Below are 57,671 nucleotides of genomic sequence, written 5' to 3'. Positions count from 1 at the left end.
GCGTGCGGATGTGCCCGGTCGTGAAGTGAGTTGGCCGCGGCTGACATAGGCATACAACGTGGCGGCGCTGATGCCGAGCAGGGCGCAGGCTTCGTTGGCAGGGATCAATTCGGGATCGAGGGCGTCGGGCATGGCGTATTCAATAGGTTGATTTATTGAATCAAGATTGATCAATGCTTCTGATGGTGCCAGATTAACCGTCACAGCGGAATGGCATGCTCGCCACCGCCCAGCCACAAGCCAGGAGCCAACCCATGAGTCTTTCTTCCGCCGGCGCTGCCTTCCGCGCCGCACTGGCCGCCGAATCCCCCCTGCAGGTGGTGGGTGCGATCAACGCCAACCACGCCCTGCTGGCCAAGCGCGCCGGTTACCGCGCGATTTACCTGTCCGGTGGCGGCGTCGCCGCCGGCTCGTTGGGTCTGCCGGACCTGGGCATCAATACGATGGAAGATGTGTTGATCGACGTGCGCCGCATCAGCGATGTCTGCGACCTGCCGCTGATGGTGGATATCGATACCGGCTTCGGCCCCAGCGCGTTCAACATCGCACGCACGGTGAAGTCGCTGATCAAGGCTGGCGCCGCCGCATGCCATATCGAGGACCAGGTGGGTGCCAAGCGTTGCGGTCATCGTCCGGGCAAGGAAATCGTCTCGCAGGGGGAAATGGTTGACCGCGTGAAGGCCGCCGCCGATGCCAAGACCGACCCGGATTTTTTCCTGATCGCCCGCACCGATGCCATCCAGATGGAAGGCGTGGACGCGGCCATCGAGCGCGCGCTGGCCTGCGTGGAAGCCGGTGCCGACGGCATCTTCGCCGAGGCGGCCTATGACCTGCAGACCTACAAGCGCTTCGCCGATGCAGTGAAGGTGCCGCTGCTGGCCAACATCACCGAATTTGGCGCGACCCCGCTGTTCAGTCGTGATGAACTGGCGTCGGCCGGCGTGGCGATGCAGCTGTTCCCGCTGTCGGCGTTCCGCGCGGCCAACAAGGCCGCCGAGAACGTCTACGAAGCCATCCGCCGTGACGGTCACCAGCGCAACGTGGTGGAAACCATGCAGACCCGCGAGGAACTGTACGACCGCATCGGCTACCACGCCTTCGAGGGCCAGCTGGACAAAGTGTTCGCAGCCAAGGGCGCATGATGGCGGTCCAACCCGCCAGCTGAAAACACCATGGCAAGCACTTCATCCCGTACCACCCGTGTTGATCGCCGTGAAACGGCGCGGCAGCTGTTGCAGAAAGAACTGGAGCAGCTGCCACCGGAAGAGCGTGACGTGGTCGAGCGTTTCATCTCGCGGCGGCAGGTAGCACGCAATGTGGGGCAGGAGTTCCGCAGGACGCGCACGTTCGGTGAGCGGATTGCCGACCGGGTGGCGGAAGTGGGGGGAGCTGGAGTTTCATCCTGTGCTTTTTCTTCCTGCTGCTGGTATGGATGGTGGCCAACAGTTTCATGCTGGCCAAGGCCTTTGATCCCTATCCCTACATCCTGCTGAACCTGGTGCTGTCCTGCCTGGCGGCAGTGCAGGCGCCGATCATCATGATGAGCCAGAACCGGCAGGCGGCCGTGGACCGGATGCATGCCGAGAACGACTACCAGGTCAACATCAAGTCCGAACTTGAAGTACTGCAGATCCACGAAAAGCTCGACCTGCTGCGTTCGCAGGACTGGGCCTCGCTGGTTGAACAACAGAATCGTCAGATCGAGATGCTGCAACGGCTGCTGGAGCAGACCACGCGCGGCACCGATCGTAATCCCGATTGAAATCGTGAACCCGTTTTCCCGGAGGTAAACACCATGTCAGAGCAAACTGCCGCACCGGCGTTCAAGCCGAAGAAGTCCGTCGCCCTGTCCGGCACCGCTGCCGGCAACACCGCCCTGTGCACCGTTGGCCGCAGCGGCAACGACCTGCATTACCGTGGCTACGACATCCTGGACCTGGCCAACACCAGCGAGTTCGAGGAAATCGCCCACCTGCTGGTGCACGGCAAGCTGCCGAACAAGGCCGAGCTGCGCGCCTACAAGGCCAAGCTGAAGGCGTTGCGTGGCATCCCGGCAGCGGTGAAGGCCGCGCTGGAAGAGTTGCCGCCCTCGGCGCATCCGATGGATGTGATGCGCACTGGCGTGTCCGTGCTGGGCTGCGTGTCGCCGGAGAAGGACGACCACAACCACCCGGGTGCGCGCGACATCGCCGACAAGCTGATGGCTTCGCTGGGTTCGATGCTGCTGTACTGGTACCACTGGAGCCACAACGGCAAGGTCATCGACGTGGAGACCGACGATGATTCGATCGGCGGCCACTTCCTGCACCTGCTGCACGGCGAGCAGCCGCGCGAGTCCTGGGTCAAGGCCATGCACACCAGCCTGATCCTGTACGCGGAACACGAATTCAACGCCTCGACCTTCGCCTGCCGCGTCATCGCCGGCACCGGCAGCGACATGTACAGCGCCATCACCGGCGGTATCGGTGCGCTGCGCGGTCCCAAGCACGGTGGCGCCAATGAAGTCGCCTTCGAAGTGCAGAAGCGGTACGAAACGCCCGACGAAGCCGAGGCGGACATCAAGGCCCGCGTCGAGCGCAAGGAAGTGGTGATTGGTTTCGGCCACCCGGTCTACACCGTCTCCGATCCGCGCAACAAGGTGATCAAGGATGTCTCGCGCGAGCTGTCGGCCGAGCAGGAGAACATGAAGATGTACGACATCGCCGAGCGTCTGGAGTCGGTGATGTGGGATATCAAGAAGATGTTCCCGAACCTGGATTGGTTCAGTGCCGTCAGCTACCACATGATGGGCGTGCCGACCGCGATGTTCACTCCGCTGTTCGTGATTGCGCGTACTGCGGGTTGGAGCGCACACATCATCGAGCAGCGCATCGACGGCAAGATCATCCGCCCGAGTGCAAACTACACCGGTCCGGAAGACCAGACCTTCGTGCCGTTGGACAAGCGCGGCTGATGCCGAAGCATGGATGATGCGTGATGCCTAAAAGCCCCTCTCCCGCTTGCGGGAGAGGGGTTGGGGTGAGGGGAAGCTTCCAGCACGTACAGCCCGCTTCAAGCTCGTAGAAAAAGCGAAGCAAAGCTGGAGCTCAAGCAAGAGCAGGAGCTCCCCCCCATCCGCCCTTCGGGCACCTTCCCCCGCAGGCGGGAGAAGGGAAGCCACAGGTTCCATGTGTTGCTGTGTGGCTCATGCAATCGCAAGCAGCTGCGAGCAAAGCCCAAAGCACACCAGCAAGCCCAGACCCTCACAGGCCAGCCATGAATACCGATTACCGCAAACACCTCGCAGGCAGCACGCTCGACTACTTCGATGCGCGCGCCGCAGTCGATGCCATCCAGCCCGGCGCCTACGCCACGCTGCCGTATACCTCGCGCGTGCTGGCAGAAAACCTGGTGCGCCGCTGCAACCCGGCTACGCTCACTGATTCGCTCAAGCAGCTGATCGAGCGCAAGCGCGATCTCGATTTTCCCTGGTTCCCGGCACGCGTGGTCTGCCACGATATCCTCGGCCAGACCGCACTGGTCGACCTGGCCGGCCTGCGCGACGCCATTGCCGACAAGGGCGGTGATCCGGCCAAGGTCAATCCGGTGGTGCCGGTGCAGCTGATCGTCGACCACTCACTGGCAGTGGAATGTGGCGGCTACGATCCGGACGCGTTCACCAAGAACCGCGCCATCGAAGACCGCCGCAACGAAGACCGCTTCCACTTCATCGACTGGACCAAGCTGGCCTTCGAGAACGTCGATGTGATCCCGCCGGGTAACGGCATCATGCACCAGATCAACCTGGAGAAGATGTCGCCGGTGATCTACCAGCAGGGCGGGGTGGCCTTCCCGGATACCTGCGTCGGCACCGACAGCCACACTCCGCACGTGGATGCACTGGGCGTCATCGCCATCGGCGTCGGCGGACTGGAAGCCGAGAACGTGATGCTGGGCCGCGCCTCGTGGATGCGCTTGCCCGACATCATCGGCGTCAAGCTGACCGGAAAGCCGCAGCCGAACATCACCGCCACCGACGTGGTGCTGGCGATTACCGAGTTCCTGCGCAAGGAACGCGTGGTTGGCGCTTACCTGGAGTTCTTCGGTGAAGGTGCTGCCGCACTGACCATCGGTGACCGCGCCACCATCTCCAATATGTGCCCCGAATACGGCGCCACTGCGGCGATGTTCTACATCGATCAGCAGACCATCGATTACCTGCGCCTGACCGGGCGCGAGGAAGCGCAGACCGCGCTGGTCGAGAACTACGCCAGGACCACCGGTCTGTGGGCCGATGCACTGGAAACCGCACAGTACGAGCGGGTGCTGGAGTTCGATCTGTCCAGCGTGGTGCGCAACATGGCCGGCCCCAGCAACCCGCACAAGCGCCTGCCGGTGTCGGATCTGGCCGAGCGCGGCATCGCCGACGAAGCCAAGCTGCTCAGCGGCAAGAGTGAGGAGGCCGAAGGCCTGATGCCGGATGGCGCGGTGATCATCGCTGCCATCACCAGCTGCACCAATACCTCCAATCCGCGCAATGTGATTGCCGCCGCGCTGCTGGCGCGCAATGCCAATGCGCGTGGTTTGACCCGCAAACCGTGGGTGAAGTCATCGCTGGCGCCGGGTTCCAAGGCGGTGCAACTGTATCTGGAAGAAGCCGGCCTGCTGCCGGACCTGGAGCAGCTGGGCTTTGGCATCGTCGCCTTCGCCTGTACCACCTGCAACGGCATGAGCGGTGCACTGGACCCGAAAATCCAGCAGGAAATCATCGACCGTGACCTGTACGCGACCGCCGTGCTGTCGGGTAACCGCAACTTCGATGGCCGCATCCATCCGTATGCCAAGCAGGCCTTCCTGGCCTCGCCGCCGTTGGTGATTGCTTATGCCATTGCCGGTACCGTGCGCTTCGATATCGAGAAGGACGTGCTGGGTGTCGATGCCGACGGCAAGGAAGTGCGCCTGAAGGACATCTGGCCAAGCGACGCAGAGATCGACGCGGTGGTGAAGGCAGCGGTGAAGCCGGAGCAGTTCCGCAAGGTCTACAACCCGATGTTCAACATCCGCGTCGAACACGGTGAAAAGGTCAGCCCGTTGTACAACTGGCGCCCGCAGAGCACCTATATCCGCCGCCCGCCGTACTGGGAGGGGGCATTGGCCGGTGAGCGCACGCTGCGCGGCATGTTGCCGCTGGCGGTGCTGCCGGACAACATCACCACCGACCACCTGTCGCCGTCCAACGCGATCCTGCTGTCCAGTGCGGCCGGTGAATACCTGGCCAAGATGGGCCTGCCGGAGGAGGACTTCAATTCCTACGCCACCCATCGCGGCGATCACCTCACCGCACAGCGCGCCACCTTCGCCAATCCAAAGCTGTTCAACGAGATGGTGCGCAACGAGGACGGCAGCGTGAAGCAGGGCTCGCTGGCGCGGGTGGAGCCGGAAGGCAAGGTCATGCGCATGTGGGAGGCAATCGAGACCTACATGGAACGCAAGCAGCCGCTGATCATCATCGCCGGTGCCGACTACGGCCAGGGCAGCTCGCGTGACTGGGCCGCCAAGGGCGTGCGTCTTGCGGGTGTGGAGGCGATTGCCGCCGAAGGCTTCGAGCGGATTCACCGCACCAACCTGATCGGCATGGGCGTGTTGCCGCTGGAGTTCAAGCCGGGCACCAACCGCAACACGCTGGGCATCGATGGCACTGAAAGCTATGACGTGATCGGCCTGCGCACCCCGCGTACCGATCTGACCCTGGTCATCACCCGCCGCAACGGTGAAGTGGTCAGGGTGCCGATGACCTGCCGCCTGGATTCGGACGAAGAAGTTGCGATCTACGAGGCCGGCGGCGTGCTGCAGCGCTTTGCACAGGATTTCCTGGAGGGCTCGGTTGCCTGAGGGCTAAAGCTACCCTCTCCCCCGACCCCTGTCCCGTAGAGGGAGAGGGGCGTGGTGATCCAACTGCGACACGAGATTCATGAGACTGCATGAGGCCTAAGCCCCTCTCCCCTCGCGGGAGAGGGGTTGGGGAGAGGGGGCAAAGGAGGCCCGCAATCATGCAGCAGCTCAAATTTGCAAAGTCGCTACGTAAAAACATGACCGAAGCTGAGCAGCGGTTATGGCGCCACCTTCGGGCACATCGTCTGCTGGGTGAGAAGTTCCGCCGACAGCAGCCGCTGGGGCCGTATGTAGTGGACTTCGTGCACTTTGGGGCGCGGCTGATAGTTGAAGCTGATGGCGGGCAACACAACCAGAGCAGGCAGGATGCAAGGCGCGATGCCTGGTTGGAGAGTCAGGGCTTCAAAGTTCTGCGGTTCTGGAACAACGAGATTCTTGGGAACGGCGATGCGGTGCTGGAAGTGATTCTTGCGACTGTGAGCGCCCTCTCCCTCAACCCCTCTCCCGTAAAGGGAGAGGGGGGCAAAAGCAGATGATGCGAGATCCAGCATTGCTGGCGCTCGCGCGGACCAAAGCCCCTCTCCCCTCGCGGGAGAGGGGTTGGGGAGAGGGGGATAGCTCCCATCCCGGTAAACCAACATACCCAAGGAAACCCACTCAATGTCCCGTGCCCCCCAGATCAAGATCCCGGCCACCTACATGCGCGGCGGCACTTCCAAGGGCGTATTTTTCCGCCTGGAAGACCTGCCAGCCAGCGCCCAACAGCCGGGCTCGGCACGTGACCACCTGCTGCAGCGGGTGATCGGTTCCCCTGATCCCTATGCCAAGCACACCGATGGCATGGGCGGCGCTACCTCCAGCACCAGCAAGTGCGTGATCATCGCGCCCAGCAGCAAGCCCGATCACGACGTGGACTACCTGTACGGACAGGTGTCGATCGACACCGACTTCGTCGACTGGTCCGGCAATTGCGGCAATCTCTCGACCGGTGCAGGTGCATTCGCGCTGCATGCAGGCTACGTCGATCCGGCACGCATTCCCGCGAACGGCATCTGCGAAGTGCGCATCTGGCAGGCCAATATCAACAAGACCATCATTGCGCACGTTCCGGTTACCGATGGCCAGGTACAGGAAACCGGCGACTTCGAGCTCGATGGCGTGACCTTTCCCGCCGCCGAGATCGTGCTGGAGTTCATCGACCCAGCCGACGAGGGTGAAGGCGAGGGCGGCGGCGCGATGTTCCCCACCGGCAACCTGGTCGACGAACTCGATGTGCCCGGGGTCGGCAAACTGCAGGCGACCATGATCACCGCCGGCATCCCCACGGTGTTCGTCAATGCAGCGGACATCGGCTATACCGGTGCCGAACTGCAGCCCGCCATCAATGACGACAAGGCGGCACTGATCAAGCTGGAGGCCATCCGTGTTGCCGGTGCGCTGCGCATGGGCCTGATCAAGACGCCTGAAGAAGCGCTCAAGCGCCAGCACACGCCCAAGGTCGCGTTCGTGGCGCCGCCGCTTGACTACGTTTCCAGCGGCAACAAGCAGATCCACGCCACCGACATCGACCTCAATGCCCGCGCGATGTCGATGGGCAAGTTGCACCACGCAATGATGGGCACCGCATCGGTAGCCATCGCCACCGCAGCTGCAGTGCCAGGCACGCTGGTCAACCTCGCCGCCGGCGGCGGTCAGCGTGATGCGGTGCGCTTCGGCCATCCATCCGGCACGCTGCGCGTTGGTGCCGCGGTCGCGCTGGTCGATGGCCAATGGACCGTCACCAAGGCGGTGATGAGCCGCAGTGCCCGTATCCTGATGGAAGGCTGGGTGCGCGTACCGGGTGATGCGTTCTGAGTTTTGGCTCCGTCCATGGTTGTATGGACGAGGAAGTCAAGCGAAGGGCCGCTGATATCAGCGGCCCTTCGCTTTTGCTGCGTTGGAGACTCGAACCGACCAGGTGCTGCTGGGTAGACCGCCTTCCAGACAAATCGTCTGCAAAATGCATTTCGCTACACAGGTCCTTACCTATCGGCTGGTTATACTCCGGCGATCTGCGGGAGGACGCCATGGCTAACAGGATGTTGAAGCGTATTCGTTGGGCTGCGGCCGCCTTGGTGGCGCTGGCCTTGGTTGCAGGATGCAGCAGGAACGAAACCGGGCAGCTGCCCGGCGCCAGCGGTGAGGCGATCCAGACCAAGCAGGAAGAGGTCAAGGGTTTTGCCATGCTGCGTGCCTACCCGGACCAGAAGGGCGGCGACGGTCTCGCGTTGGCGGTGGAGTTCTCGCGCCCGCTGGTCGGCACCCAGGACTTCGACAAGCTGCTGCGCTTCGAGGAGAAGGTCGGCAACGAGGACAGCAGCTGGTCGCTGTCCGATGACGGCAAGACCCTGCGCTATCCCTATGTGGAGGCGGCCAAGGAATACACGCTGATCATCTCGGCCGACCTGCTGGCGGCCGACGGCAACCGGCTGGGTACCGAGGTCAAGCAGAAGGTCTTCACCGGCGAGCTGGATCCTGCGGTAGGCTTCGCCTCGCAGGGCAGCGTGCTGCCGGCCCGTGAGAGCCGCGGCCTGCCAGTAGTCTCGGTGAACGTGCCGGAGGTGGATGTCGAGTTCCTGCGCGTGCGCGAAAAGGACCTGCCCACCTTCTTCAGCCAGTACCAGCGCGGCGGTCGCCGTGGCAGCTGGGAGCTGGACAGCGAATACGGTGACAAGACCCCGCTCAACCAACTGGCCGAGCCGGTCTACGTCAATCGCTTCATCCTGGGTGGCAAGCAGAACGAGCGGGTGCTGACCTATCTGCCGATCCAAGAGGTGAAGGAACTGCAGCAGCCCGGTCTGTACTTCGCGGTGATGAAGCGTACCGGCAGTTTCGACAACGAGTTCGATACCTCGTTCTTCACGGTCAGCGACATCGGTCTGCACACCCGCGCCTACAAGGACAAGCTGTTCGTCCATACCGCCTCGCTGGCCGACGGTTCGCCGGCCAAGAAGGTCGAGCTGAAGGTCATCGATGGCAAGGGCGAGGTCATCCTCAAGGGCCAGACTGACGGCAATGGCAACGCTTTGCTGAACTACACGCTGGATGCCGCCCATGTGCTGGTCGCCAGCAGTGGCAGCGACACCACCATGCTGCCGTTCAACCAGCCGGCGCTGGACCTGAGCGAGTTCGCTGTGGCCGGGCGCCAGAACGCCAACTTCGACGTCTTCGCCTGGTCCGGGCGTGATCTGTACCGCCCTGGCGAGACCGTGCGCATCTCCGCGCTGCTGCGTGACAACGACGGCAAGACCCTGGCCGGGCCAGCCACCGGCGGCCAGCCGGTGTTCCTGCGGCTCAAGCAGCCGGACGGCAAGACCTTCCGCGAGACCCGCCTGCAGCCAGGCGAACAGGGCTATTTCGCGTTTGAGCAGACCATCCCGGCGGAAGCACCCACCGGGCGCTGGACCGTTGAGTTCCGTACCGACCCGGCCAGCAAGGAAGCCGTGCAGGGCATGACCCTGCGCATCGAGGAATTCCTGCCCGAGCGCATGAAGCTGGACCTGGACAGCGCGCAGAAGACGCTCAAGCCGGGCGAGGCACTGAAGCTGCAGGCCGACGCGGCCTATCTGTATGGCGCACCGGCCGATGGCAACCGCTTCACTGCGCGTCTGGCGGTGGCAGTCGAACAGCACCCGGTCGAGTCGATGCCGGGCTGGTTCTTCGGCGACCCGACCGTGCAGCTGCCGCGCGAAGCCAATGACGTGATCGACACCACCCTGCCCAAGGACGGCAAGCTGCGCGAAGACGTCGCGCTGCCGGCCGAAGCTGGCAAGGCCACCACCGTGGCTGCGCTGCTGTCCGGCAGTGTCTATGAGACCGGTGGCCGCACCGTTACCCGCACCCTGAAGCGGGTGATGTGGCCGGCACCCGCACTGGTCGCGGTGCGCCCGCTGTTCAACGACACCGACGGCGCCGATGCCAACGCCAATGCCCGCTTCGAACTGATGCGCGTGGATGCCGACGGCAAGCCGCAGCCGGCCAAGGGGCTGAAGGTCACCCTGGTGCGCGAACTGCGCGACTACCACTGGACCTATACCGACAACCGTTGGGACTACGACTTCACCCGCCGCTTCGAGAACAAGGAAACCCGCACCATCGACGCCGGTGCGACCTCAGCCCGCTTCGACTTCCCGGTCGAATGGGGCGAGTACCGGGTGGACGTGTTCGATCCGGCCACCGGCCTGACCATGCGCTATCCGTTCCGCGCCGGTTGGAGCTGGAATGATGACAACCGTGGTCTCGATGCACGTCCCGACAAGGTCAAGCTGTCGCTGGACAAGACCGGCTATCGCGCCGGAGACACCGTCAAGGTCACGCTGACCCCGCCGCATGCCGGCCGTGGCGTGTTGATGGTGGAAAGCGACCACATGCTGTACGTGCAGGACATCGACGCCAAGCCCGGAAGCACCTTTGAAATCCCGGTCAGCAAGGACTGGGAGCGTCATGATGTGTACATCACCGCGCTGGTGTTCCGTGGTGGCAGCGCGCCGAGCAAGGTCACCCCGGCGCGTGCTGTTGGCGTGGTGCATGTGCCGATGGATCGCCGCGACCGCCGCGTCGCGGTAGGTCTGGTCGCGCCCAAGCAGATGCGCCCGGAACAGCCGATGACGGTCACCGTCAGCGCGCCCGAGCTGGCTGGCAAGCCGGCGCACGTCACCGTCTCGGCGGTCGACGTGGGCATCCTCAACATCACCCGCTTCCCGGTGCCGGATGCACCCGGGCACTTCTTCGCGCAGCGTCGCCTCGGCGTGGATGCCTATGACATCTACGGGCGCGTGATCGAAAGCTTCGAGGGCAATAGCGGCAAGCTGAAGTTCGGTGGTGACATGGCCCTGGCAGCACTGCCGCAGGCCAAGCGGCCGACCGCGCGCGTGCAGACGGTGGATCTGTTCTCCGGCCCGGTGGCGCTGGATGCCAAGGGCAATGCACGGGTGCAGCTGCAGGTGCCTGATTTCAACGGCACCCTGCGCGTATCGACAATGGTCTATTCGGCCGACCGCTATGGCAACCGTGACGTGGAAACGCTGGTGCGCGCGCCAATCCTGGCCGAGGCAAGCATGCCGCGGGTGATGGCGCCGGGCGACCGCAGCACGGTCACCCTCGACGTGCAGAACTTCACCGGCAAGCCGGGCGAGTTCAACGTGCGCGTGGATGGCGAAGGCCCGCTCGGCATCGCCGAATCGACCCGCACGGTGCAGTTGGCTGGCGATGCCAAGAGCACGCTGAGCTTCCCGCTGACCGCGCAGGAAGGCTATAGCGTGGCCAAGGTGCGGGTGCGGGTGGACGGCAATGGCTTCAAGGTGGACCGCCGCTACGACCTTCCCGTACGTGCGGCGTGGCCGTCGGTACTGCGCTCGCAGACGCGTACCCTGGACCCGCTGGCGCCAGTCACCCTGGACAGCAGCTTCGCCAATGGCCTGATGGGTGGCTCGGTCAATGCGCGCATGCTGGTCAGCGCCTTGCCGCCAATCCCGTTCGCCTCGGCGCTGCAGGGGGCGTTGAACTACCCCTACGGCTGTGCCGAGCAGACCACCAGCAAGGGCTATGCGGCGCTGATGCTGGATGAGGCCACCTCGGCCATGCTGGGTGCCGATGGCCTGGATGCCAAGGCTCGCCGCGAGCGCATGGAAGGCGCGTTCGGGCGGCTGGCCTCGATGCAGGTGGCCAACGGCAACTTCTCGATGTGGGGCGACGACGACTACATCAACCCGGCATTGACCCCCTATGTCGCCGAGTTCCTGCTCGACGCCAAGGACGCCGGCTTCGCGGTGCCGGAGAACGTGCTGCAGAAGGCCTTGAACCGCATCAGCGAAGACCTGCTCAGTGGCGGTAACCAGTTCTACGGCAGTGATCGTCGCGATGGTTTGAAATTCGCCAACCAGGCCTATTCCGGCTACGTGCTGGCACGGGTCAACCGCGCGCCGCTGGGTACGCTGCGCACGCTGTGGGACAACGAGCGCAGCAAGGCGGTCACCGGCCTGTCGCTGGTGCACCTGGGTGCGGCGTTGGCGATCCAGGGCGACAGCAAGCGCGGCCAGGCGGCGATAGCCGCGGGCTTCGCCAAGTCCAGTGCGGACCGCCCGGAGTACTTCGGCGACTACGGCACCCGCCTGCGCGACGAGGCCTTGATGATCGCGCTGCTGCACGAGCGCGGCCTGTCCAAGCCGGAGTACGACGCGCGTGTGATCGATCTGGGCCGCACCCTGGATGTGCGCCGCGGCAGTGGCCTGATGTGGCTGAGCACGCAGGAACAGGTGGCGCTGGCGCGCCTGGGCAAGGCCTTGATGGCCAACCAGAAGAAGCTGGTGTCCGGTGAGCTTGCGGTCGGCGACAAGCTCGAAAGCATCAGTGCACGCAAGGCCTTTGGCCGCGTTTTCGATGCGGCGCAGTTGGCGCAGGGTGTGCGTTTCTCGCCGCAGGGCGAGGCGCCGATGTTCGCCAGCCTCGACGTTGCCGGTATTCCGCGGCAGCCGCCGGCACCGGATAACAGCGTGATCGGCATTGAGCGGTCCTGGTTCGGCACCGATGGCAAGCCGTGGACGCCGCGTCCGTTGAAGGAAGGCGAGGCCTTGATCGTACGGCTCAGCGTCACCTCCAACTCGAACATGCCCGATGCCCTGCTCACCGACCTGTTGCCAGCCGGGCTGGAGATCGAGAACTTCAATCTTGGTGATGCCAAGCAGTGGGCCGACGTGGTGGTGGGCGAGGTCAAGGTCAGCGACCGCTCCAGCGCTGCCGACGTCAAGCACGAGGAGTTCCGTGATGACCGCTATGTAGCCGCCCTGAAGCTGTCGCGTGGCAGCACCGCACACGTGTTCTACCTGGTGCGTGCGGTCACCCCGGGCACCTACATGGTGCCGCCGCCGTTGGCCGAGGATATGTACCGTCCCGACATGCGCGGCGTTGGCCGCTCCAACCCCAGCACCATCACGGTGGTGCAGCCGTAATTGGCTGCTGCTCCCTCCCTTTGCCGGAGGCAAGGGGAGGGCTGGGGAGGGGTAAGCTCATCCACGCCCAATCCGTTCCAGCGCCACAGGCAACGATCGCGGCGTCAGGCAGCTGCTCCTGCTCCCTCCCTTTGCCAACGGCAAGGGGAGGGCTGGGGAGGGGTAAGCTCTTCCGCGGCCAAGCCGTTCCGCCCCAGCTCCACAGGCAATGTCTGAAGAATCATCCCCATTGAAAACGCGCGCCTCCCGGCTGAAACACGTTGCCACCCGCGTGCGCACCATCTTTACGCTCCGCAACCTGCGCTGGGCGCTCGCCGCCCTGCTGACATTGCTGCTGGTACTGGACCTGGCATTCCCGCTGCCACTACCGAGATCACGCGATACCAGCACCTTGGTGGTCGCGCGTGACGGCACGCCGCTGCGCGCCTTCGCCGATGCCGAAGGCGTGTGGCGTTACCCGGCAGACGCGAAGACCCTCTCGCCGCTGTACCTGCAGGCCTTGTTGACCTACGAAGATCGCTGGTTCTGGCGCCACCCCGGCATCAATCCGTGGGCGCTTGCACGCGCCGGCAAGCAGATGCTGCTGGAACGGCGCATCGTCTCCGGCGGTTCCACGCTGACCATGCAGGTCGCGCGCATCCTCGATCCGCACACGCGTACGCCCTGGGGCAAAGTGAAACAGCTGCTGCGCGCGCTGCAGCTGGAACTGCATCTGAGCAAGTCGCAGATCCTCGATCTGTACCTGGAGCGCGCACCTTACGGCGGCACCATCGAAGGCGTGGAAGCGGCCAGCTGGGCCTATCTGGGCAAGTCGGCCACGCATCTGTCGCAGGCCGAGGCCGCATTGCTGGCGGTGCTGCCACAATCCCCGAGCCGGCTGCGCCCGGATCGCCATCCCGAGGCCGCGCAGCGCGCCCGCGACAAGGTGCTGGCACGCATGGCTGAGCTCAAGGTGTGGTCGGCCGATGATGTCGCCGATGCGCGTATCGAGCCGGTGGTCGCGCGTTCACTGCAGCAGCCCCTGCATGCAGCCTTGCTGGCGCAGCGTATGCGCAGCACGTATCCGCGTGTGCCGCAGATCGAAACCACGATCGACAGCGGCCTGCAACGCACGCTGGAAGAACGTGTTTCCTCGTATTTCTCACAGCTGCCGGAGCGCACCTCGGCAGCCTTGCTGGTGATGGACAACAGCACGCTGGAGGCGCGCGCCTATGTCGGCTCGGTCACTTTCGCCGACAAGGCACGGCTTGGCCATGTCGACATGGTGCAGGCCTGGCGCTCGCCCGGCTCAACGCTCAAACCGTTCCTGTATGGCATGGCCCTGGATGACGGCCTGATCCATTCGGAAAGCCTGATCGTGGATGCGCCGCAGAGTTTTGGTGGCTACCGGCCGGGCAACTTTGATGCGGCGTTCAATGGTCCGGTCGGCGCGGCAACGGCGTTGCGACTGTCCTTGAACGTGCCCTCGGTGGATTTGCTGGATCGCGTTGGGCCATCGCGATTTGCGGCAAGGCTGGGCAATGCCGGCATCAATCTGCGTTTCCCGCACGGCACCCAGCCCAGCCTTGCGTTGATTCTCGGGGGCACCGGTGCGCGCCTGGAGGATCTGGTGGGGGCGTTCTCCGCGCTCAATCGGGAAGGCATCGCCGGTCGCGTGCGCTACACGTCGAAAGACCCACGCATCGAGCGCCGGCTGGTATCGCCGGGTGCCGCATGGATCGTACGCGATGTGCTTGAATCCAATCCGCGCCCCGGCTATGGCGTGGGCACCTTCGATACCGGCAACCGCCCGCGCGTTGCATGGAAGACCGGCACCAGCTACGGCTACCGCGATGCCTGGGCAATCGGCAGCACCCGCTCCTATACCGTTGGCGTCTGGGTCGGGCGTCCGGATGGAACACCCTTGCCGGGGCAATATGGCGCGGTCACCGCCTTGCCGTTGATGTTCGAGGTCATCGACAGCCTGCCGCGCCAGGCCGGTGACAACGCCGTTCGCGCACGCCCGGACAGCGTCAGCGAAGTCGAGATATGTTGGCCGCTGGGCATTGCCGCCGAGCAGACCCCGCCGGCAATGTGCCAAAGGCGATTTCCTGCGTGGGTGCTGGATGGCGTGGTGCCGCCAAGCTTCCCTGAGCGCGAGGCAAGGTACTGGCAATCCGGGCGCATGCGTTACCAGGTGGACGCAACGACGGGCCAGCGGCTGTCGCCCGGGTGCGAAGGCCATCCGCAGGTCGAAGATCGCGAGATCGCGCGTTGGCCGGCGATGGCCTCGCCTTGGCTGACCATGGCGCAACGGCAGGCACAAAGCCTGCCGCCGTTGGCATCGGACTGCGCCGATGACGGTAGGCAGTCTGATGGCGTACTTCACATTGAAGGCTTGAATGACCTGGCGACACTGGCGCGCCCGCCGGGCGCACAGCATGGCCCGCGCCTGCAGCTGCGCGCCCTGGGCAGCGAGGCCACGATTGAATGGCTGCTCGACGGCCGCTGGATCGCGCAGACACAAGGCGCGCGTACCTTCATGCGTGATTTCAACGATGCCGGCGAGCACACCCTCACTGCGTTGGCAGCCGACGGCGCTTGGACGCGCGTCCGCTTTCGCGTAGTGAACTGAAGGGCAAGGTAGTGCCGAGCCATGCTCGGCAGGGGCTTTCCCAGCAATGCACGTAGGAGCGGCGTAAGCCGCGAAGCCACCAATGCATCAGGTCGCGAAGATCCGCGCAATTTCAGCGGTATCAGCCTCGCGGCTTACGCCGCTCCCACAACGCGTGGACCGCAAGCACCGTAGTGCCGAGCCATGCTCGGCAGGGGCGTTGCCAGCAATGCCCCCTGTCGCAGCGGTGCAAGTCGCGAAGCAACAAATGCATCAGGTCACGAAGATCCCTGCAATTTCAGCGGGGCCAGCTTCGCGGCTTGTGCCGCTCCCAAAACATGGGTTTTCCGGCAAAGCTCCAGCCGAGCATGGCTCGGCTCCAGCAAGCCTCCGGGTTACTCGCCGATCCAGCCTTCCAATAGATCGGCGAACTCGTCTGCGTGGTCTTCTTCCTGGGCCAGGATCTGTTCCAGGATGCGCTTGGTGGTGGTGTCCTTGTCGCCGACGAAATTGATCATCTCGCGGTAACTGTCGATGGCGATGCGCTCGGCGATCAGGTTCTCGCGCACCATGTCGCGCAGGTTGCCGCCTTCCTTGTACTCGGCATGGGCGCGGGCGGTGAGGGTGTCCGGATCAAGGTCCGGTTCCCCGCCAAGCTGCACGATGCGCTCGGACAACAGCGCCGCGTGCGCCTGTTCCTGTTGCGCATGCTCCAGGAACTCGGCCTTCACCGAATCGGCCAGCATGCCCTTGGCCATGTAGTAATGGCGGTAGTAGCGCAGCACGCATACCCATTCGGTGGCCAACGCATCATTGAGCAGCTTGATCACCGCCGTACGGTTGGCGGTATAGGTGGGTGTAACCGCACCATCCTCGATGCTCTTGCGCGCGTTGGCGCGCAAGGTCTTCCGATCAGTGATGCCTGCCAACTGCGTGGCTTTGGTCGATTTGGCGGCGGGCTGCTTGCTCATGGCTGGCCTTTCCTTCTGTTGCGCCCTATGCGGGCAGATGGGCGAGCACATGCTCGGCCCCGGATACCTCGAATTGCCCCGGTTGTTCGATATATGCCGCGCGCACCACGCCGTTTTCGATGTACAGAGCGAAGCGGCGCGAACGCATGCCCATGCCGGAGGCGCTGGCGTCCATCTCCAGACCCAGCGCGCGGGTGAAGTCGCCATTGCCGTCGGACAGCATCTGCAGTCCGTCCGGCACCGACTGGCTCTTGGCCCAGGCCTGCATCACGAACGGGTCGTTGACTGCCATACAGAACACCTCGATGCCGCGCTTGCGGAAGTCCTCGAAATGCTCGACATAGCCGGGCAGATGACGGGCCGAGCAGGTCGGGGTGAACGCGCCAGGCACGGCGAACAGCACGGCCTTGCGGCCGTCGAACAGTGCATGGGTGTCGATCGTTTCCAGGCCTTCGCGCAGGCGCTTGAGGGTCACTTCCGGAATACGATCGCCGACATTGATGGACATTGGGTGGGGCTCCTAGGCTGAATTTGAGTTTAAAGAGGCGGTGGAAGCGTTGCGTCAACAGCTTGAAAAGGCGGTCTTCACACAATACGTCCTTGGCATGGGGAAGGCAGTGCCATTCCGGCGTGCCAGTCCCGCCATATCTTGCAGGAGGACATCATGAGCATCGTACGTTACCGCCAGTGGCCGACCCAGTCCGAGATTCACCAGTTGTTGTCGCCGTTGCTTGAAACCGTCACCAGCAGCAGCGCCTCTGCTTGGATGCCGGCAGTGGACATCCGCGAGGAGGCCAATCGTTTCGTGGTGATGGCAGATCTGCCCGGCGTCGACCCGGCCAGCATCGAGGTGCAGATGGAGAAAGGCGTATTGACCATCAGCGGCCAGCGCAACGCAGCTGAACTGGCCGAAGGCCAGCGCCTGACCCGCAATGAGCGAGCGCAGGGCAGCTTCAACCGCCGTTTTGTATTGCCGGACAGCGCCGACGCCGAGGGCATTGTCGCCAACAGCCACAACGGCATGCTGGAAGTGCGCATCCCCAAGCGCAGCGAGGCGGCACCGCGGCGCATCCAGGTGGTGCAGGGCCAGCCCAGCGCCTGATGGTGTGAGCGAACTTCCACCTGCGCAGGCACCGTGGCCCGGTAGAATGGGGTCACGGCGCCTGCCGATTGCACGATGGCCCGTTGCCGCAAGGTGTCGGGCCAGCTTTTTTTCAGAGGTGTGAGGATGGAATTCAAGGATTACTACGCCACGCTTGGGGTTGAACCCAGCGCCGGTGATGCCGAAATCAAGACGGCCTACCGTCGGCTGGCGCGCAAATACCACCCGGACGTAAGCAAGGAAGCCGGTGCCGAGGAGAAATTCAAGGCGGTCAACGAGGCCTATGAGGCGCTGCGCGATCCGGCCAAGCGCCAGGCCTATGACCAGCTGCGCGCGCAGGGTTACCGGCCCGGCGAGGAGTTCAACGCGCCACCGAACTTCGGTGGTGGGCAGGGCTTCGATTTCGAAGAGGTATTTGGTGGCGGTGGCGCCAATGGCGGCTTCAGTGATTTCTTCGAAAGCCTGTTCGCCCGTCAGCGCGGCGGTGCTGGTGGTGGACGGCGTCCGGGCCCTGGCTTCGGCGGCGCAGGCCCGCAGCCTATGCGCGATACCCGCGCCAAGCTGTCGGTGCCGCTGGAGGCCGCGTACAACGGCGACAGCCTGCGCATCACCGTGGACGGGCGCCAGCTCGATGTGCGCGTGCCCAAGGGCATTCGTCCGGGCCAGGTGATCCGCCTGAGCGGGCAGGGGAGCGGCGGCGGCAACCTGATGCTGGAAGTGGAGTACGCCTCGCATCCGCAGTTCGAAGTGGACGGCCGCAATATTCTTTACACCTTGCAGGTGACGCCGTGGCAGGCCGCCTTGGGCACCAGTATCAGCGTGCCGACCTTGGGCGGCGCGGTGGAGCTGAAGGTGCCGGCGGATTCGGACAGCGGCCGCAAGCTGCGCCTGCGTGGCCGCGGCTTGCCGGGCAAGCCTGACGGCGACCAGATCGTGGAGCTGGAGGTGATTGCGCCGGTGGCGACCAATGAAGAGCAGCGCAAGGCTTACAAGGGCCTGGCCAAGGCGTTTGGCGAGGACTGAGTGCGGTTTGGTTTGCGCTGTTGCTGTTGAAGAGAAGCGGGCTTTGCCCGCTTTTCTTTTTTTTGCTGGTTGGGCTGAGGGCAAGCTTCCAACAAGCAGACCCAAAGCAAACCCAGCAACCAAAAACAAGAAAGGCGGGCAAAGCCCGCCTCTCAAAAAGCTTTCCCCAAGAAAGCACTCTCACCCAACTGGCGGTGCCTCGGCACTGAACACCTGCGCGATCACCGCCGACAGATCGTCTTCGGTGAAGGGCTTGGTGATGTAGGCCTTCGCGCCCTGGCGCATGCCCCATAAACGATCGGTGTCCTGATCCTTGGTGGTCACCAGGATCACCGGGATGTGCTGCGTGGTCGCCTCGCGGCGCAGCGTACGGGTGGCCTGGAAACCGTTGAGGTTCGGCATCACCACATCCATCAGCACCAGGTCCGGCAACACCTGCTTGGCAACCTCCACCCCGGAGGCGCCATCGGTTGCGGTGAAAATCTCATGCCCCAGCTTTTCCACAATGCGCTGGATGCCCATCAACTGCGATGGTGAATCGTCGACGATCAGGATACGCGCCATGTTTTTCCCCAAGTAGTGCCGGCAGTGTAGTGCTGGCACTACGCCGACGTGAAGTCGCGGCCTTCACACCGGGGCGGGCTGTGACCGCCGTCAATCAATTCTTACGACAGTGCGGCCAAAGGACTTGCCGTCCAGCATCGTTGCGAACACTTCTGGCAGGCCATCCAGGCCAACTTCGCGGGTACAGATGCGGTCCAGGTGACGCGGTTTCCAGTCGCTGCCCAGCCGTTGCCAGACCTGCTTGCGGATGTCGCGGGCGGTGCCGGCCGAGGCTACCCCCAGCAATGACACGCCGCGGATGATGAACGGCATCACCGTCATGTCCAGTTCGCCGGACGCGGCCAGGCCGGCCGCGGCGACATTGCCGTAGGGCGCCGTCTGCGCCAACAGGCTGGTCAGCATGCTGCCGCCGACGTTGTCCAGGCCGCCGCCGAAGCGCGCCGATTCCATCGGCCGGGTGGTGGCCAGGGCATCGCGGCCGAGGATCTGGCTGGCACCGATGGCAGTCAGATAGTCCGCCGCCTCGGCCTTGCCGCTGATCGCATGCACCTCGTAGCCGGCCTGGCTGAAGATATCCACCGCCAGCGAGCCGACCCCACCGGTAGCGCCAGTGACGGCCAGCGGGCCATGGGCCGGCGTCTGCCGGTTGTCGGTCATGCGCAGCAGCGCCAGCGCGGCGGTGAAACCGGCCGTGCCCAGCACCATGGCCTCGCGCAGGCTGAGCTGGGCTGGCAGCGGGATCACCCACTTGGATTCCAGGCGCACATACTGGCTGTAGCCGCCATCGCGGGTTTCGCTCAGGCCGCAGCCGGTGGTCAGCACCTGGTCCCCCTCGCGGAAGGCCGGGTCGCTGGAGGCGACGACTTCGCCGGCCACGTCGATACCGCCCACCAGCGGGAAGCGGCGCAGGATCTTGCCCTTGCCAGTGCCAGCCAGCGCGTCCTTGTAGTTCACCGAAGACCAGCGGGCGCGGATGACCACCTCCCCCGGGCTGAGCTGGTCCAGGCCCACTTGTTCAGGGCCGCTGCGGTAGCCGGCGTCGTCGTTGTGGATGCGGAAGGCGGAAAACGGGGCGGTAGGGGACATCGGCAGGCCTGCATTGGAACGGGGGAGTGCAACCATAACTGTTGTGAAATGGCCGGTCTGCCCTTATTCCTATTCAAACTGGGTGCCGATAGGGCCTGCAGGTATACCGCGGGACCGGCTTCGGCTTGGGCCCGCACTGCGGGATCAGGCACCTGGGGAATGACTGCAGGCAGACCTTGTTGGTTCAGCTAGCCCCGAACCTGTTCAGAGTCTGCCTTGTTAGAATCGGGATTCGATAGATGGTCAGGTCCTCGGCGGGAGCCCCCGCAGCCTGGCCCTTACAGATGGAGCATGCATGGCCTGGAATACACCCGGCGGCAACAGCGGTGGTGGTGCGGACAACAACCGCGCGCCGCGTACGCCACGTGGCGGCAATGGCGGAGGTTGGGGTGGTGGACTGCCCGGGCCGCTGCGCGACCTGTTTGATGGCGGTATCTGGCGCTGGGTGCTGGTCGCGGTGGGTCTGCTGTTGCTGTTCTCCAGCTTCCAGCTGATCGGCGAACAGCAGCGCGGCGTGGTCCTGCGCTTCGGCGAGTACTCGCGCATCCTGCAGCCGGGCCCCAACTTCAAGCTGCCATGGCCGCTGGAATCAGTGGTCAAGGTCAATGCAACCCAGATCAAGACCTTCAGCAGCAACGTGCCGGTGCTGACCCGTGACGAGAACATCGTCAACGTGTCGGTCAACGTGCAGTACCGCGTGGATGACCCGCGCGAGTATCTGTTCGGTACGGTTGATGCCGACCAGATGTTGGAACAGTCCGCACAGAGCGCCGTGCGTGAGCAGGTCGGCCGCGCCGACCTGAACACCGTGCTGAACAACCGTGGTCCGTTGGCCGTGGTCGCCGAGCAGCGTCTGCAGGCCTCGTTGAAGGCCTACAAGACCGGCCTCAGCGTGACCGGCCTGACCCTGCCTGACGCGCGTCCGCCGGAAGAAGTGAAGCCGGCCTTCGACGAGGTCAACGGTGCCCAGCAGGTCAAGGAACGCTTGATCAACGAAGCCCAGGCTTACGCCGCCAAGGTGGTACCGGAAGCGCGCGGCCAGGCATCGCGTGCCCGTACCACCGCCGAAGGTTACAAGCAGGCCATCGTTGCCCGCGCCGAAGGTGACGCGCGTCGTTTCACCCTGCTGCAGGGCGAGTACAAGAACGCCCCCGAGGTCACCCGCAAGCGCCTGTGGCTGGAAACGGTGGAGCAGGTGTTGGCCGAAAACCGCAAAGTCATCGGTGGCGACGGCCGTCAGCTGATCTACGTGCCGATGCCGGCCGATGCGGGCAAGAGCTCGGCTGCGCCGCAGCTGACCCCGGAGATGGTGGCACCGGCCTTGCCGGCGGCAACCGACAGCATTCGCAACGCGGACCGTTCGGTCTCGCGCTCGGCATCGCGTGAGGAGGCCGGCCGATGAAAAGTTCAGTCGTTATCGGCGTAGTCGTCGCAGTGTTGCTGGGCCTGCTGGGCTCGGTCTATGTGGTGCGTGAAGACCAGACCGCGATGGTGCTCAACCTGGGCAAGGTGGTGCGTGCCGACATCAAGCCGGGCCTGCACTTCAAGGTGCCGCTGGTTGAAACCGTGCGCGTGTTCGACCGTCGCTTCCAGGTGCTGGATACCGCCCCGGCGCGTTACTTCACCGCCGAGCAGAAGGACGTCAGCGTCGACTTCTTCGCCATTGGCAAGATCTCCGACGTGCGCGCCTACTACCGCGCCACCGGCGGCGACAGCAAGATCGTCAACGCCCGCCTTGCACCGATCATCACCGACTCGCTGCGTAACCAGATCAACTCGCGCACCTTGCAGGCCTTGGTGTCCGGTGACCGTGGCGAGCTGATTGCCGGCCAGCTGAAGTCGATCAACGAGGCGATTGCTGCCTTGGGCATGGAGATCATCGACCTGCGCATCAAGCAGATCGATCTGCCGACTGACAGCCAGGTGATTGCCGATGTGTACGAGCGCATGCGCGCCCAGCGCAAGCAGGAGGCCGCCAAGCTGCGCGCCGAGGGCGAAGAGCAGTCGCTGACCATCCGCGCCCAGGCTGACCGCGAGAGCACCGTGATCGTGGCCGAAGCCGAGCGTGATGCGCAGCAGCTGCGCGGTGAAGGTGATGCCCAGGCCGCGTCGATCTACGGCAAGGCCGGCTCGGCCGACCCGTCGTTCTACGCCTTCTACCGCAGCCTCGAGGCCTACCGCTCCTCGATGACCGACGGCAATGGCGTGATCGTGCTCGACAAGAACGACCCGTTCCTGCAGTACATGAAGAACGATCGTTGATCGTTTGACCTTCAGCCCCTCTCCCACCGGGAGAGGGGGTCTATAGTGCCGAGCGATGCTCGGCCGGGGCTTTCCAAGCCTTGTTCGGAGGCGGCGTAAGCCGCGAAGCCCGGGGCTGATCAGGTTGCAGCCAAGCCCGTGATTGCATCGGTGTCAGCTTCGCGGCTGACGCCGCTCCTACAGCGGTTGTTCCGGTAAAGCCCCTGCCGAGCATGGCTCGGCACTACAGGTTCGGTTATCCCGGTATTGGCCCTGTCGAGCATGGCTCGGCACTACCCGGTTTTTGAAGACGCTGACGCATGCAAGACCTCTTTTCCGCCCTCTGCCTCGTTGCCATCATCGAGGGCCTGTTCCTGTTCGCCGCGCCGCTGGCATGGAAGCGGATGGCCGCGCAGATGCTCGATCAGCCCACCGCTACCCTGCGCGTGATGGGGGCCGCGGCGCTTTTTGTAGGCCTCGCCATCCTCTGGTGGGTCCGCCACTGAACCAAACCCTGACGGCCATACCATCCTGAAGCCATGGGGGTGGTAGCTGCCATGCAAAACCCGGATAATCCAGAAAAGCCGGTCGGGCGAGCTCCTTCAAGAGCATCCCGGTCGGCTTTTTCCGTGTATGACCCTGGCGTTTGCCGGCAGCCCCCCGATGGGGCTACCACCATGGCGGAGCAAGGGCAGTGCACGGCCCCGTCCGCGGCCCCGACGGCCGCAGCAAATTCAGGAGTTACCCGTCATGGGTCAATCAGTTGTTGTTCTTGGCGCCCAGTGGGGCGATGAAGGCAAGGGCAAGATCGTCGATCTGCTGACCGAGGAAATCGGCGCAGTTGTTCGTTTCCAGGGCGGCCACAACGCCGGCCATACCCTGGTCATCAATGGCAAGAAGACCGTCCTGCACCTGATTCCATCCGGCATCCTGCGCGACGACGCGCTGTGCCTGATCGGCAATGGCGTGGTGATTTCCCCGGCCGCCCTGCGCAAGGAAATCGAAGAGCTGGAAACGGCTGGCGTGGAAGTGCGTTCGCGCCTGAAGATCTCGCCGGCCGCACCGCTGATCATGCCGTACCACATTGCCCTGGATCAGGCCCGTGAGAAGGCGGCTGGCGGCAAGGCCATCGGCACCACCGGTCGCGGCATCGGCCCGGCCTATGAAGACAAGGTGGCACGTCGCGGCATCCGCATCGCCGACCTGCACTACCCGGAACAGCTGGCTGAAAAGCTGCGTACCGCGCTGGATTACCACAACTTCGTGCTGACCAAGTACCTGGGCGTGGAGCCGGTGGATTTCGACACCGTCTACCAGGAAGCGCTGGCCTTCGGTGAATACGTCGAGCCGATGAAGTCCGACGTCGCTGGCATCTGCCATGACCTGCGCAAGCAGGGCAAGCGCGTGCTGTTCGAAGGCGCCCAGGGCGCTCTGCTCGACATCGACCACGGCACCTACCCGTACGTCACCAGCTCCAACACCACCGTCGGTGGTGCACTGGCCGGTGCCGGCGTTGGCGCCGATGCCATCGACTACGTGCTGGGTATCGCCAAGGCCTACGCAACCCGCGTTGGCGGTGGTCCGTTCCCGACCGAACTGGATGATGAAATCGGCCAGGGCATCCGTGACCGTGGCGCCGAGTACGGCGCGTCGACCGGTCGTCCGCGTCGCTGCGGTTGGATGGACATCGTCGCGCTGAAGCGTGCCGTGGCCATCAACGGTATCTCCGGCCTGTGCATCACCAAGCTCGACGTGCTCGACGGCATGGAAAAGCTGAAGGTCTGCATTGCCTATGAATACCGCGGCAAGCGTTCGGAATACGCACCGCTGGATGCGCAGGGCTGGGAAGAGTGCACCCCCGTGTACCTGGAGTTCCCGGGCTGGAGCGAAAATACCCACGGCATCACCGAGTGGGACAAGCTGCCGCCGGCCGCGCGCGCCTACCTGCGCTCGCTGGAAGAACTGGCAGGCTGCCCGGTGTCGATCGTTTCGACCGGCCCGGACCGCGACCACACCATGATCCTGCAGGATCCGTGGGGCTGATAGCCGCGCCGTGATGTAAAAAGCAACGCCCCGCGCAAGCGGGGCGTTGTCGTTTTGGGCATGACCGACAAGGCCAACCCGTAGTGCCGACCCATGGTCGGCAGGTGCATTACCGATAGAGCCCAAGCCTGTAGTGCCGACCCATGGTCGGCAAGGGCATTACCGGTAACGCCCCTTGCCGACCATGGGTCGGCACTACAGGGGCAGGGCTGGCTAGAATGGTTGGGCACGCCCCCGCTGCCAGCCCGACCGACCCGATGCGTATTGACCCTGCCGAAATTGAAGCGCTGTTCGACGCCATTCCAAGTGTGTTGTTCTTTGCCAAGGACATCGATGGCCGCTACACCCACGTCAACATGACGATGATGCAGCGCCTTGGCATGAAGTCACGCAACGACGCCATCGGCAAGCGCGCCGACGAGTTGTACCCGGTCGGGATGAGCGAGGCCTATACCGAGCAGGACGCGCGGGTTCTGGCAGGCGAGGTGATAGAGAACGTGATGGAGCTGCAGTTGTTTCCCAACCAGCAGCCGGGTTGGTGCCTGACCTGCAAGCGGCCCATCATCGAGAATGGCAAGGTTGTAGGTCTGATCGGTATCTCGCGTGATCTTGGCCAGCGCGGTGGATTGGAATCACAGTACGAGCCATTGCGATTGGCGCTGGACTACCTCAACACGCACTACGCTGAGAATGTGCGTATGCAGACACTGTTGGACATCACCGGTTTTTCGCTGTCCAAGCTGGAGCGGTCGTTTCGCAAGGTGTTCCAGATGACGCCGCAACAGGTGCTTACCCGCCTGCGTATCCAGATTGCACTGCACCTGCTGCATGGTGAGGACAGCGTGGCCAGCATCGGCCAGGCCTGTGGCTTCAGCGACCAGAGTGCCTTCACCCGCAAGTTCAAGGCCGAGGTTGGCATGGCACCGCGCCAATACCGGGCGATGATCGCCGAGCGCGCACAGCAGGAAACGACTCGCGCCCGGCTATGACTTCCGGGGGTGTCGGGGGGCGTTGCAGGGGCAGATGATTCGACGTTGGTGGGCGTCATGCCCATGCCCTTCCGTCAGGAGCTTCGATGCGCCGTTCCCTCGTTGTTGCGATAAGCCTTGCCCTTTCCAGTGTTGCCACCACGCCTGCTGTCTTTGCGGCTGAGCCAGTAGCCCGTGCTGCGGCCAGGGATGAAGCCACCACGCAGCTGCCGCGCACCGCGCGCCCGGATCACTACCGGGTAGACATCACCCCACACCCCGGGCAGATGCGCTTCGACGGCAAGGTCAGCATTGATCTTGAAGTGCTGCAGCCCACCAATAGCATCGTGTTGCAGGCCGCAGGGATGCGCTTCGGCAAGAGCCAGCTGCAGCCTGCCGGCGGCGGCAAGCCGATGGCAGCCACGGTCAGCACGGACGAGGCCAACCAGACCGCCAGCTTTGCCGTGGCTAGCCCGCTGCAGCCGGGCCGCTACACGTTGAGCATCGATTACAACGGCACCATCAACACCCAGGCCAATGGCTTGTTCGCGCTGGACTACCCGGTCGCCGATGGCAGCAAGAAGCGCGCGCTGTTCACCCAGTTCGAGAACTCCGATGCGCGGCGCTTCATTCCGTCCTGGGACGAGCCCGGCTTCAAGGCCACATTCGACTTGAGCGTGACCGTGCCGGAAGCCGAGATGGCGGTCAGCAACATGCCGGTGGCCAGCAGCAAGTCGCTGGGCAAGGGCTTGAAGCAGGTGGTGTTCCAGACCACGCCGAAGATGTCGACCTACCTGCTGTTCTTCTCCAGCGGTGAATTCGAGCGCGCCACCGTCAAGGAAGGCGACACCGAGATCGGTGTGATTGCCCAGACTGGCAAGGTCGAGCAGGCGCAGTTCGCGCTGGAAGGCAGCGCGGAAGTGTTGCGTGAATACAACGACTATTTCGGCGTGAAGTATCCGCTGCCGAAGCTCGACAACGTCGCTGCACCCGGCGGCAGCCAGTTCTTCAGTGCAATGGAGAACTGGGGTGCGATCTTCACCTTCGAATACGCCTTGCTGCTGGACCCGGCCGTGTCCAGCGTCTCGGACAAGAAGGCGGTGTTCTCGATTGCCGCGCATGAGATCGCGCACCAATGGTTCGGTAATCTGGTGACGATGGCGTGGTGGGATGACCTGTGGCTCAACGAAGGTTTCGCTTCGTGGATGGAAGCGCGCACCACCCGCAAGCTGCACCCGGAATGGGACGTCAACAACGTTGATGCCGCGCACACCAGCCGCGGCGCGATGGGACGCGATGCCTACGTCACCACCCATCCGATCGTGCAGCACGTGGCGACGGTGGAGCAGGCCAGCCAGGCCTTTGACGGCATCACTTATGGCAAGGGCTCGGCGGTGATCTCGATGTTCGAGGACTATGTGGGCGCGGATGCATGGCGTGATGGCGTGCGCCGCTACATCGCTGCCCATGCTTACGGCAATGCGGTCACCGATGACCTATGGGCCGAGATCGACAAGGCGGCACCGGGCAAGCGCTTCATGGAAGTGGCGCATGACTTCACCCTGCAGCCGGGCGTGCCCTTGATCCGCGCCAGCAGCAGCTGCGTGGCCGGCAACACCCAGGTGAAACTGAGCCAGGGCGAATACACGATTGATCGCAAGGACAAGCAGCCGCTGCATTGGCGCGTGCCGGTGAGTCTGCGCGTGGGCAATGGTGAGGTGGTGCACACCCTGGTCGACGGCGATACCAACGTGCAGCTGCCGGGCTGCACTGGTCCGCTGCTGGTCAATGCGGGGCAGAGGGGCTATTACCGCACCTTGTATGCGCCGGCACAGTTCAAGGCGCTGAGCACAAGCTTCGACAAGTTGCCGGTGGTCGACCAGCTGGGCGTGATGATGGACACCAGTGCATTGGCTGCAGCGGGCTTGCAGCCCGATGCCGACCTGTTGGACCTGGTGGCCAAGATCAGCGCCGATGCGCCGACCGATCTGTGGGACATGGCTGCTGGTACCTTGAGTGGTATCGACGGGATGTTCGATGGTGATGCCACACGTCAGGCTGCGTTCCGCAGCTATGCGCGTTCGCGTCTGTCGCCGGTGCTGCAGGCGCTGGGTTGGGACGGAAAGGATGGCGATTCGGCGCAGACCAAGGAGCTGCGTAGCGGGCTTATCGGCACCTTGGCGGCCTTGGACGATGCGCAGGTGATCGCCGAAGCGCAGCGTCGCTTTGATGCCTTCCTGGCCAAGCCGGATTCGCTGTCGCCGGATCTGCGCAGCAGCGTACTGGGCGTGGTGGCGCGCAATGCCGATACGGCGACCTGGGACAAACTGCACGCGCTGGCCAAGCAGGAAACCTCGGCGATGGTGCGTGACCAGTATTACGGCCTGCTGGCTGTGGCCAAGGACAAGGGGTTGGCGCAGCGTGCATTGGACATGGCGCTGACCGACGAGCCGGGCGCGACCAACAGTGCGGGCATGATTGGTGGCGTATCGCGCGAGCATGCGGATCTGGCGTTTGACTTCGCTGTTGCCCATCGCGAGAAGGTGGACACCTTGATCGACAGCACCTCGCGTGCGCGTTACTACCCGGGCCTGGGTCGCAGTGCCGACAACCTGCAGATGGTGGACAAGATCAAGGCATTCGCCGAAGCGCATATCGCACCGACCTCGCGACGTGATGCGGAGACGGTGATTGCCGGTATCCAGACCAAGCTGCGGTTGCGTGCGGAGCGCAAGCCGCAGGTGGATGCGTGGTTGAAGCAGAAAGGGTATTGAAGCGCTGCGGCTGTTTGCTCAAAGCCCCTCTCCCCTTGCGGGAGAGGGGTTGGGGAGAGGGGGGCTTCTAGCTAAGCAAAGTCAAAATCCCCCTCATCCGCCCTTCGGGCACCTTCTCCCGTAAACGGGAGAAGGGAGAGCTGACGCCAAAGCCAAAGCCTTGCACACCTGTTGTTCGCACCGCTCCAGAAAGCCCCGGCGCTCCAGGTCCCCAATCGACAAAAAAACAGCCGGCTTTCGCCGGCTGTTTTCGTTCCGCATCAGGCAATCAAACCCCGATCACGCCTCGACATCTTCCTTGTACGCATCTACCGGAATACAGGCGCACATGATGTTCTTGTCGCCGTAGACGTTGTCCACGCGGGCAACCGGCGGCCAGTACTTCTGCAGCTTCAGCGACGGCAGCGGGAACGCTGCCAGCTCACGCGGGTAGGCATGCGTCCACTCGCTGGCCGACACTGCACCGGCAGTGTGCGGGGCGTGCTTGAGCGGGTTGTCCTCGCGGTCCAGCTTGCCATCTTCGATGGCCTGGATTTCCTCGCGGATCTGGATCATCGCGTCGATGAAACGGTCCAGCTCGTGCTGCGATTCGCTTTCGGTCGGCTCGACCATCAGCGTGCCGGCAACCGGGAAGCTCAGGGTCGGGGCGTGGAAGCCGAAGTCGATCAGGCGCTTGGCCACGTCCTCGGCGCCGATGCCGGAGGTCTTCTCCAGCGGACGCACGTCGAGGATGCATTCGTGTGCCACCAGGCCGTTGCGGCCGGTGTACAGCGTGGCGTAGTGCGGGGCCAGGCGCTTGGCGATGTAGTTGGCATTGAGCAATGCAACCTGGGTTGCCTTGCGCAGGCCGGCGGTGCCCATCAGGGTGATATACATCCAGCTGATCGGCAGGATCGAGGCGCTGCCGAAGCTGGCGGCGCTGACCATGCCGACCGGGCCGTTATCGCCGAGCTTGCCCGGCAGGAACGGGGCCAGGTGCGACTTCACCGCACACGGGCCAACGCCCGGGCCGCCGCCGCCATGCGGGATGCAGAAGGTCTTGTGCAGGTTCAGGTGCGACACGTCCGAGCCCCACTTGCCAGGCTTGGCCACGCCGACCAGGGCGTTCATGTTGGCACCGTCGGTGTACACCTGGCCGCCGTGCTTGTGGATGATCTCGCAGATCTCGACCACTTCTTCCTCGAACACGCCATGCGTGGACGGGTAGGTCATCATGATCGCGGCCAGGCGGTCGCTGTACTTCTCGGCGTTGCGGCGGATGTCCTCGACATCGACGTTGCCGTTGCTGTCGGTCTTGGTCACCACCACGGTCATGCCGCACATCTGTGCCGAGGCCGGGTTGGTGCCGTGCGCCGAGTCCGGGATCAGGCAGATGTCGCGATGGCCTTCGTTGCGCGAGCGGTGGTAGGCGCGGATCGCCAGCAGGCCGGCGTATTCGCCCTGCGCGCCGGAGTTCGGCTGCAGGCTGACGGCGTCATAGCCGGTGCACTCGACCAGCATCGCCTCCAGGCCGTCGATCAGTTCCTTGTAGCCCTGCGCCTGATCGGCCGGTGCCAGCGGATGGATGTTGGCGAATTCCGGCCAGGTCACCGGGATCATCTCGGCGGTGGCGTTGAGCTTCATGGTGCAGCTGCCCAGCGGGATCATGGTGCGATCCATCGCCAGGTCCTTGTCGGCCAGCGAACGCAGGTAGCGCAGCATTTCATGCTCGCTGTGGTGCGTGTTGAACACCGGGTGGGCGAGGAAGTCGCTGGTACGCAGCAAGCTCTTCGGCAGTGCGTCGGCGGTGCTGGCATCGAGTGCGTCCACGTCGACGCTGGCGCCGAACAGCTGGCCCAGTGCGATGACGTCGGCGCGGGTGGCGGTTTCGTCCAGGCTGATGCCGACCGAGCCGGTATCGATGATGCGCAGGTTGATACCCGCGGCTTCGGACTTGGCCTTCAGCGCGGCTGAATCAACGCCGGTGATATGCAGGGTGTCGAAGAAGTCGTTGCCGACCGCAACGCCCTTGCCACGCAGCGCGGCGGCGAGGATGGCAGTCAGGCGATGGGTGCGGCGGGCAATGCGCTGCAGGCCTTCCGGGCCGTGGTAGACGGCGTACATCGAGGCCATCACCGCCAGCAGCACCTGTGCGGTACAGATGTTGGAAGTGGCCTTCTCGCGGCGGATGTGCTGCTCGCGGGTCTGCAGGGTCAGGCGGTAAGCGGCCTTGCCTTCGGCATCGACCGAGACGCCGATCAGGCGGCCCGGCATCGAGCGCTTGTAGGCATCGCGGCAGGCCATGAAGGCGGCATGCGGGCCGCCAAAACCGAACGGCACGCCGAAACGCTGGCTGTTGCCGATAGCGATGTCCGCGCCCCATTCGCCGGGAGCGGCGATCAGGGTCAGTGCCAGCAGGTCGGTGGCGACGGCGACCAGGCCCTGGCGGGCGTGCACGGCCTCGACCAGCGCCTTGTAGTCGCCGATGTTGCCCAGGCTGTCCGGGTACTGCAGCAGCACGCCGAAGGTGTCGGCGGTCAGTGCTTCGGCCGGCTTGCCGATAAGCAGTTCGATGCCCATCGGCTCGGCGCGGGTGCGCAGCAGTTCCAGCGTCTGCGGGTGCACGCTGTCCTGCACGAAGAAGACCTTGGACTTGGACTTGGCCGAACGCTTGGCCAGGGTCATTGCTTCAGCCGCGGCGGTGGCTTCGTCCAGCAGCGAGGCGTTGGCGATCTCCATGCCGGTCAGGTCGGCGACCATGGTCTGGAAGTTGATCAGCGCTTCCATGCGGCCCTGCGAGATCTCTGCCTGATACGGCGTGTACGCCGTGTACCACGCCGGGTTCTCGAGGATGTTGCGCAGGATCACGTTCGGCGTATGGGTGCCGTAATAGCCCTGGCCGATGAAGCTGCGCAGGACTTTGTTCTTGTCAGCGATGGCGCGGATCTTGGCCAGCGCGTCGACTTCGGTCAGCGACTCGGGCAGCGCCAGCGGCGCCGGCGACTTGATCGAACCCGGCACGATGGCATCGGTGAGCGATTCCAGCGAATCATGACCAACGGTGCGCAGCATCTGCGCGATTTCAGCGTCGTTGGGGCCGATGTGGCGGTCAACAAACGCGGAGTGGTGTTCGAGTTCGCGCAGCGAAAAAGTGTTCTGGGTCATGGCTGACGTCCGGAGAAGGCATGCAGGGCAGGGGCGGTGAGCCAGGCTCGCCTTGCCGCCGTCCGGTTGCCGCGCACGCGCGGCAGCTCAGCCGGCAAGCCAAAGGCTTACCTCGCGCCCCTCTGTCCTTTTGCCTGAGAGTTTGGAAGCGACGCGACGAGGATCGTGCGCTTCGTGCACCTTCGGCGCCGGATTGAACCGGTCTCTCCAGAGTTTTGCTACGGGTGGTATCGGGCCTGAGCGATTACGGGCGTTTGCGCCTTCGGCAGCGGGGTGAACCGCTTCTCCCACCTTGTTCGTACAGCTGGCCGATTATAGCTCGGTAAAGCCTCGGGGCAGACCCGCGCAACGGCTTGGATTACCATCTACGTCCCGGTTTCAACCCAGCGTCTTGCAGGCGTACGGCCGGGCATACCGGAACCGCTGGCTGAAGCGGGTAAATGTCCGGACAAATTACTGCATCATGGCCGTCCAGCGCCATCGCGCCCGGCCCTGTTCATCTGGTCTCCCACCCCGCACCGGCGTTCGCGCTGGTGCCGTTGCTGGTTATTGAAAGCCATGGAAGCAAGCAAGCAGGTTTCGCTGCGTCGTATCGCCATTCTGGTCGCCGGGTTGTCGATGTTCGGTCCGTTCGCGATCGATGCGGTATTCCCCGCGTTCCCGCAAATGGGTGCCGATCTGGGCGCCGACAAGCTGGCGATGCAGCAGGTGATCAGTGTCTACCTGTTGGCCTATGCATTGATGAGCCTGGTGCATGGCGCGCTGTCCGATGCGCTGGGCCGCAAGGTGGTGATCATCGGTGGCTTGGTGGTGTTCATCGGCGCATCGGTCGGCTGTGCACTGTCCACCGACATGGGAACCTTACTGCTGTTCCGTTTCCTGCAAGGCCTGTCGGCCGGCGTCGGTTACATCATCGGCCGCGCGGTGATCCGCGACCTGTACGACGGTGACGACGCGCAGCGGCTGATGAGCCAGGTCTCGATGATCTTCTCCATCGCTCCGGCCATCGCCCCGATCATCGGCGGCTGGTTGCTGGGCTGGACGCATTGGCAGGGCATCTTCTGGTTCCTGGTAGGGTTCTCGGCGCTGTTGCTGCTGATCACCTGCATCTGGCTGCCGGAAACCCACCCGCCGCATGCGCGGCTGAGCCTGCATCCAAAACGTCTGCTGCAGGACTACATCAGCATCGGCATCAATCCGCGCTTCCTGCGCCTGGCCCTGGCCGGCTCGCTGGGCTTCGGTGGCTTGTTCCTGTACATCGCCTCGGCGCCTGCCTTCGTGCTTGACCTGCTGCACATGAACGAGCGCCAGTTCGCCTGGTTGTTCATCCCGACCATCGGCGGCATGGCCTTGGGCGCCTATGCCTCCGGCCGTGCGGCTGGGCGCGTGGATGGCGCGCGGGCGGTGCGGATCGGCTACTGCTTCATGGCGGTGGCGGCCATCTACAACATCAGCTACAACGCCTTCGCCACCGAAATGACCGTGCCGTGGGCGGTGCTGCCGTTCACCCTGACTTCGTTTGGCGTGGCGCTGATCTTCCCGATCCTGACCCTGGCCATCCTCGATATGTACCCGCGTCAGCGCGGTACCGCCTCGTCGATGCAGGCATTCAGCACGCTGGTGACCAACGCCATCATCGCCGGCGTGCTCTCGCCGATGCTCAGCCGCAGTGGCCTGACTCTGGCTATTGGCGCGGCCCTGTTCGGCCTGGGTAGCTGGGCGATGTGGAAATGGGAGCGCATGAGCCAGCGGGCCCAGCGTGACGAAACTACGTCCTGACACGAATTCACCCCCGCATCGGGGACAATAGCTGCGCCGCCATCACCGGCGGCCGTTCAAAGAGTGAACAACTGATGTCGATCCAATCCAAAGGCCGCCGCGAGGCGAAGAAGAAGTTGGCCGAGCGCGAGCGCAACCAGGCCGAAGCCAATCCGCCGGTAAAGGCCAAGGTGGAGCCGCATGCCGAACTGCGCGACCAGCACCGGGCATTGCTGGCCGGCATCGTCCGCCGTGATGGCGAGTGGGTGCTGGGCATGGACGGCAAGATCGCCGGTGAGACCACCAGCGCCGCCCGTGTGCTGGCGTTGATCATGCAGGCTGCCGAATGGCATGAGAACAACGACACGCCGGTGCGGTTGATGTATTCCGATGCGCTCAAGGACGCCGCGCATGCGGAAGCAGCGGAGCAGGGCATCGACTTCGACACCTATAAGCGCAATCTGGCCGGTGAGTTGGGAGCGGTGGGCAAGGCGGCTGCAGGTACGCATTGAGCCTGCGTACAAACTTGAAACCCACAAGGGCGCCGTTGGCGCCCTTGTCGTCTGCAAGCTCTGAGTTTGCGCTACTGCCCTTTGTGGGAGTGGCGTAAGCCGCGAAGCACGTATGGCGTCTGTCGCATTGCATCTTGTTTCTCGGCAAAGCTTCCGCCGAGCGTGGCTTGGGGGGGGGCATCTTGATATTTCCGCCCGCGTAGCAGCCTTGGGCTGGAGCGTGTCACCCGGAGGAACGGTGGTCGCTGTGGACGAGGTGGCGCTGCATCTGCCGGTGGTTTTCAGGGCGGAGCAGGGGGATGAGCGTTACTCATGTGATTTCCCCTGCATCGAGCAGGTGCCTTTTTGTATTTGTCAGGAGCGAGTTGGAATGAGAAAAACTTCCGGCTTGCTACCTCTTGGGTAGTCATCCCTGTAGCTCGCCTTCATGTCCTTCGTAAGATTGTGCCAGGGGTCCATCCAGCCCTTTGGCGTCTTGAGGATGTAGTGTCCGTCCTTGCCGTATCTTTTGCCGCCAGCTACGAAAGCAATTGTACCGTTCGGGATTTTCTTGGGGTTCCAGTCCGCTACTACTTTGATATTGGCAGATGCAAGAATCTTGACGAGGTCACGAAGCTCAAGGCCACTTGGTCGTGCGTTGATTTTCTTGCCTTTGATTGCTTCGGCTATGGCCAAGGATTCTTGATACGTTTTTCCAAGCAGGGAGGCAATGCATGCAACTCCGCAGCCCCACGTGTCTTCCTGTTTTACGAGAGAATATTTCGCCATTTTTCCCAAAAATTTCCCGATTATTGAGCTTTCCTCTCCTTTAGAGAGGAAGCAAATAATAGATGGGTGCCTACAACGGCACCCATCTTTTGATCAGCACAACAAGGCTTACTTTGCAGCTACCGGCTGTGTCGCCGGGGCCGGAGCCGCTGCCTGCCAACCACACATCTGGCCTTCGTTCTGCTGCTTCAGCCATTCCTGCAGCGGTGCGAAGTATTCCAGCATCGGGCCGGCGTCGAGCTTCTCGGTGCCGGTCAGTTCCTTCAGCGTGGCCTGCCACGGCTGGCTGGAGCCCTTGCTCAGCATTGCCCAGAACTTCTGCCCGGCTTCCTTGTTGCCATAGAAGCTGCACTCGTTGAGCGGGCCGGTGTAGCCGGATGCGTCGCACAGGCCCTTGTAGAACTGGTACTGCAGGATGCGCGCCAGGAAGTAACGCAGGTACGGGGTGTTGCCCGGTACGTGGTACTTGGCGCCGGCGTCGAAGAACTCTTCGCCGCGAGCGCTGGCCGGGGCCACGCCCTGGTACTGCGCCTTCAGTTCCCACCACTTCTGGTTGTACTGGTCCGGCTTGATCGAGCCGTCGAACACGCCCCAGCGCCAGCGGTCGATCATCAGGCCGAACGGCAGGAACGACACGCCCGACATCGCCATGCGCATCTGCGCATTGATGGTGGCTTCGCGGCTTTCCTGCTGTGCGCCGACCAGGCCGATCGAGTTGAGGTACTTCGGCGTCATTGCCAGCACGATGGTGTCGCCGATGGCTTCGTGGAAGCCGTCGTTGGCACCGCCCTGGAACAACGGCGGCAACGGGTTGTAGGCCAGGTCGTAATAGATGTGGCCCAGCTCGTGGTAGATGGTGGTGAAGTTTTCTTCGTTCGGGGTGATGCACATCTTGGTGCGCACGTCCGGACCGACATCCTTGCCATCGCCGCCCATGTTCATGTCCCAGGCGCTGGCGTGGCAGACCACGTTGCGGTCCAGCGGCTTGATGAACTGGGTGTTCTGCCAGTAGCTCTCCGGCAGCTTGGGCATGCCCAGCGAGACGTAGAAGTCCTGCGCGCGCTCGGTCATCTGCCGGGCGGTGACCAGCTCGGCCTCACGCTGTGCCTTGAAGCGGCTTGCCGGGTCGGCACCACCGGCCTTGGCGAGGGCGGCACTGAGGTTGGTCTGGTACTGCTTTTCCAGAGCGGCGGTGATGTCCAGGCTGCCCGCGTTCGGGTACGGCGCGGTCATGTCCCACAGGTTGCTCCAGTCCTGCTGCCACATGTTGCCGGTCAGGTGCGCGGCAATCATGCCGCCGCCCACTTCGGCCTTGTCCTTGCCGTATTCCTTGTCCAGCTTGGCGCGGGTATAGCAATGCACCTGCTCGTACAGCGGCTTGACCTGCTCCCACAGACGGTCGGTTTCCGGGCCAACCTGGTCGGCCGGCATGTCGTAGCCGCTGCGCCACATCTGGCCGGCATCGGTATAGCCCAGTTCGCGGGCGCCTTCGTTGACCAGTTCGACGAAGCGCTGGTAGTTGGCGCGCGACGGCACGGCGGTGGACTGCCAGCCCTGCCAGGCATCGAGCTGCTTGTCGTAGTCGCGCGAGGTGGCCAGCACCTTCTCAAGGTCGCCGAGCTGGCGGCAGTTCTTGTTGTCGCCTTCGCCGACGCAGTAGGTGCCGGCGCCGTAGTCGCCTTCCAGCTTGGTGGCGATGCCGGCCAGTTCGGCCAGCTTCTGCGGGTCGCGCGGGGCGGGCATGGAGGTCATCAGCTTGAGCAGGCTGATGGCGCGCTTGGTGTCGGCGCTCATCGGCTGGCCGTCGTACTTGTTGGCCTGCTCGATCCAGCCATTGAGCACGGTCAGCCAGCGCTCGTTGGCCTTGGCGGCCACGCGTGCAGAATCGTCATTGATGTAGGTGGACGACAGCCACTGGGCCGAGGTCATTTCCGGGTACATGGCCTTGTATTCGGCATTGACGCGGGCGATGAACTGGTCGGCGCTTTCGGCCGGTGCGGCCTGGGTGGTGGCCGGCTTGGCGGCGTCGGTGGCGGCATCCTTTTTACAGGCAGCCAGCGAGAGCACGGCCACGCCAACGGCGGCGGCCAGGACCAAATGACGATTCTTCACAGCAAACCCCGGTTTGTAAGTACCGGCGAAGGCTAGTGGGGCAGCGGCCGGGCCGCAAGTGGGGAAAGCTCAGCGCTTGAACGCCATCAGCAGAACGCCGCCGCCGATCATCGCCACGCCCAGCCATTCGCGCCAGGCCAGGCGCTCGTGCAGGAAAGCCACGGCGAAGATGGCGACCAGCACCACGCTGAGCTTGTCGACCGGGGCTACCTGCGAGGCTGGGCCGTGTTGCAAAGCGCGGAAATAGCACATCCATGAGGCGCCGGTAGCCAGGGCGGACAGCGCCAACCAGCCGACCGTCGTGCCGGGCAGCTGCAGTGGGTTGCTCCATTTGCCGGTGGCGGCGACGAACATGGCCAGCACCACGCTGATGATGACGGTGCGCAGCAGCATCGCCATGTCCGAGTCGATGTTCTGCAGGCCGAGCTTGGCGAAGATCGCGGTCAGTGCCGCGAATGCGGCGGAGAGTAGTGCCCAGGGAAGCCATTGCGGGAAGGTGGCCATGAAAGCTCCTCGTTGCAGGCAACACGCTATTCGTGGGAGCGGCTTATGTGTAGGAGCGGCGGAAGCCGCGAAGCCGATGGATCATCACAGCAACGTAAAGCAAGCAACTGCAACAGCTCCCCCCATCCGCCCTTCGGGCACCTTCCCCCGCAAGCGGGAGAAGGGACGGTAGAGCCAAAGCCAAAGCCAAGCCAAACGCCAAAGCCCAACGCCACTCGCGTTAAAGCTTCCGCAACCCACCGTGTTTCGAACTACTGATCCGCATCGCCGCTATCCGGAGCCTGCCCACAACCAGTCGCGTCAATCCGTCAGCCCGCACAACCCGCGAACACATCCCGAGACCGGTCATACACCGAAGTCTGCACCTGCATCAGGCCAAGCACCGAGGGGAACAGGTTGTCCTGGTCGGTGCGCTGCGCGGAGCGGCGGCGTACGCAGCTCATGTCCAGGCCGCGGTCCGCCGCAAATCCGGGAGAGAACCACATCACCATTGGCACCCTGGTCTGCTCTTCGGGAGCAATCGCATACGGAACGCCGTGCAGATACAGGCCCTTCTCGCCCAGCGATTCACCGTGATCGGACAGGTAGATCATCGCTGTGTCGTAGTCTTCCATTCCGCGCAGGGAAGCGATGGTGCGGGTGAGGAAATGATCGGTATAGCGGATCGCATTGTCGTAGCTGTTGACGATGTCATCGCGGCTGCACTTGCCCAGGTCCGCTGTGTCGCAGGTGGGGGCGAACTGGCGGAACTGGGCCGGATAGCGTTGGAAGTAGCTCGGGCCGTGATTGCCGAGCTGGTGCAGCACAACCACACGGTCGCCTGGCTTGGTGCGTACCTGGGCGGCGAGGTTTTCCAGAAGAATCTCATCCATGCAGCGGCCGTCGGCGCACAGGCCCGGCGTGGTCGCATCATCCAGGCGCTGGATCTCCAGGCCGTCGCAAACACCCTTGCAGCCGGACTGGTTATCGCGCCACAGGGTGGCAATGCCAGCATGTTCGAGCACGTGCAACAGCGATTGGTGGCCACGGATTTTCTTTTCGTCGTAGTCGTGACGACCAAACGGCGAGAACATGCACGGCAGCGATACCTCGGTGCTGGTGCCGCAGGAATGCATGTCCGGGAAATTGATCACGCCGGTCTGCGCCAGCTCCGGGGTGGTCTGGCGGGCATAGCCATTCAAGCCCCAGTTCTGCGCACGCACGGTTTCGCCGACCACCAGCACCAGCAGACGCGGCTTGCTGCCGGCGGCACGCGGCATGGCTTTGGCATCGGTACCCAGGGGCAGCTTGGGCTGCTTCTTCATGGGACTGGAGCTGGCGAAGTTCTGCTTCAGCGCGATCAGGTAGTTGGCTGGCGTGGCCAGGTATCGCACCTCACGGTGATTACGCATCAACGCGGATACGTTCTGGAACGACAGCATCGTGCCGGCACCACCGGCCACGATGACCCCAACCAGGAAGGCAACACGCCACAGCAGGGCGCGCCCCCAGCTGCGCTTGCGCAGGCGCACGCGCCACAGCAGCAAGGTCGGCAACAGGCCGTAGCCGATCAGCGGCAGCAGCAGCGCCGGCGTCATCAGCTCGCGGGATTCCTTGTGGTCGGTAGCCAGCACATTGCGCAGCATGTCCGCGTCCAGATAGACGTTGTAGCTGTTCATGTAGTGGGTGGCGAAGGCGGTGGTGATGAACAGCAGTGTCAGCACCACCTTGGCATTCCAGCGCCAGATCAGCAGGCCGAACAGGATTGCATGCACGCTTACCAACAATGCAAACAGCGACACCGCGAACAGGATGCTGCTCGGGTTGGTGGCAATGGCGCTGCGCCAGAACAGGTTGTTGCAGACCAGCGCGAAGAACACGCTGGCCAGCAGGATCAGCGCTTCAGTGCTGATCTCAGGGCGCCAGTCGCGCAGGCGCGACCAATAGATATGCAGTCCTGCCGGGCGGGGGGCGGCGACGCTCATGCTTTTTCTCCGAGGTTGCCAATAGCGGCGCGCGACACAGCGTTGGCCGATGCAGCAGGATTGAACATCCACAGGTACAGGGTCGTGGCGACCAGCCAGCTGATCCCCAGGGCCCACAGGTCATGCGAGGCAAAGTGGGCGCCACGCAGTTGCTGGGCCAGGCCGAACACCATGCCGACCAGCAGCGAGATGCTCAGTGCAGACCAACGCCATTGCGGCCGTACCTGCAACATGAAGAAGAACAATGCGACCCAGGCGTAGCCAGAACCGGCGTGACCGGCCGGGAAGCAGGCGGCATGTCCCAGGGCGATCGGACGCTGCTCGAACAGGCCGACGAAAGGACGCAGGCCGCCGTAGCGCTCCAGGTCCCAGGGGCAGTCCATATGGGTCCAGGATTTCAGCAGGGCGATGATGCTGGTGGACAGCGCCACCGACGCCAGCAGGTAAGCCAGTGGCCGACGTAGGGGACGCCAGCGCATGTCCATGCAGCTGCGGATCAGCGCAAGGATCACCAGCAGGGCGACAAACCAGGTCAGATTGCGGCCGCCCTTGTGGATGAGGTGGCTGGTCCACCACGCGTCCTTGAATGCCCATTGGTTGCCTTGCAGGCGGTACAGCTGATCGGCCAGCCATTGATCACCGTTGCCGGCCATCAACAGCAGGCTGCCGACGGCAACAATCAATAGCGGGATCAGCAGGGTGCGCCCGGCGAAGCTCAATCGGCTGCGTTGGGCGACCGGGATCAGCGTGGCGGAAGTGGGTTGCTGCGGCATGGAGCTGGGGCACCGTCAATCTGGATGCCGCCATGCTCTGTCGGCGTGTGTCGGAGACAGGTCGGAACGATGTCGTGAATTTGTCAGTGCTTCAGATTGGCTGCCGGTAGGGGCACGGCAGCCAAACGTAAGAGAGGCTGTGCCGGACCCGGCACAGCCTCTCTCACAAGGTGTGTTTCAACCGCTCAAGGTTGACGGACGCGTTGCACGCTGCAGGGGTCAATCGCCATCGCTTTCCAGGGCGCCTTCGCCGCCGACCACCACGCCGTGGGTCTTGGCCACGCAATCGGCCTGCAGGGCGGTGCCGGGCAGCAACTGCCAGTTGTTGCGGTTGGCGCTGCCGATATCGATGACCTGGCTCTTGTCCGCGCAGGGCGTCATCGCCTTGTCCAGTACGAACAGCCAGCGTCGCTGCGGGGCCTCGCTCACCCAGCGCGCCGCGTCCTCCCATTGTTCGGCGAGCGGGCGTTTGAAGCCGAAATCGGTCGCCTGAGGATGGGTCTGCAGCAGGTTCTGCTCACGCCAGGCAACCATGCCCAGTTCCGCGTCCGGGCCAATGCGCTCGCGCACCTTGTCCATCACCAGCGAGGCGGAGCTGTACGGATCAAGTGCGGGCATCGCTCCCAGCCCATACATCGACCATAGCAGTACCGTGGTCAATACCACCGCCAGCCCGGCGCGGCGCAAGCGCAGCACCAGTGCCAGCAGCAGCGCGGCAGCGCCAAAACCGATCAGCCACCAGCCGATCTGCGGCAGCACCCATGGGTCGATGGCGCGCTTGACCGCGCTGCGTTGGGCCCAGCCATCGCCGTGCACCGCGCCATAGCCGACCACCAGCGTCGCCACGGCCAATAGCAGCACATACAGCAGCAGCAGCCAGCGGACACCGGTACGCCGCAGCAGGCCCGGCAACAACGGTGCGGCAGCTATGGCCAGCGCCGGCAGCATCGGCAGGATGTAGACCTCGCGTTTGCCCGGGCTGGCGCTGAAGAACAGCAAGACCAGCAGGGCCCAGCCCAGCAGCAGGATGTAGCGTGGATCGGCGCGGCGGCAGCGGCGCCACCAGGCCGGTAGCAGCCAGGGCACCAGCAGGCTGCCTGGCAGCCACAGGGTTGCCATCACCTGCAGGTAGTACCAGAACGGCTGATGGTGGTGCCAGGCATTGGCGTAGCGGGTGCCGGTCTGCTTGAACAGCAACTCCTTGGCATAGGACTGCAGGTGCGGATCGGGGTTCTGCAACAGCGCGATGGCCAGCGGGCCCAGCCAGATCGCGGTGCCGGCCAGAAAGGCAGGCAATAACAGCCACCAGCCCCAGCTGCGGCCCGGCCCGGCGGCCTGCGGGTGACGCCAGCGCCAGGCCATCCACGGCAGCAGCATCAGCAGTGGCAGGAAGCCCACGCCCTTGGTCACCGTGCCGGCACCTGCCGCAAAGGCGGCCAGGGCCAGCGCCCACCAGTTCGGGCCAAGCAGCAGGTGCCGCACCAGTCCCCACAGGGCCAGCGTGGTCATGCCGACCAGCACCATGTCGATCTGCGCGCGCTTGGCCATCAGCCCGAACTGGATGCAGACGAACAGGCCGACTACCGCATAGCGGGCGATCTGCCGGTTCCACAGCCGCCGGCTCATGTCCCAGGTCAGCCACAGCGTGAGCAGGGCCGACAGCAGGGAAGGAATCAGGAACGAGAGGTTCCAATCGCCGATGATCTTGTAGGTGGCTGCCTGGATCCACATGAAGGTGGCCGGCTTTTCCGCATACAACTCGCTGCCGCGGTGCGGCAGCAGCCATTGCCCGGTCTCCACCATGTGCCGCGCGGCCAGCACGAAGCGCGGCTCGTCAGGTGGGGCAGGGGAGCGCATGCCAAGCCCGGCCAGCAGGCTGATGATGACCAGCGCGATGAGGATGGCAAACCATGGTTTCGTGCTGGAGGAAGATGGTGGATTTGGGCGCACAGGCGGCTCGGTTTCAAAGGCTGGCAGGATGATGACGCAGGCAACGTTGGAAACGCGTCGAAACCACCCTGCCGCGAACACTGCGTTGCGGGTTTGGGAGGCATTCCGACGACAATCCGACGGCAGCGGCGCTAGGATACGTCGGTAATGCCTCGGCCCGGGGCAGCAAGGTCATGCCCGCATGCGGCTGCTGGTCATCGAAGACAATCGCAATCTGATCGCCAACCTGTTCGATTATTTCGAAGCGCGTGGGCACACCCTGGACGTCGCCCCGGATGGCATCACCGGCCTGCACCTGGCCGGCACCCAGAGCTACGACGCGATCCTGCTGGACTGGATGCTGCCGCGCATGGAGGGGCCGGAGGTACTGCGCAAGCTGCGCGAGGAGTTCCGCTCCGAGGTGCCGGTGATCATGCTCACCGCCCGCGACGAGCTGCCGGACAAGATCGCCGGCTTCCGCGCCGGTGCCGATGATTACCTGACCAAGCCGTTTGCACTGCCGGAGCTGGAGGTGCGGCTTGAGGCGGTGCTGGCACGCACGCGTGGCCGCAATCCGCGCAAGTTGCTGGAAGTGCACGACCTGAGTCTTGATATGGGCACGTTCGAGGCGCGCCGCGGCGGCCAGGTGCTGCATCTCTACCCGGCCTGCCGCAAGTTGCTGGAAGTTTTGATGCGCGCCAGCCCGGCCGCAGTCACCCGCAATCAGCTCGAGTACGCCTTATGGGGTGATGAGCCACCGGATGGCGACATGCTGCGCTCGCATATCTACGAATTGCGCCGCGCGGTGGATGGGCCGTTTGAACAGAAGCTGCTGCAGACCTTGCCGCGGGTGGGTTATCGCCTGTCCGCACCGGCAAGGGAAAACGGGCAATGAAACGCCGCACCCTGCGTCGCAAGTTGTTGGGTTGGTTGTTGGTCTACGTGGCGCTGATAACGCTGGCCGTGTTCAGTGCTGCCAACTATGTGCACGAACATGCCGAGCACGCGGTGTGGCGTTCGCTGTTGAACACCGAGCTGGACAGCATCATCGGCCAGATGCGGGTGGACCCTGCCTACCATTGGCAGGACTCGGATACGCTGCATTTCTACGTGCGCAGCGAGCCCGGCGGGATTCCCGAGGAGCTTGCGCAACTGCATCCTGGCCTGCATGACGGCGCATTGCTCAATGGCAAGCAGGCGGCCGTGATGGTGCGCGATACCACTGATCTCGGCCGGGTGGTGCTGGCCCTGGATATCTCCGACTTCGGTGAGTTGGAGCACTTCGTTACCCGCTGGGCGCTGCTGGCCGGCATCGGTCTGTTGTTGGTGACCTTGCTGATGGCCTGGGTGGGCATGAACCGGTTGGTGCGCCCGTTGTCGGTGCTGGCGCAGGATATTGCCGAACTGCGGCCGGAGCGTCGCCGCCAGCAGGTGCGGGTGGACAGGCGTGGTAGTGCCGAACTGGAAGTGATTGCCGGTGCCTTGAACGACTACCTACAGCGCAACGAGCATTTCGTCGAGCGCGAACGGGCCTTCATCAGTACCGCCAGCCATGAGTTGCGCACCCCAATTGCCGTTATCAGCGGTGCTGCTGAACTTGCGCTGGAGCAGCCGGGCTTGCCCGAGCGTGCGCGCCAGCAATTGCAGCGGGTGCGCAGCACTGCTGCGGGCGTGGAGCAGCTGATCCAGCTGTTGCTGGTGCTGGCGCGTGACCCGGCCAAGCTGGCTGCGATGAGTGAACTGATGGCGCTGGATGAGCTGCTGCCGGAGATCGCCGAGGATCATCGCCATCTTGCCAAAGGCAAGGAGCTGGAGCTTGTGCTGGTGGAGCTTGCGCCATGCCAGATACTGGCGCCGATGGCGGTGGTGCAGGCGGCGGTTGGCAATCTGCTGCGCAATGCCATCGAGAACAGTGATCGCGGCGTGGTGCGGGTCGGTGTCTCGGCCGATGCCGTGCTGACCATTGAAGACCCCGGCCATGGGATGAGCCCGGAAGAGGTCGCGCAGGTCTATGCGCGCATGAGCAAGGGGGAGCGCAACCTGGGCGCAGGCATCGGCCTGGACCTGATCGCGCGGCTATGCGATCACCTCGGTTGGCAGTTGGAGATTCATTCGCAGCGTGATCGCGGCACCCGCGTGACCCTGGATATGAGTAGTTCAAGGCCGCGGTAGGAGCGCTTTACCCGTAGAGCGCCGCCATGCTGCGCTGGGGCTTTACCGGGAAGGTTTCTGCCGAGCATGGCGCGGCACTACAGGCTCACGCTGGCAGCAGCTCGCGCTCTATAAGCCAGCGCTTTGCATCGTCGGCGTCCTGCTCAAACCAGGCTTGGGTCGAACCCAGCCGGTAGGTGTAGCCCCAGCTGTCCATGTCGGCCATCAGCCGCGCGCTGCCTACGCCCGGCAATTGCCCGGCCAGCACGATCTGCAGGTAGCAGGTGGCGTCTTCCTCGGGTACCGAGTCGGTGGCGTCGGTGTGCACCTGCGCACGTCGCTCGGGCGGCAGCACGATCAGGTGGCAGGACTCGTGCAGCATCGAATGCACCGGCGTGTCGTCGCGCACATAGACATCACAGGCGATGATGCCGGCCTCGGGTTCGCCCCAGTAGCTGCCGGGAATCTTCTCACCGGCGGCTACATGATTCAGGCGCAGGCCATGGCGCGCGAGCAGATGCGCAGCGTCGGTCCACTGGATATCGCCAACGCACAGGACCGGCTGGGTTGGTTCGTTGGCAGGGCGTTCGTTCACGGGCACTTGAGTCCCGGCGGCCGTGGCCGCCGGGCTGATATCACTTGTCGTCGGGCAGGGCCACGGAAATGTCGAGCACGTCGTTGGCGCCATCCTTGACCAGGTCCACCTTGACGGCGTCGGCGTCGATGTTGACGTACTTCTTGATCACTTCCAGCAGCTCACGTTGCAGCAGCGGCAGGTAGTCCGGGCCGCCGCGGGTGCTGCGTTCCTGCGCGATGATGATCTGCAGGCGGTTCTTCGCCGTTTCGGCGGTGGTCTTCTTCTGTCTCAGGAAGTCGAGCAGTCCCATGCTTATCCTCCAAACAACTTGCTGAAGAAGCCCTTCTTCTCCACGGTGGTGAAGCGCATCGGGCGCTCTTCACCCAGGATGCGACCAACGGCATCCTCATAGGCCTGACCGGCCGGCGACTCGGCGTCCAGGATGACCGGTTCGCCCTTGTTGGAGGCGTTGAGCACGTCGCCGGATTCGGGAATGACGCCGATGGCCTTGAGCCCCAGCACTTCTTCCACGTCGGTGATGCTCAGCATTTCGCCGCTTTCAACGCGCGAGGGGCTGTAGCGGGTCAGCAGCAGATAGGCCGGCACGGCCTTGCCGGCTTCGGCATTGGCGGTCTTGGAGTCGAGCAGGCCGATGATGCGGTCCGAGTCACGTACCGAAGAGACTTCCGGGTTGACCACGACAACGGCGCGATCGGCGAAGTACATCGCCAGGAACGCGCCCTTCTCGATGCCGGCCGGGGAGTCGCAGATGATGTAGTCGAAGCCGTCGGCGGCCAGGTCCTTGAGGACCTTTTCCACGCCTTCCTTGTTCAAGGCGTCCTTGTCGCGGGTCTGCGAGGCAGCCAGCACGAACAGGTTGTCAAAACGCTTGTCCTTGATCAGGGCCTGCTTGAGCGTGGCCTCACCGTGGACGACGTTGACGAAGTCGTACACCACCCGGCGCTCGCAGCCCATGATCAGGTCAAGGTTGCGCAGGCCGACGTCGAAGTCGATGACGGCAACTTTCTTGCCGCGCCGCGCGATGCCACAGGCGATGCTGGCGCTGGAGGTGGTCTTGCCGACGCCGCCCTTGCCGGAGGTGACTACGATGATTTCAGCCAAAGGATCTCTCCTGAATGTCGTTGTGAGCTGCGTCAATCCAGCGCAGCAATCATGATCTGGTCCTGTTCCAGCCACACCTGCACGGCCTTGCCGCGCAGATTGTCCGGAATATCGTCCAGTACCTTATACCGTCCTGCAATCGCGACCAGTTCAGCGTGGAAGTCGCGACAGAAAATGCGTGCGCTGGTGTTGCCCTGGGCACCGGCCAATGCGCGGCCACGCAGCGTACCGTAGATATGGATGCTGCCGTCGGCGATGACTTCGGCGCCAGCACCCACTGTTGAGAGTACGGTCAGGTCGCAGTTCTCGGCGTAGAGCTGTTGGCCCGAGCGTACCGTGCCCAGCTGCATCTTGCCGGGCTGCGCTGCAGCGCTGTCGGTGGCGGCTGGCGCGGCGGGGGGCGCTGCTGCGGCGGCACGTTTGCTTTGTTTGGGGGCTGCTGCCGGTGCGGCGGCAGGTTCGGCTTCGAGGGGTTCGTACTGGGCGCGGAACTTGGCCAGTACCGGCAGGCCAAGTTGCTGCGACAGGGTTTCTGTCTCGCTGGTGCCGTAGGCCAGGGCTACCGGCAACACACCGGCGTCGCGCAGGCCGCTGACCAGCTGCTGGGCGGTGGCCAGGTCCGGCAATTGGCTCAAACCGCCGAAATCCAGGATCACTGCCGCGCGGCCGAACAGCTTGGGCGCACGCGCCACGCGTTCGCGCATTTCCTGGGCCAGGCGCTCCACGTCGAGGGTGCGGATGCGCAGGTTGGCAATGCCGACCTGCCCGATTTTCAGTTCACCAGCTTGTTCGTAATCCAAATTCACTGCCATCTCAGGTTCCGGTCGGCCGCTGTTGCAGCAGCCGGCGTGTGTTGCCTACCCAGGGAACGTCGGGCAGGTTGTCGCCATAGGTCTCTTTTACCCACTCGTAGCTGCACAGATCCTTGAGCAGCATGCTGGCCCGCACATCGACCGAGGGCATGGTGTTCTGGCCGACCTCGCGGAAGCCGAAGCTGCCATGGAACAGCAGGGCGGCATCGGCGCCGTGGTCGAGGAAGACCTCGCAGGCCATCTGCGGGTAGCGCAGTTCAGCGTAACTCTGGGCATCGGCATAGAACGCGCGGCCGACACCGCCGCCGCGGCGGCGGCTGGCCACCACGATGCGGTCGATATAGAAGAAGCTGGGGTAGCGCTGCTGGAACCAGGCGAAGTTGCAGCTGTCATGGACACTGTTGCTGCCGTAGCCGACCAGGAAACCGGCCATGTTGCCGTCGCGTTCGGCAACCCGGAAATATTCGGCGGTTTCGTAGAAACGGCGGAGCTTGGCTGCATCCAGCGGAAGAATCGCAAGACCAGCGTTGTTGTTCAGTGCCAGGACGGAATCGAGCTCGTGCTCGCGCACGTCGCGGATAACAATCGACATTGTGACTCCGTGGGGTATCGCGGTCGGCCCTGAGGGCTGTGGCGCGATTATCGCATGGGTGGCACGAGCCGGGCGAGCCATCGGCGAAGGTTGCCATGCATGACTTCCGAGGGAGGGCGCTGGGGCGGCCGGGTCCTTACCATGCACGCATGTTGGGATACCTCAGCCATACCCGAGTCCTCCGCCTGGCCGGCCTGTTTACCTGGGCCCTGGTCAGCCTGCCCCTGGTCTATACCCAGTACGCACCGGAGGAGGGCGTGTTGCAGCCGGCTGCCAGCGAGGCGATCTGGCTGTTCGTGGCCTACCTGACCTTCGGTGGCTGCTACTTCTGGCTGACCCGCGGGCTCAACGCCGCCGGCCATACCAGCTGGTACGACCGCTTGGCGCTGCTGCTGCTGACGGTTTCGGCGCTGGTGGTCAGCTATCTGTCCGCCACCGGCCTGGGCAGCATCCTGATGATGGTCGCGGCCGGGGTGATCCCGTGGCTGTTGAGCCGCTGGGTGGGTGTGATCTGGCTGGTGCTGAGCCAGTTGGCGGTGCTGCCAGTCTATAACCTGATCCTGGGCCTGCCGCTGTTCGAGGCGTTGCTGCAGTCGCTGCTATACGGCGGCTTCTCGATGTTCATCTTTGTCACCAGCCTGGTGGCGCGGCAGCAGACCCAGGCGCGGGAGGAACAGCGGCGTTTGAATGCCGAGCTGCGCGCCACCCGCCTGCTGCTGGCCGAAAGCGCCCGGGTCAATGAGCGCACCCGCATTTCCCGCGAGCTGCACGACCTGCTCGGCCATCACCTGACCGCGCTGAGCCTGAATCTGGAAGTGGCCGGGCATATCACCGAGGGGCAGGCGCAGGAACATGTGCGGCAGGCACATACCCTGGCCAAGCTGTTGCTGACCGACGTGCGCGAGGCGGTCAGCCAGCTGCGCGAGAGCGGGGCGATCGACCTGACGGCGGCGCTGCGGCCACTGACCGAACGGGTGCCATCGCTGGATATCCACCTGCAGATCGATGACCCGTTCAGTGTTGAAGATCCCGAGCGCGCCCACGTGCTGCTGCGCTGTACACAGGAAATCATCACCAATGCGGTGCGCCACGCCGGCGCCCGCAATCTGTGGATCAAGGTGGAGCGGGATGCTGCCCAGGTAGTCATCAGCGCCTATGACGACGGCATCGGCGGCGAATTTGAGGAAATAATGCCGGGCAATGGTTTGCGCGGCATGCGTGAGCGGCTGGCGCAGTACGGGGGTGTGCTGGACGTATCTGCACGAAGTGGCGAGGGTTTCCGTCTTCGCGCCAGCCTGCCGCTGGTTACCAATATGATGTTGGCCTCGGGGCCGCAAGGAGTGAATTGATGATCCGTGTCTGTCTGGTCGACGACCAAACCCTGGTACGGCAGGGCATCCGTTCGCTGCTGGCGCTGGATGACGGTATCGAAGTAGTGGCCGAGGCCATCGATGGCCGCCAGGCGGTGGAAATGATTCCGCAGGTGCAGCCCGATGTGGTGCTGATGGATATGCGCATGCCGGTGATGTCCGGGCTGGAGGCGCTGCAGACGCTGAGCCGTGCCGGCACGCTGCCGCCCTCGATCATCCTGACCACCTTTGACGATGACCAACTGGTGCTGGCCGGGCTCAAGGCCGGTGCCAAAGGCTATCTGCTCAAGGATGTGACCCTGGAGCAGCTTGTTGGCGCGATCCGCACCGTGGCCAATGGTGGCTCGCTGGTACAGCCGGCCGTAACCCAGCGCCTGCTGTCGGGGCTGGAACACATGCGCAATGAGTTCGTGAGCCTGGACCGGCCAGACCCGCTGACCGACCGCGAGACCGAGATCCTGCGGCTGATGGCCAGTGGCTTCTCCAACAAGGAGATCGCCAACTCCCTGGGCGTGGCCGAGGGCACCATCAAGAACCACGTTTCCAATATTCTTTCCAAGCTGGGCGTGCGCGACAGGACCCGTGCCGTGCTCAAGGCCTTCGAACTGCAGCTGGTCTGAGGTGGGTGCGGCGGCTCCTCACGGACCGGGTGCATACGGTTCCGTAGGGCGCGGTCCTGCCGTGGAGGACGTGTGAAAAGTTGCCTGCGGTACTGGTGCTGGACACCCTGAACGGTGGAAAATGGCGCCGCTACGGACGAAGTGCAGTCCAAGCTATCGGCTGAAGGCGCGTAGGGTTGGTGGTTGATACGCTACCCTGCGGCCTATCGATTGAGATAGCGCATTCTGGTAATGGAAACCGGTGCGCCAAATGTGCTGAACAACCTGCGGAAAGCCTGCTAGGATGGGGGCTTCCCTTCAAATCAACCCGGCCGTGGGATCGGCCCCGGAGACTCCTGAATGACCCGTATTATCGAGTTCCTGATCGCTTTGGGGATCGTGGCTGGCCTGTTTGTCCTCATTGGCGTATGTCTGCCGGGCGAGCGCCACATTACCGAAAGCATCGAAACCAACCGCAAGATGACGATCGTGTATGACACGGTCAACAGCCTGCGCCGCTTCAAGGATTGGAATCCGCTTGTGCTGCGCGACAAGGCCGTGGAGCTGAAGTTCAGCGGCCCGGACGCCGGCAAGGGCGCCCGCATGGACTATGCCTCCAAGGACCTGGGGCAGGGCAGCTGGGAAATCACCGATAGCGAGAAGAACAAGCGCGTCGTGATTGCCATCGAAGACCCGACCCGCGGCAGCGACAAGGTGACCTCGTTCACCCTCGAGCCGACCGGCAAGAACGACCGCAACGTCAAGATTACCCAGGACTACAGCGTCAAGTACGGTTTCGACCTGTTTGGTCGTTATGCCGGCCTGTATGTCAGCCGTCACATCGGTGACGACCTGAAGCTGGGTCTGTCGCGCATGGCCAACATGCTGGCCTCGGTGCCGAACGTTGACTACGCCGCCCCCGAAGCACCGCTGACTGACCTGAAGGTCATCCAGGTGCCGGCAGAAAACCTGCTGGTGGTGAACGCCGGTAACATCGACCGCAACAACGATGCCATCCAGAAGTCCATTGACGACAACATGGAATGGATCAAGCGTGCGATGGACGCCAATGGCCTGGTTGCTGCTGGTCCTGTGCGTATCGTGACCACCGATTTCGGCGCTGAAAAGTACGCCTTCGACGTGGCGCTGCCGGTTCGCAAGGGCACTGCCGCTGCGCCGGCTGCCGACAAGAAGGACGGCGAAGCTGCTGCTCCGGCTGTTGCCGCTGCACCGGTTGCTGCGGGCGATGCGCCTGAGCTGAGTGTCAAGGTTCCCGCGGGCAACCCGGTGACCTACGTGCACGCTCCGGCCCACCGTTCGGCATTTGCTTCCTACACCGGCCATATGGCTGGCCTGGACCTGGCCCGCAACGGCCTGCGTGCATGGGCTACCACCACCGGCAACGAAGTTGTTGATCGTCCGTATGAGTCGTGGAAGGGTGGCGTGGCCAAGGCCTTCACCGTTGATGGTTCCTACGACCTCTACTGGGCGGTCAAGTAATCATCGGGTTGTTGACGATGATCTGATCGAGAAAACGCGTCGCTTCCAGCGGCGCGTTTTTTTTATGGACAGTGTTTGCAGGATTGATGGGAGAGCGAGATGTTGGGAGTGGAGCGGCGGGCGCGTAAACCTTCGTTTCTTGCGTTCTGTGGTGGTCTGTTGGCGGCGGCGGCGATCGGGCTGTCGGCGTATGCCTCACATGGTGTGAGTGAGCCGCTGGCGCAGTCGCATCTGAATACCGCGGCCTTGTATGCGTTTGGCCACGGCGTGGTGCTGGTGGGATTGGGGGCATCTTCGGTAAACCAGTTGGGGCGGGGTTCCTTGTATGTATTGCTGTTGGGGACCTTGTTGTTCTCCGGTAGCCTGGTTGGCAATGTGCTGATGCATTGGCCGACGACGCTGGCACCGGCCGGCGGCATCACCTTGATGGGCGGTTGGGTGCTGCTGGCGCTCAGTGCCCTGCGTCGCTGAGCGATGCCCCGCTATCGACGCGGCTTTGATATTGATGCTGCGCAGGCGCACCTGCAGCGGGTGGACAAGCGTCTGGCCAGTTGGATGCGGCGGGTTGGGCCGTTGCCAGCGCCGCAAGGCTGGGCACGTTCGTTCGACCCGGTAGATGCATTGGCGCGTGCGATCCTGTTCCAGCAACTCAGTGGCAAGGCCGCCTCGACGATAGTTGGACGCGTGGAAACCGCAGTTGGCAGCAAGCGTCTGCACGCGGCAAGCCTCGATCTGATTGATGACCCGGGGCTGCGCGCCTGTGGTGTATCCGGCAACAAGGCCTTGGCCCTGCGCGACCTGGCCCGGCGCGAGCGCGCGGGGGAGTTGCCGAATCTGCGGCGGATGTCGGTGATGCATCACCAGTCCATCGTCGATGCCCTGGTGGCGGTGCGCGGCATCGGCCGTTGGACTGTTGAGATGATGCTGATGTTCCGCCTCGGTCGGCCGGACATCCTGCCGGTCGATGACCTGGGTATCCGCAAGGGTGCCCAGCGTGTGGATGGCAGCGAGACGATGCTCGCGCCCAAGGCCCTGGCCGAGCGTGGCGAGCGCTGGGGCCCGTACCGCACCTGGGCCAGCCTGTATTTGTGGCGCATCGCCGACTTCAGTGCCGAGCCGAAGCAGAAAACCAATCGTTCGCAGGACTAAACGGCAACGTTGTGGGAGCTGCTCTTTTGTAGGAGCGGCGTAAGCCGCGAAGCCAGTTGGGGCATCGGGTCTGAATTGCTGCCTGCTTGGCCAAGTCTGTCTCAGCGTTGGGCCGGATGTTTGCCTTGATTGCGATTTTGCCCGGCAGCCCGGTTGCGTCAGCTTCGCGGCTTACGCCGCTCCTACAAGTCCGAAGCGCTGCGATAACACCAGTGCCAGGGCTCGTAGACGATGCCGTGTGGGTTGTCGCGCGGGTAACTCATGTGAAAGCCGAAGCGTGCTGCGTTCCGCTGCAGCCAGGCGAACCCGGCAGTCTGCTCGAAGGATTCTTCGGCAGGCGGCTCGCCCGGTGTGCTGATGTCCAGTGCGTCACCGCCGTGGTGTTCGCTGTAGCCGGGTGCAGCGTTGACGGTGAGGATCTCGTCCACGCTCAGGCCGCGTGCCAGCTTGCGTTCAAAAATACCGAGTTGATAGTCGTGGCTGCGGTAGCCGGAAATCGCATCCAGCGCGACACCATCAATGGCGGCTGCCTGCTGCATGCGTTGCCAGCCGCGCGCTGCAGCGCCGGTCAGCCAGAGCGGACGGCGGTAACGATCAAAACCGGCCAGGCGCAGATGCGCCGGTTCGGCGACCAGCGACAAACCGGTGCGCGCGGCATAGGCATCGGCGTCCAGATCCAGTTGCTGCAGTCGCAGGTGCAGCTGATGCAAGGGCAGGCTGCTGCTCGGTGCTGGAATACGGGAGGGCCGCGTGCGCAGGGCGTCCAGTGCGGTCAACGCAAAGTCGATGCCGGGTTCGTCCGCCAGCCGGGTCACCAGTGGCATCAGTCCAGCGCGCAGTTGTGCGGCCAGATAGCGACCATCGCACTTGCGACGCAGTACCTGCGTTGCCCGGGCCAGTACGCGTGCATCGTCACTGCTGCGTGCACGCAGCAGGCCGCCGGGCCAGATCTCGATGTCGGGCGTGTTGAGCAGGATGTGGGGAGCGTTGCGCATGCGTCCAGCTTAGGCCCGTGCGTCGTCGTCGGCCAGTCGCCTGAGTTCATCCAGCAGCGCGCGCGGCTGCTCGGGGCTGATCAGCACACTGTTGCCGTCGCGCAGCGGGATCACCAGCACGCGGCTGTCGTCGGTGATCAGGCAGAAGGCCTTGCCGCCGCCCTTCATATGGAAGTGGCCGGCGCGGAAACCGGGGAACTGGAAGCCGTTGGATTTCCCGCCGGGCTTGAAGTCGGGGTTCTCGGCGAAATTGACCACGCGCGCGCGATCCAGCCACATTGAACTCAGCGGGACGCGCCGGGTGTACATGGTGGCGGCGATGGTCAATTGCTTCGGTTCAACGCGCAGTTCGCGTCGCCGGTAGGCCAGGGTCAGCGCTGTGCCAACCACGGACAGTACCAACCAGCCGCCCCAGGAAGCGAATGTCGCCTGGAACGGTGGCTTGCCGGCGAACACCCTGATGAGCGGATCGATGCTGAGCACCAACAGCATGGGCGCCCATAACCAGAGCAGGAGTGAGCTGGTTGGTTTGGCGACGATGAACGTTTTTGTCTCCATTGACGTGGCATTGCGGCCGCTCATCGCTGCGCCTTGATCCATTGCGCGATGTCGTTGATCAGTTCTGCATCGACGTGGCCCGGGCGCGCATATTCTTCCAGTGAGCCCTTGCCTTCACCGGCGATGCCGAGATGGTTGAGTGCCGGGTAATGGCGGAAACGGTAGCGCTCGCCTTGCAGCCCCTTGTTCCACAGCTGCCAATCGGCATCGACGACCTGGAAGTCACGGCCGCCCTGCAACAACAGCACCGGCAACTTGCTGTCACGCGCATCGGCAACGGGGTCCACGCTTTCCAGCTGTTGCCAGAAACGACCGGGGACTTCCATCAGTCGTGCCTCCGGATTGCTGCGCACGGCCGCGATGGCTGCATCCAGTGCGGTGAGTTGGGCTTGGTCCTCGGCGCTGATCGTGCCGTCCAGGCCGAGCATATAGCGGTTCTGTTCGGCCAGCAGGTCGAGGATGGGGCGCGCTGGTGCGGCCAGCAGCACCAGTCCAGCCAGCCTGCCATTGGCGGCCTTGGCGATGCGTCCAGCGAGCAAACCACCTTGGCTGTGGCCGAGCAGGTAGACGTGTCGAGGGTCGATGTTGGCGTTGGTTGCCAATGCGTTTACTGCAGCGACCGCATCGTCGGTGGTCTCGTCATCGATGCTGAAGCTGCCTTTGAAATCCTGCGGTCGCGCGTGACTGCGCTTTTCATAGCGCAGTACGGCGATGCCCTGTGCTGCCAGTCCGCGCGCGATGTCCAGGAACGGACGGTTGGGGCCGATGGTTTCATCGCGGTCCTGCGGGCCGGAGCCGTGCACCAATATGATCGCGGGGAAGGGGCCTTTGCCCTTTGGCAGCGTCAATGTGCCTGGCAGTGGCGCGCTGGCGCTGCCACTGGCTGGTACGTTGAACTCCTGTTCGATGAGGCCGGCGTCAGCTGCAGGCGGTGGCGCCGGTGCAGCTGCTGAGGGCTGCAGCAGGAAGCCGGCAACCTTGTCGTCCTTGTCCAGCACGATGCGTGCCTGCAGTGCGCCGTTGGCGTAGCGCAGTGGAATGACGACGATGCGGAAGCCGTCGGCTTCGGTGGTTGCAGCTTCGCCACGTGGACCGGCTGCGCCCATCTGCGCGGGCAGGGATTCCCAGACTGCCTTGAGTTTGTCAGCGGGTACCGCCGCTTGCATCTGCGCTGAAAAATCCGCTTCGGCCGCCGAATACTGGCCGGCATCAAGCCGGTCCAACAGCTGATTGGCCAAGGTGGCTGGATCGGCGGCCTGGACGCTGCCGGGGAGGGAAAGAGCCGCTGCCATGAGCCATCCGCCCAGGGCTTTCATCACTGGGCCTTTTTGAAGATCAGGGTTGGGCTGGAAACCGTCGGTGTGGCATGAACCACGTTGACGAGTTCCCAGCCAAGCCGGCCTTGCCTATCCAGCTCTTCCTGCAGTGCCTCCATTTTGAAGCTGCCCATCAGGGTGGTTTTCAGTTCGACGACCAGGTATTTCCACTGCGTGTTCATGGCTCTTCCTTGGGTTCTTTATCAGGTTTGGGTAGGCGCCCCGCCTTGCGCAGGGCGTCGCGGATCACGTACTCGATCTGCGCGTTGAGGCTGCGCAGCTCGTCATCGGCCCAGCGCTGGGTCGCGGCCAGGACATCAGCGTTGATGCGCAGCGGATAGGCCTTCTTCTCGCTCACCGGCGGGGTGCTCCGTTGTTGCCGCGACGTAGGTGCAGCACCAACGAAATGCCCAGCGCATTGACCGCCACTACCAGCGCGATGATCACGCCGTAGGCGATATTGCGGTTGTCACCGGCCAGGTAGACGCCGGTTGCAGCCACGAACATGCACAGCGCGATCAAGGCCCAGCGCAGGCCCAGCCCGCGTGCGTGGGCGGTGCCCGGGCGTCCACTCCACACCGCGAAGCACAGTGCAGGGATGCCGGTGGCGGCGATGATCAGGGGGGCAAAAACATTCACTACGATTACCTCATTACGTTGTTCAGTACAGCGAGCCGGCATTGACGATCGGCTGGGTGCCGCGGTCCGAGCACAGCACGGTCAGCAGGTTGCTGACCATGTGCGCCTTGCGTTCTTCGTCGAGGGTGACGACGGCGTTCTTCTGCAGTTCCAGCAGCGCCATTTCCACCATGCCGACGGCCCCGGCAACGATCTGCGTGCGTGCGGCGATCACCGCGCTGGCCTGCTGACGCTGCAGCATGGCCTGGGCGATCTCCGGTGCATAGGCGAGGTGGCTGATGCGCGCATCAAGCACCTGCACGCCAGCATCGGCCAGACGCTCGGCCAGTTCGTCCTTCAGGTGCTGGGAGATCTCGGCGGCATGGCTGCGCAGTGCCAGCTGGCCATCGGTGTGCTGGTCATAGGGATAGCTGGTGGCCATCGCACGCAGCGCCGATTCGGACTGGATGTGGACGAAGCTTTCATAGTCGTCGACGTTGTAGACCGCTTCGGACGCGTCGACCACCTGCCAGACGATGACTGCGGCGATCTCGATCGGCGAGCCGTCCAGTTCATTGACCTTGAGCTTGCCGCTTTCGAAGTTGCGCACGCGCTGGCTGACGGAGCGCTTGCTGAAGAACGGGTTGTTCCAGCGCAGGCCGTTTTCCTTGACCGTACCGACGTATTTGCCGAACAGGCTGATCACGGCCACCTGGTTGGGCTGGACCATGTACAGGCCGCAGCTGAGGAAGATGCCGACGATCACCAGCACGATGCCGCCGATCGCCATCGGCCCGCCACCACCGGTGCCATTCTTGGTGACTACGATCGCAGCAATGATTGCGATGGTGCCCGCAAGCATCATCGCGAGGGTGCCAAGCAGGGTTGGAATGCCGGTCATGGAACCGATGGACTTCTCTTTCATGGCACATCTTCCGTGGTAGTTGGAATTAAAGGTATCAAATTGATATCAACATGCAAGCGATTCTGGCGGCCCCCCTCGGTGGGTGCCGCAACCTGCAGCCAGGGTGAGCGGGCAGGCCAATGCCAGGCTCATTCCGCTTGCTCCCGGGGAACGCTGCGCATGCCCGGGCTCCCCCGCCGGCGATCCGGCTTGCCTAGAATAGGCACCCTCTTTTGCGCCCCCGGACCTGCCTGATGATCACCCTCGGTACCCCGTTGTCCCCATCCGCCACCCGCGTCCTGCTGCTTGGTTCGGGCGAACTGGGCAAGGAAGTGGCGATCGAACTGCAGCGTTTCGGGGTGGAAGTGATCGCTGCCGACCGCTACGCCAACGCCCCGGCCATGCAGGTGGCGCATCGCAGCCACGTATTGGACATGCTCGACCCGGCCGCGCTGAAGGCCTTGATCGCGCAGGAGCGGCCGCATCTGGTGGTGCCGGAGATCGAGGCGATCCATACCGAAACCCTGGTGCAGCTGGAAGCCGAGCAGGGCTTGCGGGTGATCCCGACCGCGCGCGCCGCACGGTTGACCATGGATCGCGAAGGCATCCGCCGCCTGGCTGCGGAAAGCCTGGGCCTGCCGACCTCACCCTATCGCTTCGTCGATACCGAAGCCGAGTACCGCGACGCGGTGGCGGCCATCGGCCTGCCCTGCGTGGTCAAGCCAGTGATGTCGTCCTCGGGCAAGGGGCAGAGCACGCTGCGCAGCGAGGCCGACATCGGCCCTGCCTGGGAATACGCGCAGACCGGTGGCCGCGCCGGTGCCGGCCGTTGCATCGTCGAAGGCTTCATCGACTTTGATTATGAAATCACCCTGCTGACCGTGCGCCACGCTGGCGGCACGGCGTTCTGCGATCCAGTTGGCCATCTGCAGAAAGACGGCGACTACCGCGAAAGCTGGCAGCCGCAGGCGATGTCGGCAAAGGCACTGGAAGGCGCGCAGCAGATTGCCCGTGCCATTACCGATGACCTAGGTGGCTGGGGTCTGTTCGGTGTCGAGCTGTTCGTGAAAGGCGACGCGGTGTGGTTCAGCGAGGTGTCGCCGCGGCCGCATGACACAGGCCTTGTTACGCTGGTATCGCAGGAACTGAGTGAGTTCGCCCTGCATGCACGCGCCATTCTTGGCCTGCCTATCCCGAACATTCGCCACAACGGTGCATCGGCGTCGTGCGCGATGCTGGCGCAGGGTAATGGTGTGCCGTTCTTCAGCAATGTGGCCGAAGCACTGATCCATCCGGATTCGGCACTGCGCCTGTTCGGCAAGCCGATGGTGCAGGGCCAGCGCCGCGTCGGCGTGACCCTTGCCCGCGCCGCCGACGTGGACCAGGCCCGCGCGATTGCGCGTGATGCGGCAGCTGCCATTGGAATCGAGCTGCGCTGAGCTTGGCTCCCTCCCTTTGCCGAAGGCAAGGGGAGGGTTGGGGAGGGGTAAAACCCCGCTGCGGTGATGCAGCTCCCGTACAAGTAGCTAGCCGCAGGCTTGTAGGAGCGGCGTAAGCTGCGAAGCTGGCAATGCTGCAGCAGCGGGATGCATCGTCATCTGATGATGTACCAGCTTCGCCGGGGGACCCGGCCCCCCACAAAAAACCCACAAAAAAACCCCGCGGTTGGGGGGGGGTTTTTTATATTCAAAACCCCCCCACAACTTGAGTGTGGGGGGCGAA

The 57,671-nt window shown here is 63.9% G+C and carries 50 protein-coding genes and 1 riboswitch (1 of these 51 running past the window's edge); of the genes, 26 read left to right on the top strand and 24 right to left on the bottom strand.

The annotated features are described in order from the left end of the window. Positions 1–132, bottom strand: the beginning of a protein-coding gene (locus ACVOL0_RS02610; RefSeq protein WP_481547772.1) for a citrate/2-methylcitrate synthase. It extends 1,092 nt beyond the left edge of the window; 132 of the gene's 1,224 nt are visible here — the first part of the coding sequence; its start codon is at positions 130–132; its stop codon lies beyond the left edge, outside the window. 122 nt (positions 133–254) lie between these two features. Between ACVOL0_RS02610 and prpB the strand changes: the two genes are divergently transcribed. The 8 genes from prpB to pbpC all read left to right on the top strand — a co-directional run bounded on the left by prpB (position 255) and on the right by pbpC (position 15,471). Continuing rightward, positions 255–1,142, top strand: coding sequence for a methylisocitrate lyase (gene prpB / locus ACVOL0_RS02605; RefSeq protein WP_481547771.1), 888 nt, complete (start codon positions 255–257; stop codon positions 1,140–1,142). 293 nt (positions 1,143–1,435) lie between these two features. Beyond that, on the top strand, positions 1,436–1,762 hold the full coding sequence (locus ACVOL0_RS02600; protein ID WP_481547770.1) for a DUF1003 domain-containing protein: 327 nt from the start codon (positions 1,436–1,438) through the stop codon (positions 1,760–1,762). 33 nt (positions 1,763–1,795) lie between these two features. Then, positions 1,796–2,953 carry a bifunctional 2-methylcitrate synthase/citrate synthase gene (prpC, locus tag ACVOL0_RS02595; protein WP_481547769.1) on the top strand — a complete coding sequence of 386 codons (1,158 nt, stop codon included), beginning with the start codon at positions 1,796–1,798 and terminating at the stop codon, positions 2,951–2,953. Between the two features lie 302 nt (positions 2,954–3,255). Further along, entirely contained in the window at positions 3,256–5,871 is a 2,616-nt protein-coding gene (acnD, locus tag ACVOL0_RS02590) for a Fe/S-dependent 2-methylisocitrate dehydratase AcnD (protein ID WP_481547768.1), read from the top strand. A 158-nt stretch (positions 5,872–6,029) separates the two neighbouring features. After that, positions 6,030–6,407 carry an endonuclease domain-containing protein gene (locus ACVOL0_RS02585; RefSeq protein ID WP_481547767.1) on the top strand — a complete coding sequence of 126 codons (378 nt, stop codon included), beginning with the start codon at positions 6,030–6,032 and terminating at the stop codon, positions 6,405–6,407. Positions 6,408–6,531: 124 nt separating this feature from the next. Next, on the top strand, positions 6,532–7,725 hold the full coding sequence (gene prpF, locus ACVOL0_RS02580) for a 2-methylaconitate cis-trans isomerase PrpF (protein ID WP_481547766.1): 1,194 nt from the start codon (positions 6,532–6,534) through the stop codon (positions 7,723–7,725). Positions 7,726–7,949: 224 nt separating this feature from the next. After that, a complete protein-coding gene (locus tag ACVOL0_RS02575) occupies positions 7,950–12,857 on the top strand; it encodes an alpha-2-macroglobulin family protein (protein WP_481547765.1) in 4,908 nt (1,635 codons plus the stop codon). A 250-nt stretch (positions 12,858–13,107) separates the two neighbouring features. After that, on the top strand, positions 13,108–15,471 hold the full coding sequence (gene pbpC, locus ACVOL0_RS02570) for a penicillin-binding protein 1C (RefSeq protein ID WP_481547784.1): 2,364 nt from the start codon (positions 13,108–13,110) through the stop codon (positions 15,469–15,471). 374 nt (positions 15,472–15,845) lie between these two features. Here the strand turns inward: pbpC and ACVOL0_RS02565 are convergent, their stop codons facing one another. Both ACVOL0_RS02565 and ACVOL0_RS02560 read right to left on the bottom strand, forming a co-directional pair. Beyond that, entirely contained in the window at positions 15,846–16,421 is a 576-nt protein-coding gene (locus ACVOL0_RS02565; protein ID WP_481547764.1) for a ferritin-like domain-containing protein, read from the bottom strand. A 25-nt stretch (positions 16,422–16,446) separates the two neighbouring features. Further along, positions 16,447–16,929, bottom strand: coding sequence for a redoxin family protein (locus ACVOL0_RS02560; RefSeq protein WP_481547763.1), 483 nt, complete (start codon positions 16,927–16,929; stop codon positions 16,447–16,449). A gap of 156 nt (positions 16,930–17,085) precedes the next feature. Here ACVOL0_RS02560 and ACVOL0_RS02555 point away from each other — a divergent pair, with 156 nt between their 5' ends. Continuing rightward, on the top strand, positions 17,086–17,523 hold the full coding sequence (locus tag ACVOL0_RS02555; RefSeq protein ID WP_481547762.1) for an Hsp20/alpha crystallin family protein: 438 nt from the start codon (positions 17,086–17,088) through the stop codon (positions 17,521–17,523). A gap of 126 nt (positions 17,524–17,649) precedes the next feature. Next, entirely contained in the window at positions 17,650–18,546 is an 897-nt protein-coding gene (locus ACVOL0_RS02550; RefSeq protein ID WP_481547761.1) for a DnaJ C-terminal domain-containing protein, read from the top strand. 180 nt (positions 18,547–18,726) lie between these two features. On the opposite strand, the gene pilH is transcribed toward ACVOL0_RS02550, so the two are convergent. Further along, entirely contained in the window at positions 18,727–19,110 is a 384-nt protein-coding gene (gene pilH, locus ACVOL0_RS02545) for a twitching motility response regulator PilH (protein ID WP_481511073.1), read from the bottom strand. Between the two features lie 90 nt (positions 19,111–19,200). Beyond that, complete coding sequence (locus ACVOL0_RS02540) at positions 19,201–20,196, bottom strand: YhdH/YhfP family quinone oxidoreductase (protein ID WP_481547760.1); 996 nt, start codon at positions 20,194–20,196, stop codon at positions 19,201–19,203. Positions 20,197–20,491: 295 nt separating this feature from the next. On the opposite strand from ACVOL0_RS02540, the gene hflK reads away from it, so the two are divergent. The 6 genes from hflK to ACVOL0_RS02510 all read left to right on the top strand — a co-directional run bounded on the left by hflK (position 20,492) and on the right by ACVOL0_RS02510 (position 28,222). Further along, the gene (gene hflK / locus ACVOL0_RS02535; RefSeq protein WP_481547759.1) at positions 20,492–21,598 is read left to right on the top strand and encodes an FtsH protease activity modulator HflK; all 1,107 of its coding nucleotides are present in this window, start codon (positions 20,492–20,494) and stop codon (positions 21,596–21,598) included. Then, complete coding sequence (gene hflC / locus ACVOL0_RS02530; protein WP_481547758.1) at positions 21,595–22,458, top strand: protease modulator HflC; 864 nt, start codon at positions 21,595–21,597, stop codon at positions 22,456–22,458. Before hflK ends, hflC begins: the two co-directional genes overlap by 4 nt. 299 nt (positions 22,459–22,757) lie before the next feature. Further along, a complete protein-coding gene (locus tag ACVOL0_RS02525) occupies positions 22,758–22,943 on the top strand; it encodes a DUF2065 domain-containing protein (protein WP_481547757.1) in 186 nt (61 codons plus the stop codon). Between the two features lie 244 nt (positions 22,944–23,187). Further along, complete coding sequence (locus tag ACVOL0_RS02520) at positions 23,188–24,480, top strand: adenylosuccinate synthase (RefSeq protein ID WP_481508789.1); 1,293 nt, start codon at positions 23,188–23,190, stop codon at positions 24,478–24,480. Between the two features lie 257 nt (positions 24,481–24,737). Then, positions 24,738–25,469 carry an AraC family transcriptional regulator gene (locus ACVOL0_RS02515; protein WP_481547756.1) on the top strand — a complete coding sequence of 244 codons (732 nt, stop codon included), beginning with the start codon at positions 24,738–24,740 and terminating at the stop codon, positions 25,467–25,469. A gap of 86 nt (positions 25,470–25,555) precedes the next feature. Then, positions 25,556–28,222, top strand: a complete 2,667-nt coding sequence (locus tag ACVOL0_RS02510) for a M1 family metallopeptidase (RefSeq protein WP_481547755.1) — start codon at positions 25,556–25,558, stop codon at positions 28,220–28,222. A 279-nt stretch (positions 28,223–28,501) separates the two neighbouring features. Here the strand turns inward: ACVOL0_RS02510 and gcvP are convergent, their stop codons facing one another. Then, positions 28,502–31,366: an aminomethyl-transferring glycine dehydrogenase gene (gcvP, locus tag ACVOL0_RS02505; RefSeq protein ID WP_481547754.1), complete on the bottom strand. Its 2,865-nt coding sequence runs from the start codon at positions 31,364–31,366 to the stop codon at positions 28,502–28,504. A gap of 112 nt (positions 31,367–31,478) precedes the next feature. After that, a riboswitch (glycine riboswitch) is annotated at positions 31,479–31,587 on the bottom strand. Between the two features lie 337 nt (positions 31,588–31,924). Here gcvP and ACVOL0_RS02500 point away from each other — a divergent pair. Continuing rightward, entirely contained in the window at positions 31,925–33,145 is a 1,221-nt protein-coding gene (locus ACVOL0_RS02500) for a multidrug effflux MFS transporter (RefSeq protein WP_481547753.1), read from the top strand. A 74-nt stretch (positions 33,146–33,219) separates the two neighbouring features. Beyond that, positions 33,220–33,636, top strand: coding sequence for a hypothetical protein (locus tag ACVOL0_RS02495; protein WP_481547752.1), 417 nt, complete (start codon positions 33,220–33,222; stop codon positions 33,634–33,636). 354 nt (positions 33,637–33,990) lie between these two features. Here ACVOL0_RS02495 and ACVOL0_RS02490 read toward each other — a convergent pair whose 3' ends face one another. From ACVOL0_RS02490 to ACVOL0_RS02465, 6 genes are all read right to left on the bottom strand, one after another. Then, complete coding sequence (locus ACVOL0_RS02490; protein WP_481547751.1) at positions 33,991–34,404, bottom strand: cysteine peptidase family C39 domain-containing protein; 414 nt, start codon at positions 34,402–34,404, stop codon at positions 33,991–33,993. A 108-nt stretch (positions 34,405–34,512) separates the two neighbouring features. After that, on the bottom strand, positions 34,513–36,516 hold the full coding sequence (locus tag ACVOL0_RS02485; RefSeq protein WP_481547750.1) for a M2 family metallopeptidase: 2,004 nt from the start codon (positions 36,514–36,516) through the stop codon (positions 34,513–34,515). Positions 36,517–36,585: 69 nt separating this feature from the next. After that, the gene (locus ACVOL0_RS02480) at positions 36,586–37,020 is read right to left on the bottom strand and encodes an EamA family transporter (protein ID WP_481547749.1); all 435 of its coding nucleotides are present in this window, start codon (positions 37,018–37,020) and stop codon (positions 36,586–36,588) included. A gap of 308 nt (positions 37,021–37,328) precedes the next feature. Next, entirely contained in the window at positions 37,329–38,984 is a 1,656-nt protein-coding gene (locus tag ACVOL0_RS02475) for a phosphoethanolamine transferase (RefSeq protein WP_481547748.1), read from the bottom strand. Next, positions 38,981–39,757, bottom strand: a complete 777-nt coding sequence (locus tag ACVOL0_RS02470; protein WP_481547747.1) for a phosphatase PAP2 family protein — start codon at positions 39,755–39,757, stop codon at positions 38,981–38,983. The genes ACVOL0_RS02475 and ACVOL0_RS02470 overlap by 4 nt, the downstream gene beginning before the upstream one ends. A gap of 219 nt (positions 39,758–39,976) precedes the next feature. Then, positions 39,977–41,707 carry an ArnT family glycosyltransferase gene (locus tag ACVOL0_RS02465; RefSeq protein WP_481547746.1) on the bottom strand — a complete coding sequence of 577 codons (1,731 nt, stop codon included), beginning with the start codon at positions 41,705–41,707 and terminating at the stop codon, positions 39,977–39,979. 181 nt (positions 41,708–41,888) lie between these two features. Here ACVOL0_RS02465 and ACVOL0_RS02460 point away from each other — a divergent pair, with 181 nt between their 5' ends. Both ACVOL0_RS02460 and ACVOL0_RS02455 read left to right on the top strand, forming a co-directional pair. Then, positions 41,889–42,581 carry a response regulator transcription factor gene (locus ACVOL0_RS02460; protein WP_481547745.1) on the top strand — a complete coding sequence of 231 codons (693 nt, stop codon included), beginning with the start codon at positions 41,889–41,891 and terminating at the stop codon, positions 42,579–42,581. Next, positions 42,578–43,858, top strand: a complete 1,281-nt coding sequence (locus ACVOL0_RS02455; RefSeq protein WP_481547744.1) for a sensor histidine kinase — start codon at positions 42,578–42,580, stop codon at positions 43,856–43,858. Before ACVOL0_RS02460 ends, ACVOL0_RS02455 begins: the two co-directional genes overlap by 4 nt. A gap of 85 nt (positions 43,859–43,943) precedes the next feature. Here the strand turns inward: ACVOL0_RS02455 and ACVOL0_RS02450 are convergent, their stop codons facing one another. Genes ACVOL0_RS02450 through ACVOL0_RS02430 form a run of 5 tightly spaced genes read right to left on the bottom strand, consistent with a single transcriptional unit; the run spans position 43,944 to position 46,940 of the window. Continuing rightward, a complete protein-coding gene (locus ACVOL0_RS02450) occupies positions 43,944–44,432 on the bottom strand; it encodes a hypothetical protein (protein ID WP_481547743.1) in 489 nt (162 codons plus the stop codon). Between the two features lie 40 nt (positions 44,433–44,472). Then, complete coding sequence (gene minE / locus ACVOL0_RS02445; RefSeq protein WP_282271139.1) at positions 44,473–44,724, bottom strand: cell division topological specificity factor MinE; 252 nt, start codon at positions 44,722–44,724, stop codon at positions 44,473–44,475. A gap of 2 nt (positions 44,725–44,726) precedes the next feature. Further along, positions 44,727–45,536, bottom strand: coding sequence for a septum site-determining protein MinD (gene minD, locus ACVOL0_RS02440; protein WP_481547742.1), 810 nt, complete (start codon positions 45,534–45,536; stop codon positions 44,727–44,729). Positions 45,537–45,568: 32 nt separating this feature from the next. Continuing rightward, positions 45,569–46,348 carry a septum site-determining protein MinC gene (gene minC / locus ACVOL0_RS02435; RefSeq protein ID WP_481547741.1) on the bottom strand — a complete coding sequence of 260 codons (780 nt, stop codon included), beginning with the start codon at positions 46,346–46,348 and terminating at the stop codon, positions 45,569–45,571. A gap of 1 nt (position 46,349) precedes the next feature. Then, positions 46,350–46,940: a GNAT family N-acetyltransferase gene (locus tag ACVOL0_RS02430; protein ID WP_481547740.1), complete on the bottom strand. Its 591-nt coding sequence runs from the start codon at positions 46,938–46,940 to the stop codon at positions 46,350–46,352. Positions 46,941–47,089: 149 nt separating this feature from the next. On the opposite strand from ACVOL0_RS02430, the gene ACVOL0_RS02425 reads away from it, so the two are divergent. The 5 genes from ACVOL0_RS02425 to ACVOL0_RS02405 all read left to right on the top strand — a co-directional run bounded on the left by ACVOL0_RS02425 (position 47,090) and on the right by ACVOL0_RS02405 (position 51,558). Continuing rightward, on the top strand, positions 47,090–48,289 hold the full coding sequence (locus tag ACVOL0_RS02425) for a sensor histidine kinase (protein ID WP_481547739.1): 1,200 nt from the start codon (positions 47,090–47,092) through the stop codon (positions 48,287–48,289). Then, entirely contained in the window at positions 48,289–48,930 is a 642-nt protein-coding gene (locus ACVOL0_RS02420) for a response regulator (RefSeq protein WP_282271150.1), read from the top strand. The genes ACVOL0_RS02425 and ACVOL0_RS02420 overlap by 1 nt, the downstream gene beginning before the upstream one ends. A gap of 339 nt (positions 48,931–49,269) precedes the next feature. Then, the gene (locus ACVOL0_RS02415; protein ID WP_481547738.1) at positions 49,270–50,409 is read left to right on the top strand and encodes a polyketide cyclase; all 1,140 of its coding nucleotides are present in this window, start codon (positions 49,270–49,272) and stop codon (positions 50,407–50,409) included. A gap of 99 nt (positions 50,410–50,508) precedes the next feature. Continuing rightward, positions 50,509–50,880 carry a DUF423 domain-containing protein gene (locus tag ACVOL0_RS02410; protein WP_481547737.1) on the top strand — a complete coding sequence of 124 codons (372 nt, stop codon included), beginning with the start codon at positions 50,509–50,511 and terminating at the stop codon, positions 50,878–50,880. 3 nt (positions 50,881–50,883) lie between these two features. After that, positions 50,884–51,558 carry a DNA-3-methyladenine glycosylase family protein gene (locus ACVOL0_RS02405; RefSeq protein ID WP_481547736.1) on the top strand — a complete coding sequence of 225 codons (675 nt, stop codon included), beginning with the start codon at positions 50,884–50,886 and terminating at the stop codon, positions 51,556–51,558. A 182-nt stretch (positions 51,559–51,740) separates the two neighbouring features. Here ACVOL0_RS02405 and ACVOL0_RS02400 read toward each other — a convergent pair whose 3' ends face one another. From ACVOL0_RS02400 to ACVOL0_RS02370, 7 genes are read right to left on the bottom strand one after another with little or no spacing between them, the layout of a single operon-like run. Then, positions 51,741–52,553 (bottom strand): M15 family metallopeptidase, encoded by an 813-nt coding sequence (locus tag ACVOL0_RS02400; RefSeq protein WP_481547735.1) that lies wholly within the window; start codon positions 52,551–52,553, stop codon positions 51,741–51,743. Between the two features lie 9 nt (positions 52,554–52,562). After that, positions 52,563–53,111, bottom strand: a complete 549-nt coding sequence (locus ACVOL0_RS02395; RefSeq protein WP_481547734.1) for a PH domain-containing protein — start codon at positions 53,109–53,111, stop codon at positions 52,563–52,565. A 20-nt stretch (positions 53,112–53,131) separates the two neighbouring features. Then, positions 53,132–54,403 (bottom strand): alpha/beta hydrolase, encoded by a 1,272-nt coding sequence (locus tag ACVOL0_RS02390; protein ID WP_481547733.1) that lies wholly within the window; start codon positions 54,401–54,403, stop codon positions 53,132–53,134. 23 nt (positions 54,404–54,426) lie between these two features. Beyond that, entirely contained in the window at positions 54,427–54,609 is a 183-nt protein-coding gene (locus ACVOL0_RS02385; protein WP_481547732.1) for a DUF4177 domain-containing protein, read from the bottom strand. Beyond that, a complete protein-coding gene (locus ACVOL0_RS02380; protein WP_481547731.1) occupies positions 54,606–54,785 on the bottom strand; it encodes a type II toxin-antitoxin system antitoxin in 180 nt (59 codons plus the stop codon). Before ACVOL0_RS02380 ends, ACVOL0_RS02385 begins: the two co-directional genes overlap by 4 nt. After that, positions 54,782–55,066 carry a hypothetical protein gene (locus ACVOL0_RS02375; protein WP_481511105.1) on the bottom strand — a complete coding sequence of 95 codons (285 nt, stop codon included), beginning with the start codon at positions 55,064–55,066 and terminating at the stop codon, positions 54,782–54,784. The genes ACVOL0_RS02380 and ACVOL0_RS02375 overlap by 4 nt, the downstream gene beginning before the upstream one ends. A gap of 22 nt (positions 55,067–55,088) precedes the next feature. Further along, positions 55,089–55,970 (bottom strand): SPFH domain-containing protein, encoded by an 882-nt coding sequence (locus ACVOL0_RS02370; RefSeq protein ID WP_481547730.1) that lies wholly within the window; start codon positions 55,968–55,970, stop codon positions 55,089–55,091. Between the two features lie 233 nt (positions 55,971–56,203). Here ACVOL0_RS02370 and purT point away from each other — a divergent pair, with 233 nt between their 5' ends. Next, complete coding sequence (gene purT / locus ACVOL0_RS02365; protein ID WP_481547729.1) at positions 56,204–57,388, top strand: formate-dependent phosphoribosylglycinamide formyltransferase; 1,185 nt, start codon at positions 56,204–56,206, stop codon at positions 57,386–57,388. The last annotated feature ends 283 nt before the right edge of the window (positions 57,389–57,671 follow it).

This window comes from Stenotrophomonas sp. STEN021 (assembly GCF_056760175.1).
This window is presented reverse-complemented; position numbering and strand designations above follow the sequence as displayed.

Bases quoted from the DNA above. Each gene is read 5' to 3' on its own strand.
- prpB (WP_481547771.1), top strand. From the start codon at position 255: ATGAGTCTTTCTTCCGCCGGCGCTGCCTTCCGCGCCGCACTGGCCGCC.
- prpC (WP_481547769.1), top strand. From the start codon at position 1,796: ATGTCAGAGCAAACTGCCGCACCGGCGTTCAAGCCGAAGAAGTCCGTC.
- acnD (WP_481547768.1), top strand. From the start codon at position 3,256: ATGAATACCGATTACCGCAAACACCTCGCAGGCAGCACGCTCGACTAC.
- ACVOL0_RS02585 (WP_481547767.1), top strand. From the start codon at position 6,030: ATGCAGCAGCTCAAATTTGCAAAGTCGCTACGTAAAAACATGACCGAA.
- prpF (WP_481547766.1), top strand. From the start codon at position 6,532: ATGTCCCGTGCCCCCCAGATCAAGATCCCGGCCACCTACATGCGCGGC.
- ACVOL0_RS02575 (WP_481547765.1), top strand. From the start codon at position 7,950: ATGTTGAAGCGTATTCGTTGGGCTGCGGCCGCCTTGGTGGCGCTGGCC.
- ACVOL0_RS02565 (WP_481547764.1), bottom strand. From the start codon at position 16,421: ATGAGCAAGCAGCCCGCCGCCAAATCGACCAAAGCCACGCAGTTGGCA.
- ACVOL0_RS02560 (WP_481547763.1), bottom strand. From the start codon at position 16,929: ATGTCCATCAATGTCGGCGATCGTATTCCGGAAGTGACCCTCAAGCGC.
- ACVOL0_RS02555 (WP_481547762.1), top strand. From the start codon at position 17,086: ATGAGCATCGTACGTTACCGCCAGTGGCCGACCCAGTCCGAGATTCAC.
- ACVOL0_RS02550 (WP_481547761.1), top strand. From the start codon at position 17,650: ATGGAATTCAAGGATTACTACGCCACGCTTGGGGTTGAACCCAGCGCC.
- pilH (WP_481511073.1), bottom strand. From the start codon at position 19,110: ATGGCGCGTATCCTGATCGTCGACGATTCACCATCGCAGTTGATGGGC.
- ACVOL0_RS02540 (WP_481547760.1), bottom strand. From the start codon at position 20,196: ATGTCCCCTACCGCCCCGTTTTCCGCCTTCCGCATCCACAACGACGAC.
- hflK (WP_481547759.1), top strand. From the start codon at position 20,492: ATGGCCTGGAATACACCCGGCGGCAACAGCGGTGGTGGTGCGGACAAC.
- hflC (WP_481547758.1), top strand. From the start codon at position 21,595: ATGAAAAGTTCAGTCGTTATCGGCGTAGTCGTCGCAGTGTTGCTGGGC.
- ACVOL0_RS02525 (WP_481547757.1), top strand. From the start codon at position 22,758: ATGCAAGACCTCTTTTCCGCCCTCTGCCTCGTTGCCATCATCGAGGGC.
- ACVOL0_RS02520 (WP_481508789.1), top strand. From the start codon at position 23,188: ATGGGTCAATCAGTTGTTGTTCTTGGCGCCCAGTGGGGCGATGAAGGC.
- ACVOL0_RS02515 (WP_481547756.1), top strand. From the start codon at position 24,738: ATGCGTATTGACCCTGCCGAAATTGAAGCGCTGTTCGACGCCATTCCA.
- ACVOL0_RS02510 (WP_481547755.1), top strand. From the start codon at position 25,556: ATGCGCCGTTCCCTCGTTGTTGCGATAAGCCTTGCCCTTTCCAGTGTT.
- gcvP (WP_481547754.1), bottom strand. From the start codon at position 31,366: ATGACCCAGAACACTTTTTCGCTGCGCGAACTCGAACACCACTCCGCG.
- ACVOL0_RS02500 (WP_481547753.1), top strand. From the start codon at position 31,925: ATGGAAGCAAGCAAGCAGGTTTCGCTGCGTCGTATCGCCATTCTGGTC.
- ACVOL0_RS02495 (WP_481547752.1), top strand. From the start codon at position 33,220: ATGTCGATCCAATCCAAAGGCCGCCGCGAGGCGAAGAAGAAGTTGGCC.
- ACVOL0_RS02490 (WP_481547751.1), bottom strand. From the start codon at position 34,404: ATGGCGAAATATTCTCTCGTAAAACAGGAAGACACGTGGGGCTGCGGA.
- ACVOL0_RS02480 (WP_481547749.1), bottom strand. From the start codon at position 37,020: ATGGCCACCTTCCCGCAATGGCTTCCCTGGGCACTACTCTCCGCCGCA.
- ACVOL0_RS02475 (WP_481547748.1), bottom strand. From the start codon at position 38,984: ATGAGCGTCGCCGCCCCCCGCCCGGCAGGACTGCATATCTATTGGTCG.
- ACVOL0_RS02470 (WP_481547747.1), bottom strand. From the start codon at position 39,757: ATGCCGCAGCAACCCACTTCCGCCACGCTGATCCCGGTCGCCCAACGC.
- ACVOL0_RS02460 (WP_481547745.1), top strand. From the start codon at position 41,889: ATGCGGCTGCTGGTCATCGAAGACAATCGCAATCTGATCGCCAACCTG.
- ACVOL0_RS02455 (WP_481547744.1), top strand. From the start codon at position 42,578: ATGAAACGCCGCACCCTGCGTCGCAAGTTGTTGGGTTGGTTGTTGGTC.
- minE (WP_282271139.1), bottom strand. From the start codon at position 44,724: ATGGGACTGCTCGACTTCCTGAGACAGAAGAAGACCACCGCCGAAACG.
- minC (WP_481547741.1), bottom strand. From the start codon at position 46,348: ATGGCAGTGAATTTGGATTACGAACAAGCTGGTGAACTGAAAATCGGG.
- ACVOL0_RS02430 (WP_481547740.1), bottom strand. From the start codon at position 46,940: ATGTCGATTGTTATCCGCGACGTGCGCGAGCACGAGCTCGATTCCGTC.
- ACVOL0_RS02425 (WP_481547739.1), top strand. From the start codon at position 47,090: ATGTTGGGATACCTCAGCCATACCCGAGTCCTCCGCCTGGCCGGCCTG.
- ACVOL0_RS02420 (WP_282271150.1), top strand. From the start codon at position 48,289: ATGATCCGTGTCTGTCTGGTCGACGACCAAACCCTGGTACGGCAGGGC.
- ACVOL0_RS02415 (WP_481547738.1), top strand. From the start codon at position 49,270: ATGACCCGTATTATCGAGTTCCTGATCGCTTTGGGGATCGTGGCTGGC.
- ACVOL0_RS02410 (WP_481547737.1), top strand. From the start codon at position 50,509: ATGTTGGGAGTGGAGCGGCGGGCGCGTAAACCTTCGTTTCTTGCGTTC.
- ACVOL0_RS02405 (WP_481547736.1), top strand. From the start codon at position 50,884: ATGCCCCGCTATCGACGCGGCTTTGATATTGATGCTGCGCAGGCGCAC.
- ACVOL0_RS02400 (WP_481547735.1), bottom strand. From the start codon at position 52,553: ATGCGCAACGCTCCCCACATCCTGCTCAACACGCCCGACATCGAGATC.
- ACVOL0_RS02395 (WP_481547734.1), bottom strand. From the start codon at position 53,111: ATGGAGACAAAAACGTTCATCGTCGCCAAACCAACCAGCTCACTCCTG.
- ACVOL0_RS02390 (WP_481547733.1), bottom strand. From the start codon at position 54,403: ATGGCAGCGGCTCTTTCCCTCCCCGGCAGCGTCCAGGCCGCCGATCCA.
- ACVOL0_RS02385 (WP_481547732.1), bottom strand. From the start codon at position 54,609: ATGAACACGCAGTGGAAATACCTGGTCGTCGAACTGAAAACCACCCTG.
- ACVOL0_RS02370 (WP_481547730.1), bottom strand. From the start codon at position 55,970: ATGAAAGAGAAGTCCATCGGTTCCATGACCGGCATTCCAACCCTGCTT.
- purT (WP_481547729.1), top strand. From the start codon at position 56,204: ATGATCACCCTCGGTACCCCGTTGTCCCCATCCGCCACCCGCGTCCTG.